The organism is Streptomyces sp. NPDC041129, assembly GCF_055592265.1.
Window position 1 is genome coordinate 505994 of sequence record NZ_JBVIYV010000002.1, and the last position, 57671, is coordinate 563664.

General features: G+C 71.4%; 43 protein-coding genes and 3 pseudogenes (2 of these 46 running past the window's edge). 20 read left to right on the forward strand and 26 right to left on the reverse strand.

The features are described from left to right. The 7 genes from ACZ6B1_RS10515 to ACZ6B1_RS10545 form a co-directional block, all read right to left on the reverse strand. Nucleotides 1-1051, reverse strand: the 5' portion of a protein-coding gene (locus tag ACZ6B1_RS10515) for a non-ribosomal peptide synthetase (protein WP_468776763.1). The gene continues 2897 nt to the left of window position 1, outside the view; 1051 of the gene's 3948 nt are visible here — the first part of the coding sequence; it begins with the start codon at nucleotides 1049-1051; the stop codon falls past the left edge of the window. Between the two features lie 19 nt (nucleotides 1052-1070). Then, nucleotides 1071-7448, reverse strand: coding sequence for an amino acid adenylation domain-containing protein (locus ACZ6B1_RS10520; RefSeq protein ID WP_468776765.1), 6378 nt, complete (start codon nucleotides 7446-7448; stop codon nucleotides 1071-1073). 104 nt (nucleotides 7449-7552) lie between these two features. Further along, nucleotides 7553-8230: an LOG family protein gene (locus ACZ6B1_RS10525; protein WP_468776766.1), complete on the reverse strand. Its 678-nt coding sequence runs from the start codon at nucleotides 8228-8230 to the stop codon at nucleotides 7553-7555. A 41-nt stretch (nucleotides 8231-8271) separates the two neighbouring features. Next, entirely contained in the window at nucleotides 8272-9012 is a 741-nt protein-coding gene (locus tag ACZ6B1_RS10530) for an alpha/beta hydrolase (RefSeq protein ID WP_468776768.1), read from the reverse strand. Nucleotides 9013-9072: 60 nt separating this feature from the next. After that, nucleotides 9073-10362 carry an MFS transporter gene (locus ACZ6B1_RS10535; RefSeq protein ID WP_468776770.1) on the reverse strand — a complete coding sequence of 430 codons (1290 nt, stop codon included), beginning with the start codon at nucleotides 10360-10362 and terminating at the stop codon, nucleotides 9073-9075. Between the two features lie 81 nt (nucleotides 10363-10443). After that, on the reverse strand, nucleotides 10444-12006 hold the full coding sequence (locus ACZ6B1_RS10540) for a tryptophan halogenase family protein (RefSeq protein WP_468776771.1): 1563 nt from the start codon (nucleotides 12004-12006) through the stop codon (nucleotides 10444-10446). Nucleotides 12007-12142: 136 nt separating this feature from the next. Continuing rightward, nucleotides 12143-12943, reverse strand: coding sequence for a tryptophan 2,3-dioxygenase (locus ACZ6B1_RS10545; RefSeq protein WP_468776773.1), 801 nt, complete (start codon nucleotides 12941-12943; stop codon nucleotides 12143-12145). Between the two features lie 713 nt (nucleotides 12944-13656). On the opposite strand from ACZ6B1_RS10545, the gene ACZ6B1_RS10550 reads away from it, so the two are divergent. The 8 genes from ACZ6B1_RS10550 (at nucleotide 13657) to ACZ6B1_RS10585 (ending at nucleotide 21472) form a co-directional block, all read left to right on the forward strand. Continuing rightward, nucleotides 13657-15120, forward strand: a complete 1464-nt coding sequence (locus ACZ6B1_RS10550) for a 4-hydroxyphenylacetate 3-hydroxylase family protein (RefSeq protein WP_468776774.1) — start codon at nucleotides 13657-13659, stop codon at nucleotides 15118-15120. Further along, nucleotides 15117-15674 carry a flavin reductase family protein gene (locus ACZ6B1_RS10555; protein ID WP_468776776.1) on the forward strand — a complete coding sequence of 186 codons (558 nt, stop codon included), beginning with the start codon at nucleotides 15117-15119 and terminating at the stop codon, nucleotides 15672-15674. The genes ACZ6B1_RS10550 and ACZ6B1_RS10555 overlap by 4 nt, the downstream gene beginning before the upstream one ends. Continuing rightward, nucleotides 15671-16237, forward strand: coding sequence for a 3-hydroxyanthranilate 3,4-dioxygenase (locus ACZ6B1_RS10560; RefSeq protein ID WP_468776778.1), 567 nt, complete (start codon nucleotides 15671-15673; stop codon nucleotides 16235-16237). Before ACZ6B1_RS10555 ends, ACZ6B1_RS10560 begins: the two co-directional genes overlap by 4 nt. Continuing rightward, complete coding sequence (locus tag ACZ6B1_RS10565; RefSeq protein ID WP_468776779.1) at nucleotides 16234-17250, forward strand: amidohydrolase family protein; 1017 nt, start codon at nucleotides 16234-16236, stop codon at nucleotides 17248-17250. The genes ACZ6B1_RS10560 and ACZ6B1_RS10565 overlap by 4 nt, the downstream gene beginning before the upstream one ends. Before the next feature lie 59 nt (nucleotides 17251-17309). After that, a complete protein-coding gene (locus ACZ6B1_RS10570) occupies nucleotides 17310-17771 on the forward strand; it encodes a RidA family protein (protein WP_468776781.1) in 462 nt (153 codons plus the stop codon). Between the two features lie 31 nt (nucleotides 17772-17802). Further along, the gene (locus ACZ6B1_RS10575) at nucleotides 17803-19242 is read left to right on the forward strand and encodes an aldehyde dehydrogenase (RefSeq protein WP_468776783.1); all 1440 of its coding nucleotides are present in this window, start codon (nucleotides 17803-17805) and stop codon (nucleotides 19240-19242) included. 159 nt (nucleotides 19243-19401) lie between these two features. After that, entirely contained in the window at nucleotides 19402-20175 is a 774-nt protein-coding gene (locus ACZ6B1_RS10580; protein ID WP_468776784.1) for an SDR family oxidoreductase, read from the forward strand. A 25-nt stretch (nucleotides 20176-20200) separates the two neighbouring features. Further along, entirely contained in the window at nucleotides 20201-21472 is a 1272-nt protein-coding gene (locus ACZ6B1_RS10585) for a cation:proton antiporter domain-containing protein (RefSeq protein WP_468776786.1), read from the forward strand. Between the two features lie 118 nt (nucleotides 21473-21590). On the opposite strand, the gene ACZ6B1_RS10590 is transcribed toward ACZ6B1_RS10585, so the two are convergent. From ACZ6B1_RS10590 to ACZ6B1_RS10605, 4 genes are all read right to left on the reverse strand, one after another. Next, nucleotides 21591-24218, reverse strand: a complete 2628-nt coding sequence (locus ACZ6B1_RS10590) for a non-ribosomal peptide synthetase (protein WP_468776788.1) — start codon at nucleotides 24216-24218, stop codon at nucleotides 21591-21593. Nucleotides 24219-24354: 136 nt separating this feature from the next. Beyond that, entirely contained in the window at nucleotides 24355-24576 is a 222-nt protein-coding gene (locus tag ACZ6B1_RS10595; RefSeq protein WP_468776789.1) for an MbtH family protein, read from the reverse strand. Nucleotide 24577: 1 nt separating this feature from the next. Further along, the gene (locus ACZ6B1_RS10600; protein ID WP_468776791.1) at nucleotides 24578-28366 is read right to left on the reverse strand and encodes a non-ribosomal peptide synthetase; all 3789 of its coding nucleotides are present in this window, start codon (nucleotides 28364-28366) and stop codon (nucleotides 24578-24580) included. Nucleotides 28367-28375: 9 nt separating this feature from the next. Next, nucleotides 28376-30346, reverse strand: a complete 1971-nt coding sequence (locus tag ACZ6B1_RS10605; protein WP_468776792.1) for a carbamoyltransferase C-terminal domain-containing protein — start codon at nucleotides 30344-30346, stop codon at nucleotides 28376-28378. A 594-nt stretch (nucleotides 30347-30940) separates the two neighbouring features. Between ACZ6B1_RS10605 and ACZ6B1_RS10610 the strand changes: the two are divergent. Beyond that, a pseudogene (locus ACZ6B1_RS10610) lies at nucleotides 30941-32987 on the forward strand (thioredoxin domain-containing protein). Between the two features lie 13 nt (nucleotides 32988-33000). On the opposite strand, the gene ACZ6B1_RS10615 reads toward ACZ6B1_RS10610, so the two are convergent. The 4 genes and pseudogenes from ACZ6B1_RS10615 to trhA form a co-directional block, all read right to left on the reverse strand. After that, nucleotides 33001-33732 carry a Mut7-C RNAse domain-containing protein gene (locus ACZ6B1_RS10615; protein WP_468776794.1) on the reverse strand — a complete coding sequence of 244 codons (732 nt, stop codon included), beginning with the start codon at nucleotides 33730-33732 and terminating at the stop codon, nucleotides 33001-33003. 34 nt (nucleotides 33733-33766) lie between these two features. Then, entirely contained in the window at nucleotides 33767-34399 is a 633-nt protein-coding gene (locus ACZ6B1_RS10620; RefSeq protein ID WP_468776796.1) for a TetR/AcrR family transcriptional regulator, read from the reverse strand. Between the two features lie 5 nt (nucleotides 34400-34404). Beyond that, nucleotides 34405-34776: pseudogene (locus tag ACZ6B1_RS10625) on the reverse strand (MFS transporter); the annotation flags it as partial. Between the two features lie 123 nt (nucleotides 34777-34899). Next, nucleotides 34900-35613, reverse strand: a complete 714-nt coding sequence (gene trhA / locus ACZ6B1_RS10630) for a PAQR family membrane homeostasis protein TrhA (protein ID WP_468776797.1) — start codon at nucleotides 35611-35613, stop codon at nucleotides 34900-34902. A 279-nt stretch (nucleotides 35614-35892) separates the two neighbouring features. On the opposite strand from trhA, the gene ACZ6B1_RS10635 reads away from it, so the two are divergent. The 3 genes from ACZ6B1_RS10635 (at nucleotide 35893) to ACZ6B1_RS10645 (ending at nucleotide 39192) form a co-directional block, all read left to right on the forward strand. Beyond that, on the forward strand, nucleotides 35893-37725 hold the full coding sequence (locus ACZ6B1_RS10635) for a phosphoenolpyruvate carboxykinase (GTP) (protein ID WP_468776799.1): 1833 nt from the start codon (nucleotides 35893-35895) through the stop codon (nucleotides 37723-37725). 214 nt (nucleotides 37726-37939) lie between these two features. Beyond that, nucleotides 37940-38182 carry a hypothetical protein gene (locus ACZ6B1_RS10640; protein WP_468776801.1) on the forward strand — a complete coding sequence of 81 codons (243 nt, stop codon included), beginning with the start codon at nucleotides 37940-37942 and terminating at the stop codon, nucleotides 38180-38182. Nucleotides 38183-38187: 5 nt separating this feature from the next. Continuing rightward, nucleotides 38188-39192: a hypothetical protein gene (locus tag ACZ6B1_RS10645; RefSeq protein ID WP_468776802.1), complete on the forward strand. Its 1005-nt coding sequence runs from the start codon at nucleotides 38188-38190 to the stop codon at nucleotides 39190-39192. An 84-nt stretch (nucleotides 39193-39276) separates the two neighbouring features. On the opposite strand, the gene ACZ6B1_RS10650 is transcribed toward ACZ6B1_RS10645, so the two are convergent. Continuing rightward, nucleotides 39277-39696, reverse strand: a complete 420-nt coding sequence (locus ACZ6B1_RS10650; RefSeq protein ID WP_468776804.1) for an SCO4983 family protein — start codon at nucleotides 39694-39696, stop codon at nucleotides 39277-39279. A gap of 130 nt (nucleotides 39697-39826) precedes the next feature. Next, entirely contained in the window at nucleotides 39827-41038 is a 1212-nt protein-coding gene (locus tag ACZ6B1_RS10655) for a pyridoxal phosphate-dependent aminotransferase (protein WP_468776806.1), read from the reverse strand. A gap of 254 nt (nucleotides 41039-41292) precedes the next feature. Here ACZ6B1_RS10655 and ACZ6B1_RS10660 point away from each other — a divergent pair, with 254 nt between their 5' ends. Then, the gene (locus ACZ6B1_RS10660) at nucleotides 41293-41934 is read left to right on the forward strand and encodes a hypothetical protein (RefSeq protein WP_468776807.1); all 642 of its coding nucleotides are present in this window, start codon (nucleotides 41293-41295) and stop codon (nucleotides 41932-41934) included. A gap of 211 nt (nucleotides 41935-42145) precedes the next feature. Beyond that, nucleotides 42146-42979 (forward strand): S1 family peptidase, encoded by an 834-nt coding sequence (locus ACZ6B1_RS10665; protein WP_468776809.1) that lies wholly within the window; start codon nucleotides 42146-42148, stop codon nucleotides 42977-42979. 48 nt (nucleotides 42980-43027) lie between these two features. Here ACZ6B1_RS10665 and ACZ6B1_RS10670 read toward each other — a convergent pair whose 3' ends face one another. Both ACZ6B1_RS10670 and ACZ6B1_RS10675 read right to left on the reverse strand, forming a co-directional pair. After that, entirely contained in the window at nucleotides 43028-44638 is a 1611-nt protein-coding gene (locus tag ACZ6B1_RS10670) for an N-acyl-D-amino-acid deacylase family protein (protein WP_468776810.1), read from the reverse strand. 8 nt (nucleotides 44639-44646) lie between these two features. After that, complete coding sequence (locus tag ACZ6B1_RS10675; RefSeq protein WP_468776812.1) at nucleotides 44647-45924, reverse strand: amino acid deaminase; 1278 nt, start codon at nucleotides 45922-45924, stop codon at nucleotides 44647-44649. A 112-nt stretch (nucleotides 45925-46036) separates the two neighbouring features. Between ACZ6B1_RS10675 and ACZ6B1_RS10680 the strand changes: the two genes are divergently transcribed. The 5 genes from ACZ6B1_RS10680 (at nucleotide 46037) to ACZ6B1_RS10700 (ending at nucleotide 50663) form a co-directional block, all read left to right on the forward strand. After that, on the forward strand, nucleotides 46037-47185 hold the full coding sequence (locus ACZ6B1_RS10680) for a sugar kinase (RefSeq protein WP_468776813.1): 1149 nt from the start codon (nucleotides 46037-46039) through the stop codon (nucleotides 47183-47185). Beyond that, entirely contained in the window at nucleotides 47182-47946 is a 765-nt protein-coding gene (locus ACZ6B1_RS10685; RefSeq protein ID WP_468776815.1) for an IclR family transcriptional regulator, read from the forward strand. The genes ACZ6B1_RS10680 and ACZ6B1_RS10685 overlap by 4 nt, the downstream gene beginning before the upstream one ends. After that, nucleotides 47943-48353: a RidA family protein gene (locus ACZ6B1_RS10690; protein ID WP_468776816.1), complete on the forward strand. Its 411-nt coding sequence runs from the start codon at nucleotides 47943-47945 to the stop codon at nucleotides 48351-48353. The genes ACZ6B1_RS10685 and ACZ6B1_RS10690 overlap by 4 nt, the downstream gene beginning before the upstream one ends. Before the next feature lie 199 nt (nucleotides 48354-48552). Continuing rightward, nucleotides 48553-50034 (forward strand): GntP family permease, encoded by a 1482-nt coding sequence (locus ACZ6B1_RS10695; RefSeq protein ID WP_468776818.1) that lies wholly within the window; start codon nucleotides 48553-48555, stop codon nucleotides 50032-50034. Nucleotides 50035-50108: 74 nt separating this feature from the next. Beyond that, nucleotides 50109-50663, forward strand: a complete 555-nt coding sequence (locus ACZ6B1_RS10700; protein WP_468776820.1) for a hypothetical protein — start codon at nucleotides 50109-50111, stop codon at nucleotides 50661-50663. A gap of 57 nt (nucleotides 50664-50720) precedes the next feature. Here ACZ6B1_RS10700 and ACZ6B1_RS10705 read toward each other — a convergent pair whose 3' ends face one another. From ACZ6B1_RS10705 to ACZ6B1_RS10720, 4 genes are all read right to left on the reverse strand, one after another. Further along, nucleotides 50721-52079, reverse strand: a complete 1359-nt coding sequence (locus ACZ6B1_RS10705) for a M14 family metallopeptidase (protein ID WP_468776821.1) — start codon at nucleotides 52077-52079, stop codon at nucleotides 50721-50723. 230 nt (nucleotides 52080-52309) lie between these two features. After that, nucleotides 52310-53482 (reverse strand): DUF1266 domain-containing protein, encoded by a 1173-nt coding sequence (locus tag ACZ6B1_RS10710; protein ID WP_468776822.1) that lies wholly within the window; start codon nucleotides 53480-53482, stop codon nucleotides 52310-52312. 120 nt (nucleotides 53483-53602) lie between these two features. After that, the gene (locus tag ACZ6B1_RS10715; protein ID WP_468776824.1) at nucleotides 53603-53812 is read right to left on the reverse strand and encodes a DUF397 domain-containing protein; all 210 of its coding nucleotides are present in this window, start codon (nucleotides 53810-53812) and stop codon (nucleotides 53603-53605) included. 2 nt (nucleotides 53813-53814) lie between these two features. Continuing rightward, complete coding sequence (locus ACZ6B1_RS10720; RefSeq protein ID WP_468776825.1) at nucleotides 53815-54666, reverse strand: helix-turn-helix domain-containing protein; 852 nt, start codon at nucleotides 54664-54666, stop codon at nucleotides 53815-53817. Nucleotides 54667-54879: 213 nt separating this feature from the next. Here ACZ6B1_RS10720 and ACZ6B1_RS10725 point away from each other — a divergent pair, with 213 nt between their 5' ends. Beyond that, a complete protein-coding gene (locus ACZ6B1_RS10725) occupies nucleotides 54880-55287 on the forward strand; it encodes an ATP-binding protein (RefSeq protein WP_468776827.1) in 408 nt (135 codons plus the stop codon). 83 nt (nucleotides 55288-55370) lie between these two features. Here the strand turns inward: ACZ6B1_RS10725 and ACZ6B1_RS10730 are convergent, their stop codons facing one another. The 3 genes and pseudogenes from ACZ6B1_RS10730 to ACZ6B1_RS10740 all read right to left on the reverse strand — a co-directional run. Then, nucleotides 55371-55916 carry a hypothetical protein gene (locus ACZ6B1_RS10730; protein WP_468777534.1) on the reverse strand — a complete coding sequence of 182 codons (546 nt, stop codon included), beginning with the start codon at nucleotides 55914-55916 and terminating at the stop codon, nucleotides 55371-55373. Between the two features lie 225 nt (nucleotides 55917-56141). Beyond that, nucleotides 56142-56597, reverse strand: a pseudogene (locus ACZ6B1_RS10735) (RHS repeat-associated core domain-containing protein); the annotation flags it as partial. A gap of 97 nt (nucleotides 56598-56694) precedes the next feature. Continuing rightward, nucleotides 56695-57671 carry the 3' portion of a chitinase gene (locus ACZ6B1_RS10740; protein WP_468776828.1) on the reverse strand. It continues 739 nt past the right edge of the window, so 977 of the gene's 1716 nt are visible here — the last part of the coding sequence; its start codon lies beyond the right edge, outside the window — the gene reads right to left on this strand; its stop codon occupies nucleotides 56695-56697.

Sequence of the window (57671 nt, forward strand, 5' to 3'; positions counted from 1 at the left end):
AGTCGACCAGTGTCTCGAAGAGCGTGTCCCGGTTCAGGTCGCGCTGCATCTGGACCAGCGGATAGCGTCGGTGGACGAGCGCCTCGCCCTCCGCTCGGTGCACCTGCCGGGCCAGGTCGCGCCAGTTCGTCCCGCCCGTGTCCACGACCAGCGGGGTGCTGTTGAGGAACAGGCCGATCACCCGCTCTCCGTCGGCCGTCTCCGGGCGGCAGTTGGCCACGCGGCCGGTGAGCACCCGGCGCTGTCCCGACAGCCGGGCGACGACCGCGGCGTGCGCGGCGTACAGCGCGGCCTTCGTCGCCACTCGCGAGTCCGCCGCGAAGGCCTTGATCCGCTCGGTCAGTTCGGCCCCGAAGGCCACCCGGTGCACCCGCGCGGACCGCTCCGCCGCGGCGCCCGTACGGCCGCCGCCCCAGCGCGGCAGTTCGAGCACCTCGGTGTCCTCCAGGAGCCGGGCCCAGTAGTCGCGGGCCGCGCCGTCCGCCAGCGCCTTGCGCTCCAGCAGCACGTAGTCGCGGAACCGGGTGCCGAGTTCGGGCACCCGGGGCGCGTGACCGGACAGCGCCCGGTCGTACTCCGACAGCAGCGAGGAGGTCAGCAGCGACAGGCTCCAGCCGTCGAGGATCGCGTGGTGGAAGCTCAGGTGGAGCCAGAACGCGGTGCCGCCGACCACCTGGGCGTGCACCCGCAGCAGCGGGGCGGTGCCCAGGTCGAACGGCCGGGCCTTCTCGCCCGCCCGCCACACGGCGAGCCGCTCCTCCTGCTCCGCCGCGCCCAGTCCGGACAGGTCCTCGACGGTCAGCGGGGGCTCGACGGTGTCGTGCACGAGCTGCATGGGCTCGCTGAACCGGGTCAGCTCCACACTGCTGCGCAGGATGTCGTGGCCGGCCACCAGCGCGGCCAGCGCGCCGCGCAGCAGGCTCTCGTCGAACGGTCCGGAGATCCGCAGGCTGGACAGATCGTGGTAGGTGGAACCCGCCGGGTCCAGATGGCTGTGGTACAGCATCCCGGACTGCAGCCGCGTGAGCGGGTAAGCATCTTGAATCGCCATGGTGTTCAGCTCCCGCCGGTCACGCTTCACGCAGTCGGGCCAGGTCCTCCTGGGACAACAGGGAGAACTCGCCGACGCTTTCGGTCACAGGACTGTCTTCGGTCTCCTCGCGGGCACCCCCGCGGTGGTGCGCGGCGAGGGCGGCGACGGTGGGGGTCTGGAACATGTCCTCGACGGTGAAGCCGAAGCCACGCTGCCGGGCCCGGCCCACCACCGCGATCACATGCATGGAGTCGCCGCCGAGCTGGAAGAAGTCGTCGTCCGCGCCGACGCCGTCGACTCCCAGCGCCTCCTCCCACAGGGCCGCGAGCATCCGCTCCGGCTCCGTGGCCGGCACCCGAGAGGCCGCCTCGCGCTCGACCACGGGCTCGGGCAGCGCCTTCGTGTCGATCTTCCCGCTGGAGGACAGCGGGAAGGCGTCGAGCGCCACCACGGCCGCCGGCACCATGTACCGGGGCAGCAACGAGGCCGCCAGCGCCAGCAGTTCGGCGGCCGGCGGCGGTACCTGGCCGGCCGGCGCGGTGACGTAGGCGATCAGCCGCCGGTCGCCCGGCCGGTCCTCGCGGACCAGGACCCGCGCCTGCTCGACCAGGTCGTGCCGCGCGAGCACCTGCTCGATCTCGCCCAGCTCGATCCGGAACCCGCGCACCTTCACCTGGTCGTCCCGCCGGCCCAGGAACTCCAGCCGGCCGCCGGGCAGCCACCGCGCGCGGTCGCCGGTGCGGTACATCCGGGTGCCGGCCGGGCCGTACGGGTCGGCGACGAACCGCTCGGCGGTCAGCGCGGCACGCCCCTGGTAGCCGCGGGCCAGACCCTCGCCCGCGAGGTACAGCTCGCCCGCCACCCCGATCGGGGCCGGGGCGAGACGGTCGTCCAGGACGTGCGTCCGGGTGTTGGCGATCGGCGCGCCGATGGGCACCGGCGCCGAGTCGTCGTCGCTCGCGCAGGTCCAGGCCGTGACGTCCACGGACGCCTCGGTCGGGCCGTAGAGGTTCTCCAGCCGCGCGTCGAGGGTGCGCAGGGCCAGCCGTGCGACGTCGGCCGGCAGCGCCTCGCCGCTGCACACCACCAGCCGCAGGGCGGTCAGCCGCGCCGCGTCCGGGGTGTCCAGGAACGCCCGGAGCATGACGGGCACGAAGTGGCAGACGGTCACGCCGGTCTCGGCCATCAGCCGGGCCAGGTACTCCGGCTCGCGGTGTCGCCGCGGGGCGGCCAGGACCAGGCAGGCGCCGTTCATCAGCGGCCAGAACAGCTCCCACACCGAGACGTCGAAGCTGATCGGCGTCTTGTGCAGTACGCGGTCCCGGGCCGTCAGGCCGTACGACTCCTGCATCCACAGCAGCCGGTTGACGATGCCGCGGTGCGGGATCTGGACGCCCTTGGGCGTGCCCGTGGAGCCGGAGGTGTAGATCACGTAGGCGAGATTGCCCGCCCGGGCCGTCGGCTCCGGCCCCGTCTCGGCGCTCTCGCGGCCCACGGCCAGCTCCACGCAGCCGCCGGAGGCGAAGGTCCCCGCGGGTCCGGCCGTCAGGACGACCGGCGCCGCGCTCGTGCGGACCATCGTCCGCAGCCGCTCCACCGGGTGGTCCGGCTCCAGCGGCAGATAGGCGCCGCCGGCCTTGTGCACGGCGAGCAGCGCCACCATGAGCTCCACGGAGCGGTGCAGGTGCACGCCGACGACCACGTCCGGTCCCACACCGTTCTCGCGCAGCCGCAGCGCCAGCCGGTTGGCCCGGCCGTCGAGCTCGGCGTAGCTCAGCACCTCGTCCTCGAACCGGACGGCCGGCGCGTCGGGGGTGCGGCGCACCTGCTCGGCGATGATCTCGGGGAGCGTGCGGTCGAGGTCGTACGGCGTGGCCGTCCCGTTCCAGCGCGTCAGCCGCTCCCGCTCGGCCTCGCCCGCGAGCCGCAGCCGGTCCAGCGGGACCGCCGGGTCGGCCGCGACCTGGGCGAGGACGTTCAGCAGATGGCCGGTCAGCCGGTCGACGGTGGCCTCGTCGAAGAGGTCGAGGTCGTAGTCGAGCATGCCGACCAGGCCGTCGTCGCCCTGGGTGAAGCGCAGGCTGATGTCGCACTGCGCGCGGGCCTCGGTGCTGACGAGCGCCTCGACCTCGTGGCCGGGCAGCCGCAGCGGCACCTCGGGGACGTTCTGCAGGGCGAACAGCACCTGGTAGAGCGGGTTGCGGCTGAGGTCGTGGTCGGGCGCGAGCTCGGCGACCAGGCGCTCGAACGGCGCCTGCTGGTGGTCGAAGGCCGCCAGCGCCATGTCCTTGACCCGGGTGAGCAGTTCCGCGAACGACGGCCGGCCGCCGGTGTCCACCCGCATCAGCACCGTGTTGAGGAAGCAGCCGACGGACCGTTCGAAGTCGGAGCGGGGCCGGAACGCCACCGGCGTGCCGACCAGCACCTCCCGCTCACCGGCGTGCCGCGCGAGCACCACGCCGAACGCGGACAGCAGCGTCATGAACAGGGTCGCGCCGGACTCCCGGCCGGCCTTCTCCAGCCCCGCCACCACCTCGTCGGGCACCGTGAGACGCCGGCGGGCACCCCGGTGCGCCTGCACCGCGGGCCGGGGCCGGTCGGTGGGCAGCTCCAGCACGGTCGGGACGCCGGCCAGCCGCTCCTTCCACCAGTCCACCAGGCGGTCCTGCTCACCGCTGTCCAGGAAGACGCGCTCCCACTCGACCAGGTCGGCGAACTGGGCGGCCGGGGCCCCGCAGGCCTCCGGCCCGCCCGCGAAGATCCGCGACAGGTCCTCGAAGAAGACGCCGGCGGACCAGCCGTCGAAGACGATGTGGTGCACGGTGAAGACGAGCAGCCGCTCCTCGTCGCCGAGGCGCACGACCAGGCAGCGCATCAGCGGGGCCACGGAGAGGTCGAAGGGCCGGCGCGTCTCACCGGCCGCGTAGGCGAGGCCCACCTCCTCGGCGTCGGCGCGGTCGGCGAGGTCGACGACGTCGACCAGCACGCGGGCGCCGGGCAGGACCTCCTGCACGGGCTCCCCGTCCACCATGGTGAACCGGGTGCGCAGCGCCCCGTGCCGGGCGACGACGCCGTCGAGCGCGGTCTGCAGCGCCGCGGTGTCGAGGTCGCCGCGCACCCGCAGCACCGCCGACATGTTGTACGCGACGTCGCCGGGCTGCACCTGGTCCACGAACCACAGGCGGCGCTGGACCAGCGAAAGGCCGTGGGAGCCGTCGCCGCTCACCGGGACCGGCAGCGGCTCCGCCTCGGCGGGCTCGGGCACACCGTTCTCGACGAGGGCGAGGAACCCGGTGATGGTCGGGTTCTCGAACACCTCGCGCAGGCTCAGCCTGACCCCGTAGGTCTCCTTGATCCTGGACAGCAGCCGGGTGAGCAGCAGCGAGTGGCCGCCGAGGGCGAAGAAGTCGTCCTCGACCCCGATCCCGACGAGGGCCAGCACGTCCTCCCACAGCCCGGCCATCCGGCGCTCGTCCTCGGTGGCCGGCGGGCGGGAGTGCTCGCTCTGCTCCCACTCGTTGCTGGGGGAGGGCAGGGCCGCGCGGTCGATCTTCGCGTTGGCGTTCAGCGGGAATCCGGGCAGGACGACGAAGGCCGAGGGCACCATCGGCTTGGGCAGCGCGGCGGCGGCCAGGGTGCGCAGTTCGGCCCCGGTCACCGTGCCGGGCTCGGCCGTCACGTAGGCCACCAGCCGCCGGTCGCCCGGGCGGTCCTCGCGCACCATCACCAGTGCCTGGCTCACGCTCTCGTGCCCGACCAGGACGCCCTCGATGTCGCCGGGTTCGATGCGGTGGCCGCGCAGCTTGATCTGGTGGTCGACGCGGCCGACGAACTCGGCGCAGCCGTCGCCGAGATACCGGATGCGGTCACCGGTGTGGTAGACGCGGTCCTCCGGGTCGCCGGTCCAGGGGCTGGTGGTGAAGCCGCCCGCGATCCCGTTCAGATAGCTCGCGAGGTAGGGCGTGCGCACCACCAGTTCGCCGACCTCGCCCTCGGCGCAGAGCTCGCCGGCCGGGTTCACGAACAGGATCTGCACACCGGTGATGCCTGGCCCGATCGGCGCCTTCGACAGGAACGGCCGTACCTGGTCGGGGGATTCGACGTCGCGCAGCGACAGCGAGGAGATCACCTGGGGCGTCTCGGTCGCCCCGTAGATGTTGATCAGGCTGCAGTGCGGTGCCATCGCCGCCCACGCGGTGGCCGTGTGGCGGCGCAGCACGTCGCCGTTGATGCCGACCAGGCGCATCGCCGGCAGTGTGCCGCCGGGCGGCATGGCCGCGGCGAGCTCGTGGGCGTACGGCGGCGTGAGGTGGACGACGGTCGCGCCGATCTCGCCGAGCCACCGGGTGGTGGGGGCGAAGTCGAGGCGGTCGTGGACGGGGAAGCAGGACCGGCCGCCGACCCACATGGGGGTCAGCAGGTCACGCATCAGCACCTCGTAGCCGAGGCCGGCGAGGACCGCGAACCGGTCGTCGGGGCCGAGGTTCTGCGAGCGTTCGTACCAGTCGAGGAAGTGCGTCACCGCGTCGTGCTTGGTGACCACGCACTTCGGCACGCCGGTGGAGCCCGAGGTGAACACCGCGTAGATGGCGTCGTCCGGGGAGATCTGGATGCCCGGCGGGTCACCGGGCAGGGCGGCCCAGGCCCCGGCGTCGTCGAGGCGGATCGTTCCGGCGCCCTCCGGCATCGCCGCCAGCACCTCGTCCGGCAGGGCCTCGCAGCCCCGCGTGAGCATCAGCGCCTTAGGGGCGCTGACCCGCATGCACTGCACGAGCCGGCCGGCCGGCAGCGTCGAGTCGATGATCACGAACGGCGCGGCGCACTTCAGCGCGGCCAGCATCGCGATCTGGGTGGACGGGTCGCGCTTGATGACGATGCCCACCATGTCGCCGCGTCCGACCCCCGACGCGCGCAGCCGGCGGGCGAGTTCGTTGGCCGCCCGGTCCAGCTCCCGGTACGTCCAGGTCTCGTCCTTGTACGTGATGGCGACCCGGTCCGGCGCGCAGTCCACGTGCTTGGTGAAGCGCTCGACGATGGACTCGTGCCAGTCGGGGGTGAGCGGCTCGTACGGGTCCGGCAGCAGCTCGCGGCTCTCCCGCGAGAGCAGCGGGTAGCCGAGGACGGAGCGGTGCGGGTTGCGGCTCACCTGCGCCAGCAGCTCGGCGGTCTGGTCGAGCAGCCAGCCGATCCGGGTCTCGGTGAACAGGTCGGCGTCGTAGACCAGATCGAGGTCGAGGCGGCCCGCGGCGGACTTCACGTAGAGGGTGAGGTCGAACTTGGCCGCCTCCTCCTCGTTCGGCACGTGCTCGGTCTCGCAGCCCGGGAACGAGGGCAGCCGCGGCTCCGGCTCGAAGTTGACGAGGACCTGGACGAGGGGGTTGCGGCTGAGGTCGTGGTCCGGCGAGAGCTCGGCGACCAGGCGCTCGAACGGCGCCTCCTGGTGGTCGAAGGCCTCGAGGGACATGTCCTTGACGCGGCCGAGCAGCTCGGCGAAGGACGGCTGCCCCGCGGTGTCCACGCGCATCACCACGGTGTTGAGGAAGCAGCCCACCGCCCGCTCGAACTCCGAACGCGGCCGGAACGCCACCGGCGTGCCGATCAGCACCTCCTCCTGTCCGGCGTGCCGCGCGAGCACCACACCGAAGGCGGACAGCAGGGTCATGAACATCGTCGCGCCCGCGGTCCGGCTCACCTTCTCCAGGCCCGCGACCACGTCCTGGGGCACGCTCAGCCGCCTGCGCGCGCCCCGGTGCGCCTGCACCGCCGGGCGCGGCCGGTCGGTCACCAGCTCCAGGACCGTGGGCGCCCCGGCGAGCCGCTCCTTCCACCAGGCCACCAGCCGGTCCTGCTCGCCGCTCTCGCGAGCCGTCCGCTCCCACTCGACCAGGTCGAGGTACTGCGCGGCCGGTGCGCCCAGGGCGTCCGGGTCCGCGCCGAAGAGCTGGGACAGCTCCTCGAAGAAGACGCCGGCGGACCAGCCGTCGAAGACGATGTGGTGGATGGTGAAGACGACGAGCTGGTCCTCGTCGCCCAGCCGCACCACCGAACACCGCAGCAGCGGTGCCGTGGTCAGGTCGAACGGCCGGCGCGCCTCGCCCATGGCGTGGGCCCGGCCGACGGCCTCGGCGTCGGGCTGGTCGCGCATGTCCACCACGTCGACCAGCACCCGGGCGCCCGCCAGGACCTCCTGCACGGGCTCGCCGTCCACCACCGTGAACCGGGTGCGCAGCGCCCCGTGCCGGGCGACGACGCCGTCGAGCGCGGTCTGCAGCGCCGCCGTGTCGAGCGAGCCGCGCACCCGCAGCACCACCGGCATGTTGTACGCGATGTCGCCCGGCTGCACCTGGTCGACGAACCACAGACGCCGCTGGATGGAGGAGAGCTCACTGAACGGGCCGGACACTGACTTACCCATACTCAACCTTGTCGATCTCGTGGATGCTCATGGCTTCGGTGGCGGGGGCCGGAACACGTGTCGGGGCGCCGACCGGTGGCCCGGCCGACGCCCCGCGGTGCACGTCAGGCGGTGGCGCCCGCGCGGTCGGCGGGGATGCCCTTGTCCGCCAGCGCGAGGGCGTCCTCGACGCTGTCCGCGATGGCGACCTGGGACATGATGGAAGGGCTGACCAGGCCGGTGCGCACCAGGTGTTCGGTCATGAACCGCAGCCAGGCGTCCCAGAGCTGGACGCCCTCTGGCTGCATCAGGATCACGGGGAACGGGCGGTGCTGGTCGGTGTCCTGGTGGACCAGGACCTCGTACAGCTCGTCGAGCGTTCCGACGCCGCCGGGGAAGACGAACAGCGCGTCGATGTCGTGGGTGAGCAGCAGCTTGCGCAGTGCGAAGGTGCCCACCGTGATGGACCGGCTGGGGTCGAGCACGGTGTCGGGCACCTCCCCGGCGATCTCGATCCGGACCGCCCTGGACAGCAGCTCCCCGCTGCCGTCCCGGACCGCCTGCATGATGCCGGGACCGCCGCCCGTCACGGCCGCCCAGCCACGCTGCGCGACCGCGGCACCGAGGCTCCGGGCCAGCTCGTAGGACGGATCCCCGGGCTGGGTGCGTGCGGAACCGAACACCGTGACGATGCGCTCCTGCCCCAGGGAGCGGGAGGCCCTGCTCCAGGTGCGGGCGGTCTCCACCTCCGCGGCCAGGGACCGCAGTGCCGTTTCGAGGTGTCCTTCGGGCTGTTCCTTCATCCCCTTGTCCCTTCTTCCTGTTGCTCGAGGGCCCGAAGCGGCTACTTGACCAGGGCCTCGCGCACGAGGTTCAGGGCTCGGTGCACGGCCTCGCGCGACTCCTCGGTGTGGTCGACGATGTCGAACCCGTGGTGACCGTTGGGCACGTCGATGATGGTCAGCTCGACCTGGTGCTCCTCGGCCGCGGCGACGAACTTCTCCACGGTCTCGGCGACCAGCGGGGCCTCCAGGCCGACGCGGGTCAGCACGATCTGCGGCACGTCACCGTGCTCGGCCACCGCGAGGGACGGCTCGAAGCGGGGCTCCAGCTCCATGTGCGGACGGGAGCCGAGCGCCGGGTAGGTCGCCGCCAGCACGCGCAGCCACTCCGGCGGCGTGCGGAGGTAGTCGGAGATCAGCGGGCTGCCGCCGCAGAAGAACCAGATCGCGATCCGGTCGGAGTCGACCCGCTCGTCCGCGCGGACCTGCTCGATCGCCTCCTTCAGGGCGTCGGCGGCACCGGGGAACTGGTCCCACTCGTGCAGCGGGAGTTGGAGGGGCGCGGCGATCAGGCCGTTGGCGGCCAGCAGGTTGCCGTAGCCGCGGTAGACCGGCCACTCGCGCGGGTTGATCCACTCCGCCTCGGCGGGCAGCGGGCCACCGCACACGAAGACGACCGCCGGCAGCGGACCCTCGGCCGCCGGGGGCACGTAGAGGTCCACGCGGCCGTGGCGCTCGGGCTGGATGGGCTCCGGCTCCAGGACAAAGGCGCCGTTCACGAAGTACGGGACGTCGTCACTCATGATCCACTCTCAGTTTTTCTACGGGGATGGGACAGGCGGGCCGGCGGACGCGGTGACGCGTCATGCGTCCAGGGCCTCGGGAAGCTCTCGGCCGATCTTCCGCAGCGCCGAGAAGAGGAAGAGGGACGACGCCACGATCATCCCGATGGTGATGACGAACAGGCCTTCGCGCAGGCCCAGTTCCTCACCGAGGACACCGCCGACGAAGGAGCCGAGCGGCACCGAGCCGACACCGAGGAAGCGGTGGGTCGCCATGACCCGGCCGAGCATCCGGTCCGGGGTGATCGACTGCCGGATGCCCGCCAGCGTCACACCGAACGTCATGCTGAGCGCGCTGTACACGAAGTTCAGCAGGATCAACGTGCCCACCGTGAGCCAGCCGTTGCCGTGCAGCAGCGACACCCCGAGCAGGAACACGCAGCTCACGATCGCGCTGGCGTTCAGCACCAGGCCGTAGCCGAACCGCTTCGGCAGCCGCGAGGAGAACAGCGCGCCCACCAGCAGACCGGGGCCCGAGGCCGCGAGCGCGAGGCCGATCTCGTAGCTGGACAGCTTCAGCTCGACGGGCATGTACACGAGGTAGATGGCGAGGTAGCCGGCGTAGCAGAAGTTGAACATGGCCGCGATCAGCACGACGGAGCGCAGGATCGCGCTGCCGAAGACCAGCCTGAAGCCCTCGCCGATCTGCTTCAGCGGCTTCACGGGCTCCGTGCTCGGCGTCGGCTTCGGCTCCGGCCTGCGGATGAGCCAGATACCCGAGGCGGAGATCAGGTAGAACACCACGCAGGCGATCAGCGCGTTGGCCGGTGAGAACCAGGCGACGAAGAGGCCGCCGAGCGCGGGCCCGGCGATCAGCGCGGCCGAACGCGCCGTCTCCAGATGGCTGTTGCCCGCGGGGATCTGGTCCCGCTCCACCACCCGGGGCAGATACGCCTGCGAGCCAACGTCGAACAGCACCATGCACGTGCCGATCAGGAACGCGGTGATGTAGAGCGCCGAGAGCCCGAGCTGGTGCATCGAGTAGGCGAGCGGGATCAGTGCCAGGGCGGCCGCACGGCCGAGGTCCGCCGCGATCAGCATGTTGCGGCGCCGCCAACGGTCGACGACGACACCCACGAAGAGCACGAACAACGGATAGGGCAGCTGCCCGACGGTGCGCATGACACCGACGTCGAACGAGGACGCGCCCACGGTGAGCACGGCCACCAGCGGTATGGCGACGTCACCGATCTGCCCGCCGAAATTGGATGCGGTGTTGCCGACCATGAGCCAGCGGAAGTCCCTGTCGCGCAGGGGGCTGCGCGGCGGCGCCTTGGCCGCCGGCTCCGCGAGCGACTCGTCCGTAGTCAATTGCTGTCCTTTCGCCGCGGCCCGCTGGGCCGCGGCGGTGTGCGATGGGGGGATTGCTCTGGGCCGGGAGGGCCAGGGCGGTCAGCGCGCCTGGCGCATGTGGGCGAAGTACTCGTACTGGCTCGGCAGCTTGGCGACGAGGTCCCGCGCCTCCTGGCGGATGGTCCGCATCTCCTTCGCCGCGGCGGCCGGGTCCATGGCGCCGAGGACCGGCGAGGACTGGAGCGGCACACCGCCGAGGCCCAGCAGCATGGCGTGGTACGAGTAGGGCTCGAAGCCGTGGTAGTGCGGGAAGACCGACTCGCGGTCGGGCAGCTTCGCCTGCCACAGCTCGAGCCGCTCGGCCAGACCGTCCGGCAGCGGACGGGTCTTGGTGTCCTTCCAGTACTGGTTGTCCTGGCGCCGGGCCGCGTAGTAGTGCAGGACCAGGAACTCGCGGACACCGTCCATCATCCGGGCGATGTGGTTGTTGTACGAGACGCGGAGCTGTTCGTTCCAGTTCTGGTCCGGGAAGTGCTTGACCAGCTGCTCGATGCCGTTCTGGATGAAGAAGATGCCGGTGGACTCCAGCGGCTCGACGAAGCCGGCGGTCAGGCCGATGCCGACGCAGTTGCGCACCCAGGTGTTGCGGGTGCGGCCGATCCGCATCCGGATGTGGTTGGCCTCCACACCCTCCGCCTCCGGGCCGACGTAGTCGCGCAGGGCCTGCTCGGCCTCGTCCGGGGTGATGTAGTCACCGGCGTACACGTAGCCGGTGCCGATGCGGTCGAACAGCGGGATCGTCCAGATCCAGCCCGCGTCCTGGGCGGTCGCCGTGGTGCACGGGCGCATGCCGCGCTCGGCGGCGTCCACGGGCACCCGCAGGGCCACGGCCCGGTCGTTGGGCAGGGTGTCCTGGTAGGACAGGAACGGCTCCTCGAGTGCCTGGTTCAGCAGCATCCCGCGCCAGCCGGTGCAGTCGATGAACAGATCGCCGTGCAGCTCGCCGTGCTCGGCGGTGCCGACGTGGCTGATCCAGCCCCGCTCGTCGAGCGCCACGTCGGTGACGTCGTCGAGGATGTGGCGCACCCCGCGGTCGGTGCCGTACTTGGTGAGGAACTTCGCCAGCAGCACCGTGTCGAAGTGGTACGCGTACGGGAACTGCGTCTGCTGCTCGCTCATGGTGCTGCGGCCCACCGGCTCCGAACCGCTGCCGAGCCGGTCCTCGCGCTGCTCGAAGATCTCGCCGCCCAGGTAGCGCGGCGAGGACTTCTGCTCACAGAGCGCCGGGATGACGAAGCAGTCGTCGTCGAAGCGGTCGGACGGGCCCCCGCGCAGCCACCAGTCGGTGATGGGGAAGCCGTCGACGACCCGGGTGCGCTCGAACGGGTGGTAGAAGTGGTGGCCGGGCTCACGCCAGTTCTCGAACCGGATGGCCAGCTTGTAGGTGGCGCTGCACTCCGGCATCCACTCGTGCTCCTGCAGGCCCAGGTACTGGAAGAAGTGGCGGACCGTGCTGAACGTCGCCTCGCCGACACCGATGGTCGGGATGTTCTTCGACTCGACCAGCGTCACGGAGACGTTCGGCCCGAAGGTCGCCTTGAGGTAGCTGGCGGTCATCCAGCCGGCGGTTCCGCCACCGACGATGACAACGTTCTTGATCATTGGGAGACCTGCCTTCGGAGAGTCGTGCACCGGACGTGGTGGTCCGGAGGTGTACGGCGCGGTTGGGGGGCCCCGGCGGATCGCGCCCGGCCCCGTCCGCGGCCCGGGCCGGCCGCCGGGTCGTTCCGGCGGTGGCTCAGAGGTCCGCTCTGACCGCCCAGAGCTCGGGGAAGAAGCGGTGTTCGGCTGCCCGGCGCAGGAAGGTGACCCCGGAGGTGCCGCCGGTGCCCGTCTTCGAGCCGAGGAGGCGTTCCACGGTCAGCAGGTGGGTCGCGCGCCAGCGGCCGAGTTCGAAGGCGACGTCCACCAGGGCCTCCGCCAGCACGTACAGGTCGGCGTGCTTCTCCTGCTCCGTGTACACGGTGTGCCAGACGGCCACGACCTCGTCCTGCTCGGGATGCGGCAGGCTCCAGTCCCGTTCCACGCTGCTGGGCGGGACCGGCAGCCCGCGGCGCCACAGCAGGCGCAGGGCGGCGTCGTAGAGGCTCATCTCGCCCAGCGTCGCGAGGAGTTCGCGGTGGACACGCTCGTGGCCCCGGTGCAGCTCGGCCATCGGCGGGGCCTTGTGGCCGAGGACGAACTCCATGTGCCGGTACATGTAGGACTGGAATCCTGAGCCGTCGCCGAGCGCGTCACGGAATTCGGCGTACTCGGTCGGGCTCATCGAACCGAGCGCCTCCCAGGTGCCGTGCAGCGAGACACAGGTTTTGCGGAGCCGGCCAAGTGTGCGCAGGGCTCCCGGAAGGTCGTCGCGTTCGAGCTGCTCCCGCGCGCGCACGGCTTCGGTGTACGCGAGCTTGAACAGCAGCTCCATCACCTGAGTGATGATCAGGAAGGACGGTTCGGTCTCGGCGCCGGTGCGGGTGCGCTGCAGGGACAGCAGCGTGTCGCTGCCGACGTAACTCGCGAACGGGGTTCCCTCGGCAGCGTGTCCCACGGCGGGCGATTCGGCGGGACTTTCGTCCGTCAATGGCTGGCCATTGAGATATTCCATGGCTGACTCGAAGACCCCGTTCGTACGTGCCGGCATGTTGCGGAATTCCGCACACCGGGGCCATGGATGATTCTTACGACCCCGTTGGACCTAGTTGGCGCTGTACAAGATGCGCTGAGTAGTTGAGAAGCGGCTGCGACCGCGAGATGCCACCTGCCACCCCCCAAGGCGGCTTATGCGATACAACCAGCGGTCCCGAGCAACGTCAAGTGTCTTTCGGGGTGTTGACGGAATGGCCCGCTCCGTATTCCTGCGTTCGCTTCCCGGGGGAGATCGCGCGACGCCGGTTGTCGCTTTTGACTGTGATACCCGTGCCTCGGCCATGGCGTCCAGGGTGTGCGTCGGCGTCCGCAAATGGGTTGCCGTGGGCGGTGTTTGAAGGGCCCGCCGCAGTGGTTTCCGGGTGGTTCGTGCCCGAGTTGAGCCGGGGGCATGAACTTTGTGTGGCGACTGGCTCAAGATGCGGTGGTGAACAACGGGAGTAAAGCGGCCGGATCGGGCGGAATATTTCCCTCCGATCGAGCCGAGGGAGGTTGTTGAGCGCTGAGCTGTCAGTCATTTCCCCAGCTCCTAGGGGGTGTTGAGGGTTCGAGTGTCCTCGCACGAAGATCGTCAAGGTCTAGCCACATGCTGGAACATGTGGTTTGCTCCATCGGGTGTTGAAGACTGGCAAGGAACACCTCGAGAGCCTGCGTGACGGCCGTCGTGTCTACATCGGCCGGACGCTTGTTGAAGATGTGACCACACACCCGGCTTTCGCGCGTGCGGCTCAGACGATCTCCGATCTCTACGACCTGAAGGCGGACCCCGCCAACAGTGAAGTAATGACGTATGTGGAGGACGGCGAAAGGCACAGCTCGTATTTCATGCGGGCGAGGAGCCGTGACGATCTGGCAAAGCGATCGGCTGCTCACAAGCGGATTGCCGACCTGAGTTACGGCCTGCTCGGCCGCTCTCCGGATTACGTCGCGAGCTTCGTCACCGGCATGGCCGTATCGCCTGAAGTCTTCAATGACACGGCCGACCGGGTCGTCGCCTACTGGCGCCATATGCGCGACAACGACGTCTACGCGGCGCATGCGATCGTCGCTCCTCAGGCGGCCCGCGATCCCAAATTCTACGAACGTGAGAACCTCCCGATTCCGACCCTCCGGGTCGTCGGCGAGGACGACGCGGGCGTGATCGTGCACGGCATGAAGATGCTGGCGACCGGGGCGGTCCTCGCCAACGAGATCTGGATCGGCAACATCCTCCCCCTGGCCCCGGAGAACGAGGCCGAGTCGATCACCATGGCGGTGCCCTGCAACGCGCCCGGCGTGTCGCTGTGGTCGCGCAAACCGCTCGGCACCTCCACGGCCGAGGAGTTCGACGCCCCGCTCAGCCGGCGGTTCGACGAGACCGACGCCATGGTCCTCTTCGACAACGTGCACATCCCGTGGGAACGCGTCTTCGTGCACAACAACGTGCCGCTCTCCCGGGAGCTGTACTTCCGCACCCCGGCGCACGCCTACGGCAACCACCAGTCCAACGTCCGCTTCCACGCGAAGCTCGAACTGCTGCTGGGCGTCGCGAGCCGCATCGCGCAGTCGACGGGTGCCGAGCAGGTGCCGGCCGTCCGGGAGAAGCTCGGCCGGCTCGCCTCGCAGGAGGCGCTGCTCGCGGGGCTCATCGACGGCCAGCTCTGGGGCGCGGAGCCCTGGGGGGACGGATACGTCACCTACAACCGGCGTTCCATGTACGCCGCCATGAACTGGTGCGTCGAGCACTACTCCGAGCTGATCGACGTCCTGCGCGAGCTGTGCGGCGGTGGGGCGCTGCAGTTCCCGGCCGACTGCTCCGTCCTGGAGGACGACGAACTGCGGCGGACTTTCGAGGAGTTCTGGCACACACCGCAGCTCGCCGCCGTCGAGCGGATGAAGCTGCACAAGCTGGCCTGGGACTTCGTGGGCAGCGAGTTCGCCGGCCGCCACCAGCAGTACGAGAAGTTCTACGCCGGTGCCGGGTTCATCGTGCGGGGCCACAACTACCGCGAGGCCCCCTGGGACCACTTCCACGGCATCGTGGACGGACTGCTGGACTCGTACACGCACCCGTCCGACGTGCCCGGCTCCCCGTCGTGAGCGCCACGACGACTCCGGGTGTGACCATCTCCGACTTCCGGCTCGGCATGAGCCGGCTGGCCGGCGGGGTGAGCGTGATCGCCACCGGAACCGCCGCCGACCCGGCCGGCTGGCGGGGCATGACCGCGACCGCGGTGTGCTCCCTCTGCGCCGAGCCGCCGAGCCTGGTCGTCTGCCTCAACCACGCGGCCGGCACCCGGGAACGGCTCGTGCACAACGGGGTGTTCTCCGTCAACGTCCTGGCCGGCGACGACCTCGAGGTCGCGCGGATGTTCGCCGGCCTGCACGGCACCTTCGGAGCGGAACGATTCAGCAGCGGTGACTGGTCACCGGGAACGCTGGGCGTGCCCGTGCTCGGCACCGCCCTGGCCTCCTTCGAGTGCCGGGTCGCGGAGTCCGTGGAGCACGGCACGCACGCCCTCCTCATCGGGCACATCGAGTCGATCCGCTGGGCGGACGAGGCCGGCAGCGAGGCCGAGCCGCTCCTCTACTACAGCCAGAGATTCCACGGTCTCGGTACAGAGGTCGGGGTGACAGGGGGTCCCACAACATGACCGAGCAGACCGAGCAGACCGACGCCCGCCCGGGCATCGTCTCCGTCGAGCAGCTCCGCAAGGCCGGCAGCGCCGCCTTCCCCGGCGCGCTGGCCGCCAAGTCGCTCTATCCGGACTCCGACTTCGAGGTCGTGCTGGTTCGCGGCCCCAACAGCCGCAACGACTTCCACGTCAACCCGTACGACGAGCTCTTCCTCCAGGTGGAGGGCACCATCCGGGTCGACACCCGGGAGCAGGGCGGCGAGCCGCGGCGCAACCTCGTGCACGAGGGCGAGCTGTTCGTCGTGCCCGCGGGCACCGCCCACTCGCCGCTGCGCCCCGAGGGCACCTGGGGCATCGTCGTCGAGGTCCGCCGCAAGCCCGGGGACACCGAGGCCGTGGAGTGGTACTGCGACCGGTGCGACGCGCTGATCGAGCGGGTGACCATGGAGTCCTCGCAGATGATCGAGTCCCTGATGCCGCTGCTCAACGAGTTCCAGGCCTCCGAGGACCGCCGCACCTGCCGCTCCTGCGGACACGTCCTCGCCAAGCCGGGCCCGTTCGTCATGGAGGGGCCGGCATGACGGATGGCGCCCGGCCCCGGCTGGTCGACTGCCATACCCACACGCTGCCCCGGCACTGGCCGGACCTCGCCGAGCGCTACGGCGACGCCCGCTGGCCCGTCCGGCGCGCGGTCGACGACTGCACCGCCGACCTGTTCGTGAGCGGCAAGCACTTCCGCACGGTCCCGCACACCTGCTGGGACCCGGCGGCGAGGATCGAGCAGATGGACGCGTCGGGCGTGGCCGGCCAGTGGCTGTCCGTCACCCCGGTGATGTTCAGCTACTGGGCGCCGCCCCGGCAGGCGGCGGAGATGGCCCGGCACGTCAACGACGGCATCGCCGAGATGGTGCGGCACGCGCCGGACCGCTTCACCGGCCTGGCCACCCTCCCGATGGGCGACCCGGACCTCGCCGTCGCGGAACTGGAGCGCGCGGTGCGCGAACTGGGCCTGCGCGGAGTGGAGATCGGCACCAACATCGCCGGCCGCGAACTCGACGACCCGCTGCTGAGGCCGGTCTTCGAGGCCATCGCCGAGCTGGACGTGCCGGTGCTGGTCCACCCCTGGGACGTACGCTCCGCCGACCGGCTGACCCGCTACAACGCCATGTACACCGTCGGCATGCCCACCGAGACCGCGTACGCGGCGCTCGCCCTGCTGCACGGCGGCGTGCTGAGCGCGAACCCCGCCCTGCGCGTACTGCTCGCGCACGGAGCCGGCGCCCTCGCCTGGCTGCTGCCGCGCATCGACCGGGGCTGGGCGACCTGGCCCGACAAGCGGGGCGGCGCGGACGAGACCCCGGGGGCGATCGCCCGGCGGCTGTGGGCCGACTCGCTCGCCGGCGACGAGGCCAACCTGCGGCTCGTCGCGGGCCGGATCGGCTGGGACCACATCGTGCTCGGCACCGACTACCCCTTCCCGTTCGGCGAGGAGCGCCCGGGGGACGCCGTCGAACGGTCCTCGCTCGACGAGGACGTCAAGACGGCGATCCTGTCCGGCAACGCCTCCGCGCTGCTGACCGCGGCAGCCCGGTGACCAGCGTCATGACCCGGCCCCATCGGCCGGGAACGCCCACACACGACCGAGGTTCGACATTGAGTACTGACACCGCATCGACGGAGGCGCGCTTCGAGGAGCTCGGGCTGTCGTTCCCGCCCGCTCCGGGGCGGACCGGAAACTTCCTGAGCACCGTGCGCGTCGGCGACCTGCTGTTCGTGTCCGGACAGGGCAGCCACGACATCCGGGGCAAGATCGGCGTCGACATCGACGAGGACACCGCCCGGCTGGCCGCCCGCGAGGCCGCGCTGCGCCTGCTCGCCCTCGTCCGGGAGGAACTCGGCTCCCTCGACCGCGTGAAGCGGATCGTGAAGCTGCTCGGGTTCGTCAACTGTCAACCCGGCTTCGACCGCGGCCCGCAGGTCATCAACGGGGCCTCCGACCTGCTCGTCGAGCTGTTCGGCGAGGCGGGTAGGCACGCGCGCTCGGCCATCGGCGCGATCGCGCTGCCCCATGACTTCGCCGTGGAGATCGAGATGATCGTCCAGGTCGAGTCGTGACCGCGGCGCCCACCCACCGGAACGGCGCGTCATGACCGCGCTCGAACGGTTCGGTCATGTCATCGGCGGCGAGACCACCGGCTCCGCCGACGGCGCCACCATGGTCTCCGTCGACCCCACCACCCGTACGGCCTGGGCCGAGGTGGCCCTCGGCTCGGCGGTGGACGTCGACCGGGCCGTCCGGTCCGCCCGCGAGGCGTTCGACGAGGGGCCCTGGCCCCGGATGACGCAGCCGGAGCGGTCCCGTGTCCTGCACGCCTTCGCCGACGTGCTGGAGGCCCACGCGGCGGAGCTGGGCCTGCTCGACACCCGCGACATGGGGCGCCCGCTCACGGCCACGCGCGACAACGACGTGGTGCGCGCCGCGGCCAACTTCCGCTTCTTCGCCGACGACGCGCGCCTCGCCGCCGACGCCTCGTTCCCCGGTCACCCCGGCCACCACGTCTACACCCGCCACGAACCGGCGGGTGTGGTGGCCGCTGTGTCCCCCTGGAACTTCCCGCTGATGCAGGCCACGTGGAAGATCGCGCCGGCCCTCGCCTACGGCAACACCGTCGTCCTCAAGCCCGCCGAGCAGAGCCCCGCCTCCGCCACCCGGCTCGCCGAACTCGCCGTCGAGGCCGGTCTGCCGCCCGGCGTGCTCAACGTCGTGCACGGCCTCGGACCCGCCGGCGCGGGCGAGGCCCTGGTCTCCCACCAGGGCGTCGACCTGATCACCTTCACCGGGGAGACCCGCACCGGAGAGGCGATCATGCGGTCCGCCGCCGACGGGGTCCGGGCCGTCAGCTTCGAACTCGGCGGCAAGGGCGCCTCGATCGTCTTCGACGACGCCGACATCGACCGGGCCGTGGCCGTCGCGGCCGACGCGGCCTTCTCCAACGCCGGCCAGATCTGCCTCGCGGGGTCCCGCGTCCTGGTCCACCGCGACGTCCACGACCGGGTCGTCGCGGCGCTGGTCGAGCGGGCGGAGGGACTGCGCCTGGGCGACCCGCGCGAGCCGGGGACCGACATCGGGCCGCTCTCCTCCGAGGAGCACCACGCCAAGGTCACCGGGCATCTGCGCCGGGCCGCCGAGGAGGGCGCCGCGCTGCTCACCGGAGGCCCCCGGGACGGCTGGTGGGTGGCCCCGGCCGTGGTCGTGGACGCCGCTCCCGACGCCGCCGTCTGCCGGGAGGAGGTCTTCGGACCCGTCGTCACGGTGCACCCCTTCGACACCGAGGAGGAGGCCGTACGCATCGCCAACGCGACCCCCTACGGCCTCTCCGCCATGGTGTTCACCAGCCGGCTGGCGCGCGCGCACCGGGTCGCCGGACGGCTGCGGGCGGGCAACGTCTGGGTCAACTGCTTCTGGGTGCGCGACCTGCGTTCGCCCTTCGGCGGCTTCGGCCGTTCAGGCATCGGCCGCGAGGGCGGCGGCCACTCCCGTGAGTTCTTCACCGAGGCGAAGACCGTCGTGATGGACGTCGGCTGACGCGGGCCTCCACCGGCCGTCCGCTCCCTCGCCCGGAGCACCTTCCTTCCGCACCGACCGGAAACGACATTCCCTACCCCGAGCCGACTCCCGTACCCGAATCGACCCTCCCGTACGGAAACTCGGCTCCTCACCTATGCCTAGGAGGTAATCAACCCCATGGACCTTGGTATCCGAGGGCGCGTCGCGATCGTCTGCGCATCGACCGCCGGACTCGGTGAGGCCACCGCACGGGCCCTCGCCGCCGAAGGGGCCCGCGTGGTGGTCTGCGGGCGGCGCGGGGACGTCGCCAAGGAGATCGCGGCGCAGCTCCCCGAGGCGATCGGCGTCGAGATCGACCTGGTGGCACCGGACGGGCCGGCCCGGCTGGTCGCCGCCACCGAGGAGGCCTTCGGGCCGGCCGACATCGTGGTCCTGAACAGCCCAGGACCGCCGCCCGGCGGCTCGCAGGACATCGGTGACGCCGACATCGTCGCGGCGATGGAATCCCTGGTCCTGCCCCACCAGCGGCTGGTGTCCCTGGTCCTGCCGGGCATGCGGGAACGCGGCTGGGGGCGCGTCCTCGCCCTCGCGTCGATCGGTGTCGTCACCCCGATCCCCAGCCTGGCGCTGTCCAACATCGGCCGGGCCGCCCTGGGCGGATACCTCAAGACCCTCGCGACGGAGGTCGCGGGCGACGGCGTCACCGTCAACATGCTGCTCCCCGGGCGCATCGAGACCGCGCGCACCGTGCAGATGAACACCTACCGGGCCGCCCGTGAGGGCATCGGCGTGGAGGAGTTCGCGGCGCGGGCCCAGGCGGCCATCCCGGCCCGCCGGTACGGGCAGCCGGACGAGTTCGGCGCCGTCGCGGCCTTCCTCTGCAGTGCGGCCGCCTCCTACGTCACCGGCACCGCGCTGCGGTGCGACGGTGGCGCCGTGCCCTCGCTCTGACCGACTCCCACCCAAGAGAGGGCAGATGACCCAGAACCAAGTGGCGCTGCTGTTCTTCGACCTCGCTCTCATCCTCCTGGTGGCCCAGCTCGCGGGGCGCGCCGCCCGTGCGCTCGGACAGCCCGCGGTGCTCGGCGAGATAGTCGCCGGCATCCTCCTGGGGCCCACGCTCCTGCACGGCTCCCTGTCCGACACGCTGTTCCCGACGGACCTCCGCCCGTATCTGAGCGCCCTGGCCAACGTCGGCCTGGTCCTGTTCATGTTCGTGGTGGGCCTGGAGTTCGACTACGGGCGGCTGCGCGGCTTCGGCCGGGTGACCGGTGTCACCGCGCTCAGCGCGGCCCTGGTGCCGTTCGGGCTCGGATCCCTGCTGGCGCTGCACCTCGCCGGCACCCACCACAGCAAGCACCACCTCGGCTTCGTGCTGTTCTTCGGGGTGGCGATGTCGATCACGGCCTTCCCGGTCCTCGCCAGGATCCTCGTGGACCGGCGGATGAACCGGACGCTGGTCGGCTCGATCGCACTGTCCGCCGCCGCGTCGTGCGACCTGGCCGCCTGGACGATGCTGGCGATCGTCCAGGCGATCGTGGGCGGCAACGGCTCCGCCCACTGGACGACCGTGCTGGTGGTGCCGTTCGCCGCGCTGCTCGCCTTCGTCGTCAGGCCGCTGCTGAAGCGGCTGCTCACCCACGAAGGCGAGGCCGTCCCGCTGACCGTGACGCGCTTCGTGACGGTGGTGGCCGGTCTGTTCGCCTCGGCGGCGGTGACCGAACTGATCGGCCTGCACTTCGTGTTCGGGGCGTTCATGTTCGGTCTGGTCGTCCCCCGGAAGGCCACTGAGAAGGCCCGTGAGGAGCTGATGCAGCACTCCCGGACGGGAACCGCCTTCCTGCTGCCGGTCTACTTCGTCGTCTCCGGCTTCAAGGTCGACCTCAGCACGATGGGCTTCAGCGGACTGCTGGAACTCCTGCTGATCGTGCTCACCGCGGTCTTCGGCAAGGTCGCCGGTACCTACGTCGCCGCGCGGACCCAGGGGATGACCTCGCGGCACTCGGCGGTCCTGGCCACCCTGATGAACACCCGCGGCCTGACCGAACTCATCGTGCTCGGTGTCGGCCTGCAGATCGGGATGCTCGACAACAGCCTGTACTCGCAGATGGTCGTCATGGCGGTCGTCACGACCGGCATGGCCGGCGTCCTGCTGCGCTGGCTGGCCGGGCCGGAGGACCACAACCTGCTGGAGGAGCCCGCGGCCTCGGCGCCGCTGGCCGAAGCTGGAAAACGCGCCGGTCACTGAGCGGCCGGGGAACGACGAGCGCCGCCGCCCGCGTGAGGTGATCCTCAGGCGGGCGGCGGCGTGTCGTGTGCCGGAGGAGACGACGGCCCGGCCGGCGTTGCGGCCCGCGGGCCCGGTCTCATCCGGACCGGCGCCGGACGATCGGCGGCGGCGCCGGACGGGCCGTGCCCAGCCGCTCGGCCACACCCGCGACCGTCGGCATGTCGTAGATCACGCGCGGCCGCAGCTCCACCGACAGCTCCCGGCGGATGCGGGACACGATCTGGGTGACGTGCAGCGAATGCCCGCCCAGCTCGAAGAAGTTGTCGTCGAGACCGACCCGCTCCACGTCCAGCACGGCCGCGAAGATCTCGCACAGGGCCTTCTCCCGCGCCGAGCCCGGCGCCCGGTAGGCCGTCACAGGGGCGAACCGCGGCACGGGCAGGGCCCGCCGGTCCAGCTTGCCGTTGACCGTCAGCGGAAGCTCCGCCAGGGGCACGACGGCGCCGGGCACCATGTACTCCGGCAGCCGCCGCGCGACGAAGGCCCGTACCTCCGCGGCCTCGACGCCCGCCGCCCCCGGCCGCGGCACCACATAGCCCACCAGCCGCCTGTCGCCGGAGTCCGACTCGTGCACCACCACGGCGGCACGCCCCACCCCGGGGTGACCGGCGAGGGCCGCCTCGACCTCGCCCAGCTCGATCCGGAAGCCCCGGAGCTTGACCTGGCCGTCCACACGGCCCAGGAACTCCAGCACGCCTCCGGTGGTCCACCGCACCACGTCCCCGGTGCGGTACATCCGCTCGCCGGGCTCGCCGAACGGGTTCGCGACGAAGCGTTCCGCCGTCGTCCCCGGGCGGCGCAGATACCCCCGGGCCAGACCGGCCCCCGCGACGTACAGCTCACCCGCCACGCCCGGCGCCGTCGGCCGCAGCGCGGCGTCCAGCACGTACACCCGGGTGTCGGAGACGGGCCTGCCGATGGGCACCGTGCCCGAGCCGCTGAGGTCCGTCCCGCGCACGTCGTGCGTGGTGGTGAACGTGGTGTTCTCGGTCGGCCCGTACCCGTTGGAGAGCCGGACGCCGGGCAGCCCGTCGACGACGGCCGCGCACATCGCGGGCGACAGCACGTCACCGCCGGCCAGCAGGTGGCGCAGCCCCCGCAGGGCGGTCACATCGGTGTCGACCACCTGGTGGAACAGTCCCGCCGTCAGCCACAGGACGGTCACCCCGTGCCCGGCGGTGAACTCCTTCAGCTCCGCCACCGACAGCACGCCCGGCGGCGCGACCGCCAGCACCGCCCCGTTGAGCAGGGCGCCCCACACCTCGAGCGTCGTGGCGTCGAACGACGGCGAGGCGAGCTGGCCGACCACGTCACCCGCGCCGATGTCCAGGTAGCCGGTCCGGCGAACCAGCCGGTCCACGGACGCGTGCGTCACCAGCACGCCCTTGGGGCGGCCGGTGGAGCCGGAGGTGTAGATGCCGTAGGCGGGGTGCGCCGGCCGCAACTCGGCCGTGCGCTCCGCCCGGCCGAGGTCGGTGCCGGGACGGCCGAGCAGGGCCGCCTCGGTCAGCGGGTCGTCCAGCACGACGGTCGTGGTGCCGGGGGCGCCGGCGGTACGCGGGCGGAGGGCACCGGTGGTGATCAGGCAGGCGGGAGCGGAGTCGTCGAGCAGATAGGCGATGTGCTCGGCGGGGTACGCGGGGTCCACGGGCACGTACGCCCCGCCCGCCTTGACGACGGCGAGCAGGGCCACCACCAGCTCGGCGGAGCGGTCGAGCGCGACCGCGACCAGTGACTCGGGACCGACGCCGTGCCCGACGAGCACCCGCGCCAGCCGGTTGGCCCGCGCGTTGAGCTCCCCGTACGACAGCCGGACCCGGCCGTCGACGACGGCGAGGGCGTCCGGGGTGCGCTCCGCCTGGGCCTCGAACAGCTCCGGCAGCGTCGCCGCGGGCACGTCCCTGGCGGTGTCGTTCCAGTCCACCAGCAGGCGGTGCAGTTCGGCCGCGTCGAGCGGTTCGATCCGGCTCAGCGGCAGGCCGGGACGCGCCACGGCCTGGCCGAGGACCCGTACGAGACGCCGGGCGAGTGCCTCGGCGGTCGCCTCGTCGAACAGGCCCGCCGCGAAGGTGAGCACGCCGCGCATCCCGGCCGGGCCGCCGTCGGCCCCGAGGTGCGGCCGCAGGCGGAAGGACAGGTCGCACGGCGGGAACGCCGCGCCGCCCGTGGGCTGTTCGGCGGTCGTCCCGGCCGGGTCCCCCGCGAGCCCGGATGCGGCCGGTTCCTCGACGACCAGCTCGACCTGGTAGAGCGGATGGACGGCCGGCGAGTGGTGCGACGGGGGCTCCGCCGCGACGCGCTCGTCGTACCGGGTGGCGGTCCCGGCGCCTTCGTGCAGCCTGCCCAGCGACTCGGTGAAGGAGGGGTCGCCCGAGAGATCGGCCCGCACCACGATGCGGTCACCCGCGGCGGTGCTGCCGCCGAGCGGGATGTCGGTGCCCGCGCCGAGGCGGGACAGCAGCGCGGCGAGCGCGGCCCGCAGCACCGTCACCGGGGACACGCCCTCGGCGGCGGCCAGTCCCCCGACCCGGGCGTGCAGCTCCGGCCCGATGTCCAGGGGAACGCGTGCGGTGCGCGGGTCAGGGGTGCGCGGCCGGGGCCGGTCGAACGGCAGGGCCAGCTCCCGCGGCGCGTCCGCCGGAGCCCGCCTCCCGTGGGCCGGCCCGCCGTTCCCGTCCGCGACCTCGGTCGTGATCGCCGTCATCCTGTTTCTCCCCCGGCCACCGCTGCGGCCCCCGTCGGTGTCTGCGTCGGCCGACGGGCCGGCCGCGCGACGCGATGGCGTGTGCCACGCGTCGTGCGGCCGGCCCGGGCCTGTTCCGTGAGACGCACCCGCCGGCTCAGCCGGCCCGGTCCGCGTCCGTCGCCAGAGCGAGGCTGCGCGGACGCATGTCCGTCCAGTCCTGCTCGATCAGCGCCAGGCACGCCTGGCGGCCGTCCGGGCCGTGCACGGCGGTCCAGCCGGCCGGCACCTCGATGGACTGGGGCCACAGCGAGTACTGGCCCTCCTCGTTCCTCAGCACGAAGAACACGCCGTCCTCGTCGTCGAACGGATTGGTCATGTCATGCCTCCTGGCGTGAGTGGATGAGAAGTCCGGCGAGCGCGGCGGGAGTCGGCCGCTGGAACAGGGCGCCGAGGGTGATCTGCGCACCGAGCCGCTCGCCGATGAGGTTGAGCAGGCGCAGCGCCAGCAGCGAGTGCCCGCCCAGGTCGAAGAAGGCGTCGTCGGGACCGACCGCCTCCTGCCCCAGCACCTCGGCGAAGAGGGCGCACAGGGCCTCCTCGGCGGGCCCCGACGGGGCCCGGCCCGACGACGGCCCGGCCTCCGGTACGGGCAGCGCCCGTACGTCGGCCTTGCCGTTCGGCGACAGCGGCAGGCTGTCCAGCACGAGGACCCCGGAGGGCACCATGTACTCCGGCAGCCGGGCCCGGACGAACTCGCGCAGTTCCCGGGCCAGCAGCCCGGCGCGCCTGGCACCCAGCGGATCGCTCGCCAGGTCCGGGCCGAGGTCCGGCTGGCCGGCCCCGTCCGCCGCCGACGCCGGTTCGGGGCCGGCCGTGACGACCACGTCGAAGACGCCGTCCCGCTGGACCAGCTCCACCGAGGCGGCCCTGGGCCACCGGCCGGCGAGCTCCGTGAAGTAACGCGTACCGATGGCGAGTTCGCCGTCTGCCGCTTTCTCCGGTATGTCCGTGACGACGAGGACACCGCCGTCGCGGAGCGCGCCCAGCGCCTGCCCGACGACGCCGTCCGCGTAGGCCAGCGACGGGCAGTGCCGGAGCACGGAGTCGATCACGACCGCCCCGAAGGACCGGTCGCGGAAGCCGCGGAAGTCTGTGGCCTCCCGGTGCAGCAGCGTCGGACGGGTCCCGCCGGCGAGGTCCGGCGCGGACCTCAGCAGGTCGATCGCCGACGAGGAGAAGTCCGTCGCCACGTACTGGCCGCACGAGGGCGACAGCTCCCGCAGCAGCGCCCCGCCGCCGCAGCCGATCTCCAGCAGCCGGTCCGGGCGCAGCGGCGCGATCCGGTCCAGGGCGGTGCGGTTCGCCGGCTGTCCGGCTCCGCCGTCCCGGTGGGCCTCGTCGAAGAACCGCTGCCGTTCGGCGACGTGCTCCGCGGCCGTCAGCGGGTCCGCCGCCCATTCGGCGCGCGCCTGTCCGGCGGGGACCACGTAGGCGTACATGCGGTGGTCGCCGTGGCCGTCCTCGCGGACCGTGACGGCGGCCTGCCCGACCGCCGGGTGTTCGGAGAGCGTCGCCTCCACCTCTCCGAGCTCGACCCGGAAGCCGCGCAGTTTCACCTGGTCGTCGAGGCGGCCGAGGAACTCGATGTTCCCGTCCGGCAGGAAGCGGGCCAGGTCGCCGGTCCGGTAGAGCCGCGAGCCGTCGGCGGCGAACGGGTCGGCGACGAACCGCGACGCGGTGAGCCCCGGACGGCCGAGATAGCCGCGGGCCACGTTGGTACCGCCGATGTAGATCTCACCGGCCACCCCGACCGGCACCGGACGCAGCAGGGCGTCCAGCACGTACAGCCGCGTGTTGTCGACGGGCCGGCCGATCGGCAGCGCGGTGGTGACGTCACCGGCGCAGCGGAAGAAGGAGGCGTTGACCGTGGTCTCGGTGGGACCGAAGACGTTGAACAGCTCCCGCCCCTTCGACCACCGGTTCACGACGGCGGGGGTGGCGGCCTCGCCGCCGATGAGGATGGTCTCCAGGCGCGGCAGCACGGTCTCCGACAGCGTCGCCAGCACCGACGGCACGAGCGCCACCTGGGTGATCTCCCGCTCGGCGAGCAGGGCGGACAGCTCCCCGCCGAGCAGGTGCCGGGGCGCGACCACCAGTTCGCCGCCGCTGATCCAGGTGATCCAGATCTCCGACACCGAGGCGTCGAAGCAGATCGACGCCACCTGCAGCACGCGGGAGTGCGGTCCGAGGCCGAACTCCCTGCTCTGGAAGCGGATCATGCTGGTCACGCCCCGGTGCGGGACCTCGACGCCCTTGGGACGGCCGGTCGAACCCGAGGTGTAGATGACGTAGGCGAGGCTGTCCGGGTGCGTCCCGAGACCGAGATCGTGCGCCGGCCAGGACCGGTCCGCCTCCTCGTCGAGGTGGACGACCTCGGCGTCACCGGTGCCGACGTCGAGTCCGCGCTGCACGACCACGAACGGGCAGCGGGCGTCCTGGAGCATGTAGGCGATCCGCTCGGCCGGGTACTCCGGGTCGAGCGGCAGATAGGCGCCGCCGGCCTTCAGGACGGCGAGCATGCCCACCATCAGGTCCAGCCCGCGTTCCGCGCACAGTCCCACGACCACCTCGGGGCCGACACCGGCCGAGCGCAGCCGCCGGGCGAACCGGTTGGCCCGCGCGTTCAGCTCCGCGTACGTCAGCGCGCTGTCCCGGTACGACACCGCGACCGCCCGCGGGGTCCGCGCGGCCTGCTCCTCGAAGAGCCGCACCACGGTCCGGTCCGGGAACTCCCGCTCCGTTGCGTTCCACTCGACGAGCTGACGGCGGGTCTCCTCGCCGGTGAGCAGCGGCAGCTCCGACAGCCGGACGTCGGCGCCCACCCGGTCCAGGAGATGGGCGAAGTGCCGTGCGAGCCGCTCCATGGTCGAATGGTCGAACAGGTCGGCCGCGTAGATCAGTTCTCCCGAGAGCCCGTCGGGCGTCTCCCAGCAGCACATCTCCACATCGAGGTGGATCGTGGCCCCGTGGTCGCCGAACGGCGCGGACCGAAGGCCCGGCAGATCGAGCGAGCGCCCCGTGTGCTTCTCCTGGAGAAGCTGGAATCCGACCTGGGTCAGCGGGTTGCGGCTGGTGTCCCGCGCCGGATGGAGCTCCTCCACCAGCCGCTCGAACGGCAGGTCCTGGTGGTCGAAGGCGTCGAGCGACACCGCGCGCACCCGTTCCACCAGCTCACCGAACGTCGGATCGCCCGAGCAGTCCACCCGCGTCACGAGGTTGTTGACGAAGAAGCCGACGAGATCCTCGAGTTCGGCCTGGTCCCGGCCCGCGACCGGCACGCCGACCACGATGTCGGTGCCGCCGGTGTACCCGGCCAGCACCGCGTCGAACGCCGCCAGCAGCACCATGAACAGCGTGGCATGGCGCTCCGTGCCGATCGCCCGCAGCCGGTGCGCCACCTCGGCGGGCACCTCGAACGGCACCACCCCCGCGGTGTGGCCGGGCATCGGGGGCCGCGGGCGGTCCGCCGGGAGCTCCAGCACGGCGGGCATGCCGAGCAGGCGCTCCCGCCAGTGCTCCAGCCGCTCGGCCAGCACCTCACCGGACAGGTAGGACCGCTGCCAGTCGGCGTAGTCCGCGTACTGGATCTCCAGCGGCGGCAGCGGGGACGGCCGGCCCGAGCCGAACGCAGCGTAGAGCGCGCTCAGCTCGGACTGCAGGACGCCCAGCGACCAGCCGTCGCCGGCGATGTGGTGCAGGGTCACCAGCAGCACGTGGTCGGCGTCGGCGAGACGCACCAGACGTACCCGCAGCACCCTGCCCTTGGCCAGGTCGAACGGCTCGCGCGCCTCCTCGGCGGCCAGCCGGTGGGCCTCCGCGACCGGGTCCTCCGCCCGCCCGGCGTCCTCCACGGCCAGGGTCACCGCGTACGGCGGGTCGATCACCTGGCGCGGTGCTCCGCCGTCGTCCGTGAACCTGGTCCGCAGGGCCTCGTGGCGGGCCACGATCTCGGTGAACGCGCGCTCCAGCGCGCGCACGTCGGGCGACCCGGTCAGCCGGTGCGCGAACGCGAGGTTGTAGAAGGGGTTGCCGGGCATGAGCCGGTCGAAGAACCACAGCCGCTGCTGAGCGAAGGACAGCGGCCCGGCCACGGAGAGATCACCCATCGGTTCGGCTCACCCCCCGGAGGTGTCCGGTGAGTACTGCGGCAGCGGGAACACCGGGCGGCTCGCCTGCGGGAGTCCGGCCCAGCGCAGCAGCCCGTGTCGCCGCATGTCGAGGGCGAAGTCGACCAGTTCCTCGACGTCCGCGCCCAGTTCGTCCGCGATCGCCCGCATGGAACGGGTGCCGTCCGCGAGGCCGAGGACGCCCTCCCACTCGGACCTGACCGCCACCGCCGCGCGCTGCTCACCGGTGGCCGGCAGCCCGACGGAGCCACGGGAGCCCGCCGCCTGGAGCCGCTCGGGACGCAGCTCGGCGAGGTCCGGCGCGGTGACCTCGAGACCGCCGATGAACAGCCGGTCGAGCCGTGAGCCGTACAGGCAGTCCATCGCCTCGTCGGGGTGCTCCACGATCGGCATGCCCCGCAGGTTGAACGAGGTGTTGAGGACCATCGGCAGACCGGTGCGGTCCTCGAACGCCTCGATCAGCGCGCGGAACGCTCCCGGGTTGTCCTCGGCGACGGTCTGCACGCGGCAGGTGCCGTCGATGTGCACGACCTCGCTCACGAGCTCCCGCTGCGCCTCGAGGACCGGACACACCATGAGCATGAACGGGCTCTCGGCGGCGGGCATGTCGAACCATTTGCCGGCGCGCTCGGCGAGCACGGAGCCGGCGAAGGGGCGGAAGCCCTCGCGGAACTTGACCCGGGCGTTCAGCCGGTCCTTCATGCCGGGCATGCCCGGGTGGCACAGGATCGACCGGGCGCCGAGCGAACGCGGGCCGAACTCGGCCCGGTCCTGGAACCAGCCGATGATGTCGCCGCGGGCGATCGCGTCGGCGGCGGCGGAGGCGATCGCCTCGGTGCCCTCGTGCGTACGGGTCTCCAGGCCCCAGCGGTCCGCCACGGCCTGGATGTCGGTGCCGGTCACCCGCGGCGGACCGAGGTAGACGTGCCGCATCGGCGGGGTGGCCCGGGCGGGCAGCCCCATCAGGTTGTGGTACGCGTAGAGCGCCGCGCCGGCCGCGTTGCCGTCGTCGGTCGCCGCCGGGAAGACGAACATCCGCTCGACTTCGGTCTCGCGCATGATGCGCGTGTTCAGGCTCGAGTTCAGGAAGGAGCCGCCGCACGTCACCAGCGAGCGGGTGCCGCCGATCGCCAGCACATGCCGGGTCACGTGCAGCACGGCCTCCTCGAACTCCGCCTGGAGCTGCGCGGCCAGGTCGAAGTGGAACTGCTCGTAGGGCGCCCGGGGCGGACGCGGGACCAGCCGGAGCTCTTCGCCCTCACGGACGGCGACGCCGAGTTCGACGAGGGACTCGGCGGCCCGGTCGAAGCGCAGTCCGCCGTCGGGCGCGAGCTCGTAGAACATGTTGTCGTCGCTGAGCCGCTTGCCGTACGAGGCGAGGCCCATGGTCTTGCCCGCGTCGTCGTACGTGGTGCCGGCCTCGCGGAAGCCCAGCGCGAGCGTGACCACGCGGTAGATCTCACCGACGCCGGACAGCGCCGCGGGGGTCCAGACCTCGCCGTCGCGGCGGTAGCCGGCGATGCGGTCGGCGTCCCGCACGACGCGCATCAGGATCTCGGGCGCCTGCCCGGTGCGGAAGGTGAACGCCGTCTCCCGCTCGCGGCCGCCGCCGGCGATCCGGGAGCCGTAGGAGTCCATGACCAGGGCCGCGGCCTCGTCGAAGCCGGACGAGTAGAAGGCGGCGCTGGCGTGGGCCAGGTGGTGACCGGGGTGCGGCAGGGCGAGGCAACGTTCCTGCGGGGCGACCAGCCCCAGCACGCTGAGCAGCTTGGCCTCGTCCCGCTGGTCGCGGGACTCGGTCGAGGTCGCGATCCAGCCGTCGATCTCGCCCGCGGTGAGACCCGCCACGGAAAGGATCTCGTTGGTCAGATCGGACATGGCCGCCGCATAGGCGTGGAGCGGGACGGTGCCGCGCTTGACGCGGGTGGTGCGCTCGAGGGCCAGCGCGAAGCGAATCACACCGTCTTCCACCAAGCACACACTGCTGTCATGGCTCAGATTGAAGCCAATAACGCGCGTAGAAATAGCTACCCCCAAGGAAACGGTGCAATAGCATCAGAGCGTCGGAGCATCAAGGGCATTCACGTCCAGGCGGAACGCCGTCGGAAGAATCTCTAATGCGGTCTCGGACATTGAGACGACCACGAACTCGCCTGAGCGTAGTCCAAAGTGACCCCCTGTCAACCATGAATGTTGCCGCATTTGGCGGTCGTATGTCTGGTTCGTCGTGGTGTGGCTCGGCCGGACTCCGCGATCGCATCCGGCTTGATTTGGTTGACAGTTGCCGTCTCACCATGCAAGATCAAGTCACTGGATCTGTAAGCAGGCGACACGGGGGTGGCCGGCGCGACCATACGGGGAAATGCGGACAAGTGAGGTCCGCATTACATCGGTCTTCACGTACGAATTCGCCGGCCCGGACGCCCGGGTCCAATTCGAGTTTCCCTTTTCCGGTAATTCTCTGTTTCGCTCGCCCGGTGCGGCGAAAAATCCCTCCGGGATCCCGGCCCCGCGTGCTGGGCCGGACGGCCCCGGTCGTGCGACGATGCTGGTATGAATCGACTGGCTCACTCCCAGTCGCCGTATCTCCTCCAGCACGCCGGCAATCCAGTGGATTGGTGGCCATGGGGAGAGGAGGCGATGCAAGAGGCCAAGAGGCGCGACGTTCCCATCCTTCTTTCGGTGGGCTACTCGTCGTGCCACTTAGCCGGCTGATCACTGGTGCCATGTCATGGCCGGTGAATCGTTCGAGGACCAGGCCACGGCCGACTACCTCAACGAGCACTACGTCAGCATCAAGGTCGACCGCGAGGAACGCCCCGATGTCGACGCCGTGTATATGGAGGCCGTCCAGGCGGCCACCGGTCAGGGCGGCTGGCCCATGACCGTGTTCCTCACCCCGGACGCCGAGCCCTTCTACTTCGGCACCTACTTCCCGCCCGAGCCCCGGCACGGCATGCCCTCCTTCCGGCAGGTGCTGGCGGGCGTGCAGCAGGCCTGGGCCGACCGGCGGGCCGAGGTCGGCGAGGTCGCGCGGAAGATCGTGCGGGACCTGTCCCAGCGGGAACTGGGCCACCAGGCCACCGAGCCGCCCGGAGAGCAGGAACTCGCCCAGGCGCTGCTCGCGCTCACCCGGGAGTACGATCCGCAGCGCGGCGGATTCGGCGGGGCGCCGAAGTTCCCGCCGTCGATGGTGCTGGAGTTCCTGCTGCGGCACCACGCGCGCACCGGCGCCGAGGGCGCCCTGCAGATGGTGTCCGACACCTGTGAGCGGATGGCCCGGGGAGGGATCTACGACCAGCTCGGCGGTGGCTTCGCCCGCTACTCCGTCGACCGCGACTGGGTCGTGCCCCACTTCGAGAAGATGCTGTACGACAACGCCCTGCTGTGCCGGGTGTACGCGCACCTGTGGCGGGCGACCGGCTCCGAGCTCGCCCGGCGGGTCGCACTGGAGACCGCCGACTTCATGGTCCGCGAACTGCGCACGGACGAGGGCGGGTTCGCCTCGGCCCTCGACGCGGACAGCGACGACGGTGCCGGCCGCCATGTGGAGGGCGCCTACTACGTCTGGACTCCGCAGGAGCTGCGCGAGGTCCTCGGTGGGGAGGCCGAGCTCGCCGCCCAGTACTTCGGGGTGACGGAGGAGGGCACCTTCGAGCACGGCCGGTCGGTGTTTCAACTGCCGCAGACCGAGGGCGTCTTCGATGCGGAGCAGGTGGCGTCCGTCAAGGAGCGCCTGCTGGCACGGCGGGCGCAGCGGCCCGCCCCCGGCCGGGACGACAAGGTCGTCGCCGCCTGGAACGGGCTGGCGATCGCCGCGCTCGCCGAGACCGGCGCCTACTTCCAGCGGCCCGACCTCGTCCGGGCCGCCGTCGCGGCCGCCGATCTCCTGGTCCGGGTGCACCTGGACGAGCACGCCCACCTGGCCCGGACCAGCCGGGACGGCCGGGTGGGTCCCAACTCCGGGGTGCTGGAGGACTACGCCGACGTCGCCGAGGGCTTCCTCGCGCTCGCCTCCGTGACCGGGGAGGGCGTGTGGCTGGACTTCGCCGGGCTGCTCCTCGACCAGGTGCCGGTACGCTTCGGCGACCCCACCGGCGGCGCCCTGTACGACACCGCCGCCGACGCCGAGCAGCTCATCCGCCGGCCGCAGGACCCCACCGACAACGCCACCCCCTCGGGGTGGAGCGCCGCGGCGGGCGCCCTGCTGAGCTACGCCGCCCACACGGGCTCCGCGGCCCACCGAACCGCCGCCGAGCGGGCGCTGGGTGTCGTGACGGCGCTGGGCCCGCGGGTGCCCCGGTTCATCGGCTGGGGTCTCGCCGTCGCCGAGGCGCTGCTCGACGGGCCGCGGGAAGTGGCGGTGGTCGGGCCCTCCCTCACCGACGAGGCGACAACGGCCCTGCACCGCACGGCACTTCTCGGCACCGCGCCGGGTGCGGTGGTCGCGGCCGGGACCCCCGGCGGCGAGGAGTTCCCGCTGCTCGCCGACCGCCCGCTCGTGGACGGCCGGCCGGCGGCCTACGTCTGCCGGAACTTCACCTGCGACGCGCCGACGACGGATCCGGAGGCGCTGGGCCGGGCGCTGGACACCACCTGAGCGTCCGGAGGCGTCAGCCCCGCCCGCTGAACTCCGCCAGGGCGCGCTCCACGATGGCCTCGAGCTGGTCGTGGTGCGCGCCCTTCCAGTAGGCGCGGCCGCAGTCCCCGCACCGGGCGAAGGCGTCGTAGGTGTGCCGGGTGCCGTGCTCGAGCTGGTCGGCGACCTCCTCCTTGGTGGCCTCCGTCAGCAGGCCGTTGCAGGCGGTGCAGCGGGTCCAGGGGCGCAGCTCGGGGGCGAAGCGCTCGAGGACGTCGCGGAGCTGGTCCTCGGGGCGGGTGCTGTAGACGTACGCGCCGGCCCACAGCTCGCGGCGGCGCAGCAGCCCGCGGTCGCGGCTGAGCATGACCCGCTTCTCGGCGGCCGAGCGGGCGGCCAGCGCCGGGTCGCCGATGTCGGTCGACTCGTACGCCGTGTCCACGCCGAGCAGGCGCAGCCGGCGGGCGAGGGTGCCGAGGTGGACGTCGAGGAGGAAGCGGAGCGGGGCGCCGGGTACCCGCTGGGGCCGGACGACGGAGCGGACCTCCACCGAGTCGCCCGCGACGGGGACGTACGAGACCGGCACCTCACGGCCGTCGACCCACAGGGCTCCGACCTCGGTCAGCGGGACGCCCGCCGACTCGACGACGTGGCCGAGGGTCGAGACACCGTCGGTGACGAGGGCGGTGGACCCCCGGCGCCGTCCGCTCGGGACGAACAGGGCCAGGCCGGGGGCGAACTCGACGTGGATCTCGGGACCGTTCACCCGGCCAGGATGACACGCCTCGGGGCGCCGGGGCTCAGGGATTCGCGGTGGGCAGACCGTGCTCCAGGACGTCCAGGGCCCGCTGCACGAGGTCGCGCAGATCGCCCTCGAAGTCGTTCTCCGCCCAGGCCATGTAGACCTCCATCATACCGCCGACCAGGGACATCGCGTAGACGCGCACCTCCAGGCCGTCCGGGTCGAGACCGGCCCGCTCGGCGAGGGCGCCGCGCAGCAGCCGGCCGGTCTCCGACATGCTCTCCACCATCCGGGAGCGCACGGCGGGGACCTGGACGCCGAGGTGCGCCCGCATCCGCAGCACCTCGGGGTCCTCCCGCGTCATCGCGTCGATGGCCTTGTCCATCACGACCCGCAGCGAGTCCATCCACGACTCGCCGGCCGGCCGGGACCGCAACTCCTGCACCATCAGCGGGTCGTACTCGTCCGTCAGGACGATGTCCTCCTTCGTCGGGAAGTACCGGAAGACGGTCGACGGCGACACCTCGGCCCGCTCGGCGATCTGCTCGATCGTCGTGGCGTCGTACCCCTGCTCCTCGACCAGCGCGTACGTCGCGGAGCGGATCGCCTCGCGGGTCTTGATCTTCTTGCGTTCACGCAGACCCGGCCGGGGGCGGTCGGCGGGGGAGAGGGGGGAGGGTGCTGCCGTCATGCGGGTCATTGTCCGGCATCAGGCCCGGAGGTGACCATCTCCGGAGCGGCACGCGAGGCGCCGCGCGCGGTGGGGCCGGTGCCGGGCGGGAACGCCGCCGCCGGCAGCGCCGAGGCCAGGGCGGCGAGCGCGCGGACCAGCAGGACCACGCCGCCCATGCCGTGCACGTACGCGCTGTCCGCTGAGGCCGCGAGCCGGGCCGAGCCGGTCCGCGCGGCGATCAGGTGCGCGGCGACCACGGAGTCGCCGGCGGTGCCGGCGGCCCCCGCGGGCAGGCCGTTGACGTCCAGCCGGTCGCGGAAGACGCCCGACAGCAGGCTGCCGAGCAGGGCGATGCCGATCGCGGAGCCGACCTGGCGCATCGTCAGCAGCAGTCCATGACAGTAGCCATGAAATGACAGTAGCTATCAAAATAGTCTCACTGTCAATCGGTAGGTACTTCCGGGCGCACGAAAATGGCCACGGCTGACGAGCCGTGGCCATGGGGTGCGCGTGAGCGCTTAGGCGTGCTGGTACGCCACCAGGGAGATGCCGACGTAGTGGGCCACGAAGGCGGCGAGGGTGAGGGAGTGGAAGACCTCGTGGAAGCCGAACCAGCGCGGTGAGGGGTTCGGCCGCTTGATGCCGTAGACCACGCCTCCGGCGCTGTACAGCAGGCCGCCGACGACGACCAGCACCAGGACGGCGATGCCGCCGCTGCGCATGAAGTCCGGCAGGAAGAAGACCGCCGCCCAGCCCATCGCGATGTAGCAGGGCGTGTAGAGCCAGCGCGGGGCGCCGACCCAGAAGACGCGGAAGACGATGCCGGCGGCGGCCGCGGCCCAGATCCCCCACAGCAGCCACCGCCCCTTGCCGTCCGGCAGGAGCAGCATGGTCAGCGGCGTGTAGGTGCCCGCGATGATCAGGAAGATGTTGGCGTGGTCCAGGCGGCGCAGGACGCCGTCCATCCGAGGGCTCCAGTTGCCCCGGTGGTAGAGCGCGCTGACGCCGAAGAGCAGGCATGCCGTCAGGGCGTAGATGCCGCAGGCGATCCGGCCTCTGCTGGAGTCGGCGAGGGCGGTGAGCACGAGGCCCGCGACAAGCACGGCCGGGAACATTCCGAGGTGCAGCCAGCCGCGCAGCCGGGGCTTGACCGGGTGCGGCAGTGAGAGCGCCACGGGACCGCGGCCGGCGGCCGGCGTGTCATGGGGCGCGTCGGGGACGGGCGCAGTCATGGGGGCCATCGTACCTACGGACCCGTAAGTCGCGTGTCAGGGCACCCCCATGAGAGCCCCAACGCAAAAAGTCCTTCTGTCGAAATCCATGTGTACGCAAAGAACCGCGGTAACCGTGGCGTTCCTCACGTTGCTCACCTGTGATGCCCTCTGGACAGATGGGCACTAGAATCGGATGATCAAATGAGTGCGGTCGGCACCGGATGAGCGGCTACGAAGCGTCCGGGTCGAGGCCCCCACGGGGCGACAAGACAAAAAATTCCTCATTTAGGAGCAATCGTGGCGCGCGACATCGCGGCTCCCACCGGCGTCCCCACCCACCACCAGGAACTGATCTCGTGGGTCAACGAGATCGTCGAACTGACCCAGCCGGACAACGTGGTCTGGTGTGACGGATCCGAGGCCGAGTACGAGCGGCTGTGCGAGGAGCTCGTCCAGAAGGGCACCTTCCGCAAGCTCGACCCGATCAAGCGCCCCAACTCCTACTACGCCGCCTCCGACCCCACCGACGTCGCGCGCGTCGAGGACCGGACCTTCATCTGCTCCGCCAAGGAGGAGGACGCCGGCCCGACCAACCACTGGAAGGCCCCGGCCGAGATGCGGGAGATCTTCCAGGGCTCGGGCGGCGAGGGCGGCGTCTTCCGCGGCTCGATGAAGGGCCGGACGATGTACGTCGTCCCGTTCTGCATGGGCCCGCTGGGCTCCCCGCTCTCCGCGATCGGCGTCGAGATCACCGACTCCGCCTACGTCGCGGTCTCCATGCGCACCATGACCCGCATGGGACAGCCGGTCCTCGACGAACTCGGTGACAGCGGCTTCTTCGTCAAGGCCGTGCACACCGTCGGCGCCCCGCTGGAGGAGGGCCAGGAGGACGTCCCCTGGCCGTGCAACTCCACCAAGTACATCTCCCACTTCCCCGAGGACCGCGAGATTTGGTCCTACGGCTCCGGCTACGGCGGCAACGCCCTGCTCGGCAAGAAGTGCTACGCACTGCGCATCGCCTCCGTCATGGCCCGCGACGAGGGCTGGCTGGCCGAGCACATGCTGATCCTCAAGCTCACCCCGCCGCAGGGTGAGTCCAAGTACGTCGCCGCCGCCTTCCCGAGCGCCTGCGGCAAGACCAACCTCGCCATGCTGGAGCCGACGATCTCCGGCTGGACCGTGGAGACCATCGGCGACGACATCGCCTGGATGCGCTTCGGCGAGGACGGCCGGCTGTACGCGATCAACCCCGAGGCCGGCTTCTTCGGCGTCGCGCCCGGCACCGGTGAGCACACCAACGCCAACGCGATGAAGACGCTGTGGGGCAACTCGGTCTTCACCAACGTGGCGCTGACGGACGACAACGACGTCTGGTGGGAGGGCATGACGGAGGAGACCCCGGCCCATCTCACCGACTGGAAGGGCAACTCCTGGACCCCCGGGTCCGGTACGCCCGCCGCCCATCCCAACGCCCGTTTCACCACCCCGGCCTCGCAGTGCCCGATCATCGCGCCGGAGTGGGAGGACCCCAAGGGCGTGCCGATCTCGGCGATCCTCTTCGGCGGCCGCCGGGCCAGCGCGGTGCCGCTGGTGACAGAGTCCTTCGACTGGAACCACGGTGTCTTCCTGGGCGCCAACGTGGCCTCCGAGAAGACCGCCGCCGCCGAGGGCAAGGTCGGCGAGCTGCGCCGCGACCCGTTCGCCATGCTGCCGTTCTGCGGCTACAACATGGGCGACTACATGGGCCACTGGGTCGACGTGGCCAAGGACAAGGACCAGTCCAAGCTGCCGAAGATCTACTACGTCAACTGGTTCCGCAAGAACGACGAGGGCAAGTTCGTCTGGCCGGGCTTCGGCGAGAACAGCCGCGTCCTGAAGTGGATCGTGGACCGGCTGGACGGCCGGGCCGAGGGCGTCGAGACCCCGATCGGCATCCTGCCGACCAAGGAGGCGCTGGACACCAAGGGCCTCGACCTGTCCGACGCCGACCTGGACTTCCTGCTCACGGTCGACAAGGAGGTCTGGCGTGAGGAGGCCGCCCTGGTCCCCGAGCACCTCAACACCTTCGGCGACCACACCCCGAAGGAACTGTGGGACCAGTACCGCGCGCTGGTGCAGCGCCTGGGCTGAGACCCGCACCCCATGACTCCACGGCCGGTCCGGATGCCCTGACCAGTGATCGTCACGGCCGGCCGTGGTGACAACCCCGACAGGGCCCCGCACAAAGGCGTGCGGGGCCCTGTCGCGCGCCCCCTTGCTACCGGATCTTCACACCGGTCTCATGGCGTTCACAGGCGCCCCACCGGCACCGGTGGAGCGCCCAACCAAGCCTGCGGGGGCCCAGTTGAATACTGCACACCGATCCAGACGGCTCGCGGCCACGCTGCTGACCGCCGCTCTCGCCGGGACCGGACTGACCGTCGCCGGCGCGCCCGCCGCCTACGCGGCGGCCTCGGACGCCGCGGTCAAGCTGCCGATCTCCTCGTACTCGGCGATCGCCGTCGACTCCGTCCACCGTGCGACTCCCTGGTCCGCGACGCCGCGCGCCGCTTCGCCGACGACGCCGGCAACGGCGCGCTCGACCTGAAGGACATGGCGTTCTCCGCCGACGGAACCAAGGTCGCCCTCGCCGACGCGGCCTACGGCACCCGGCTGCTCAACACCGACGACCTCTCCGACGCGGCCGGTTCGTACCCGGCCCTCCCGGTCGGCGCCACCGCCGGCTCGGTCGCCTTCAGCGGTGACGGCAAGTACCTGGCGCGCGGGGCTGCGGCCACCGGATCCACGCCCGACCTGCTCCTCCAGCCCGCCGACCCCGCCGACGCGACGGGCCCGCTGGAGTTCGTCTTCGAGGGCAGCCTCGACGGCGACCGGGTGGCCCCGCGCGGCATGGAGTGGGCGGCCGACGGCTCCCGGCTGTTCGCGGTGACCACCGACGCGGCCGGCAGCCAGTTCTGGCTGCACGTCATCCAGCCCCCGGCCGTCCAGTACGACACCGGCTTCAGCGGAGGCCCCACCCACAGCCCCTCCGGGGCGGTGGCGGGCGAACCGCTGGCGGTGCGAGGCCGGCTCCAGTGGGACGGGCCCGCGCCCGCCGGGCCGCTGAAGGTGACCGCCGTGCGCCAGGACGCCGACGGCACGCACCAGCTCGGCACCGCGACCGTCAAGGACGACGGCACCTTCACCGTCCTCGACGAGCCCGACCTGGTCGGTGAGGCCACGTACACCGTGTCCTTCCTCGGCGACCTGACCCACCGTCCGGCCACCGACGTCACGACCACCGTCACGGTCGGCAGGGCACCCAGCTCGATCGCGCTCACCGCGCCCGCGGAGGCCACGATGAGCGGGGGCGTGCACATCACCGGCACGTTCGCCGCCCAGGGCAAGGCGCTGCCCGAGCGGGCCACGCTCACCGTGAGGCGCGCGGACCGGCTCGGCACCGGCACCCTGTCGTCGGTGACCGTCGCCGCCGACGGCACCTTCACCATCGACGACCTGCCGCGCACCCGCCGCGACACGACCTACACGGTCGCCTGGGCGGGCGACGCCCTGCACGAGGGCGCGACGGCGTCGGCGACGGTGAACGTCCGGCGCTGAGGGGCGACCGGATGTGTGGCGCCCGGTCCGCGCGTCGCTGCAGGATGCACGCGGACCGGGGCCGTTCGGGGGCCCCGGGCGGGGTCAGCGGGCCGAGCTGAGTTCCCTCGGCCCGGCCAGCGCGGCGGCGTGCGCGTCCATCCGCTCGGCCGACAGGATCGCCGCGGCGGTGTCGGCGCGGGAGGCGGCGACCACCAGCGCGCGGCCCGCGAGGGCGTGCGCCCGCCGGTGCAGGCCCGTCGGCTCGCCGGCGGCGGACGGCTGGGCGCGCAGCGGCGCCCGCCCTCCGCGCAGCCGGGCCACCTGGGCCGCGAGCCGCTCGGCGGCCGCCTCCAGATCGGCGGAGGGGGTCAGGGCGCGCAGTTCGTCGGTGACGGCGAGCAGGGCGGCGAGATGCCCGGCGAGCTGGATGTCCAGCTCCTCCTCGCGCGAGCGGTGGGGGAAGTCGGAAGGTTCGCCGGCCATCGTGCTGTGGACCGACTTGGTGCGGATCGGTTCGTACATGGGGGATGGCCTCCTGTGCTCTGACAGGAAGCCATCCTAGCTTGGATTTCGTCTAAAGTTGAGTCGGGTCACGGATCGCGGCCCTCCGGCTACCGTGGGCAGAACCCGCGGCGGGCCGCGGTGGCCGGCCCTAGGGCTGGCCGTAGCCGTCCAGGAAGGTCCCGATCCGGGTCACCGCGTCCCGGAGATCCCCGGCGCTGGGCAGGGTCACCACCCGGAAGTGGTCCGGCTCGGGCCAGTTGAACCCGGTGCCCTGGACGACCATGATCTTCTCCTGGCGCAGCAGGTCCAGCACCATCCGCCGGTCGTCCTTGATCTTGAAGACCTGCGGGTCCAGGCGCGGGAAGAGATACAGCGCGCCCCTGGGCCTGACGCAACTCACGCCCGGGATCTGGGTCAGCAGCTCGTAGGCGACATCCATCTGCTCCTTCAGCCTGCCGCCCGGCAGTACCAGGTCGTTGATCGTCTGCCGGCCGCTGAGCGCGGCCACGACCCCGTGCTGCCCCGGCATGTTCGCGCACAGGCGCATGTTCGCCAGGATCGTCAGGCCCTCGATGTAGGAGTCGGCGTGGGCGCGCGGGCCGGAGATCGACATCCAGCCGACGCGGTAGCCGGCCACCCGGTAGGCCTTGGACATGCCGTTGAAGGTGAGGGTCAGCAGGTCGGGGGCGACCTTCGCGGTCGGGGTGTGCGTGGCGCCGTCGTAGAGGATCTTGTCGTAGATCTCGTCCGAGCAGACCAGCAGGTTGTGCCGCCGGGCGATGTCGGTCAGGCCCCTGAGCACCGCCTCGTCGTACACCGCGCCCGTGGGGTTGTTCGGGTTGATGATGACGATCGCCTTGGTGCGGTCGGTGACCTTGCGCTCGACGTCGGCGAGGTCGGGCATCCAGTCGGACTGCTCGTCGCAGCGGTAGTGCACGGCCGTGCCGCCGGAGAGGGAGACGGCCGCCGTCCACAGCGGGTAGTCCGGCGCCGGTACGAGCACCTCGTCGCCGTCGTCCAGCAGGCCCTGCATCGCCATCACGATGAGCTCGGAGACGCCGTTGCCGATGTAGACGTGCTCGACGTCCGTCTCGATGCCGATGGTCTGGTTGTGCATGACGACCGCGCGCCGGGCGGCCAGCAGGCCCTTGGCGTCGCCGTAGCCGTGTGCGCCGGAGACGTTGCGCAGGATGTCCTCGAGGATCTCCGGCGGGCACTCGAAGCCGAACGCGGCCGGATTGCCCGTGTTGAGCTTCAGGATGCGGTGCCCGGCCGCCTCCAGGCGCATCGCCTCCTCGAGAACCGGGCCCCGGATCTCGTAACAGACGTTCGCGAGCTTGGTCGACTGGATCACCTGCATGTCCGTGAGCTTACGACCCGGTAACGGCTCATGGGTGGTGTCTTCCGCCACTTGAGACGGTGCGGTTTGCCTCGTTATCGGCGGTAGCTGTCTCAGAAGTCACTCGCGTCCCTAGAATGCGCCGCGGTGCCGGTGCGCCGAGGCCGCTGACGGGCCTGGTGCGACAGGGGGCGGTGCGAGGACGGCCGGGCAAGGGGAGGGTGGGGTTGTACGAGGCGCACGGTCGCGGCGGCGAGCCGGAGGTTCAGCCGAACGTGTACCACCCGCAGACGGCCGCGGCCCCCTCGTACGAGGAGTACGCCGATCCCGCCGCCGCCCACGGCTGGCAGAACGCCTACGACGAGACCCGCGAGCTGCCCTCGCTCTCCGGGCCGTCCGGGCCCGCCGAGCCGCAGGCCCCCGTCGCGGGCGGGGCGGACGGCGGCCGCCGCGACCGGCGCCGGAAACGGCGGTCGGGCGCCCGCCGCCGGACGGCTCTCCTTGCCGGAGGACTCGGCGCGGCCGGCGCGGTCGCGGTGATCGCGGTACTCGCCTGGCCGGACGGCACCCCGTCCGGAACGCGCCCCGCGAGCGACGGGCCCGCCGGCGCCCCCGGTACCGCGACCACCCGCGGGGACTCCTCCGCCCCCGCGACGGGCGCGCCCGGCACCGAGTCCGGCCTTCCCTTGACGCCGTCGTCCACCGTGGCCGCCCCGGACGGTCCGGCGGCCACCGCCACCCGGGGGTCCACGGCCCCCCGCACCTCCGTCGCGAGCGGCTCCCCGGCCGCCACGGCCTCCGCCGTTCCCGCCACCCCCTCGCCGAGCCCCACGTCCGCCACACCGACGCAGTCCGACTCGGGCACCCCGGGCGGCGGCCGGGGCCACGGCCACGGCGCGACGAAGCGTCCCCGGTAGCGGGAGGCGGTCGTAGCGCGCCGCCAAGTGGGTAGTGATCCCGGGTGAGTTGCGGTCCGTCACCCGACAAACGTGCGCGTATGCCCCGGGATGCCGCGCCGTCGCAAACAACTGCTTGCCCCCGCACGCCCCTCTCATGAGAATGTTCATGACAAGACGTGAGGCGACCGGAAAATCTCCGGTCGCCCAAGTCGTAAGAGGGGACCCCCACATGAACAAGCCTCTCCTGGCCGCGCTCTCCTCCCTGGCCATCGCCGGGCTGGGCGCGACCCCGGCGGTCGCCGCACCGCAGGCCAAGGCGGCCAACGCGGTGACCGTCAACTTCGCCGGTACCGTCTCGCTCAGCAACTGCTCCGGCTCGGTCATCCGCTTCCCCAACTCCGCGGACACCGACCCGGCGCTCGTGCTGACCAACGGCCACTGCCTGGAGACCGGCTTCCCGGCGCCCGGACAGGTCATCACCGGCCAGTCCTCCAGCCGCACCTTCGGCCTGCTGAACTCCTCCGGCAGCAAGGTGGCCACGCTCCGCGCCAACCAGGTCGTCTACTCGACCATGACGGACACCGACGTCACGATCTACCGCACCACCACCACCTACGCGGCGATCAAGAGCTCGTACGGCATCAGCCCGCTCACCATGCAGGACACCCACCCGGTCGCCGGCACCGCCATCAAGGTCGTCTCCGGCTACTGGAAGCGCATCTACAGCTGCAACATCGACGGCTTCGTGTACCGGCTGAAGGAGGGCGACTGGACCTGGAAGGACTCGGTCCGCTACACCTCCGCCTGCAACACCATCGGCGGCACCTCGGGCTCGCCGGTCATCGACACCGCCACCGGCAAGGTCGTCGCCGTCAACAACACGGGCAACGAGGACGGCGAGCGCTGCACCGAGAACAACCCCTGCGAGGTCGACGCGAGCGGCAACGTCACCGTCCGCCAGGGCATCAACTACGCCGAGGAGACCTACAACATCCCGGCCTGCTTCACCACCGGCAACAAGCTGAACCTGAGCGCTTCCGGCTGCACCCTGCCCAAGCCGTAAGCCCTGCTGCCACGGCTCCTGTCCGAGCCGTGGCCCGGGGCCGGGCGGTCACACCGGTGTCCGGCGGACCGCCCGGCCCGCCAGCACGTCCGTGCGGCGGCCGTCCTCGATCGCGAGACGGCCGTCGACCAGCACGTAAGGAATCCCGGCCGGGAGCACGCGGGGCTCGGCGAAGGTGGCACCGGAGGCGACGGTGTCCGGGTCGAACAGCACCAGGTCGGCCCGGTACCCCTCGCGCACCAGCCCCCGGTCCGGCAGCCGCAGCCGGGCCGCGGGCCGCGCGGTGAGACGGGCGACGCACTCCTCAAGGGTCAGCACACCCGCCTCCCGCACGTAGTGCCCGAGATAGCGGGGGAACGTGCCGTAGGCGCGCGGATGCGGCTTCGCGCCCCGCAGGATGCCGTCGGACCCGCCGGTGTGGGCGCGGTGCCGCATGATCGCGCGGACGTTCTCCTCGTGGCCGACGTGCTGGAGGATCGTCGTACCGAGCCGGTCCTCGACCAGCAGCCGGCGGGCGGTCGTCCAGGGCGCCTCGCCGCGCGCCTCCGCCGACTCCCGCACGGTCCGCCCGACATGGTCCGCCAGGGCCGGGCCGGTCACGCCGGAGATCTCGATCGTGTCCCACTCCACCGGCACGCCGTGGCAGCCGTCCGAGCCGGTGACCTCCAGGTCGTGCCGGATGCGCTCGGCGGTCGCCGGGTCGGCGAGCCGGGCCAGGATCTCCTCCGGCCCGCCCTCGCCCGCCCAGCTCGGCAGCAGCGCGGCGAGGGTGGTGCAGCCGGGGGTGTAGGGGTAGCTGTCCAGGGTGATGTCCGCGCCGGAGTCCAGCGCCCGGTCGAGCAGGGCCAGGAGCTCGGGCGCACGGCCTTCGTTCACGCGGAAGTTCATCGTGGCGTGGGCCAGGTGCAGCGGGCAGCCCGCCTTGCGGGTCAGCTCCACCATCTCGGCGTACGCCTCCAGGGCGCCGGCGCCGTAGGACCGGTGGTGCGGGCAGTAGTAACCGCCGTACGCGGCCACCACCCGGCACAGCTCGGTCAGTTCGGCGTCGCCCGCGTACATGCCGGGTGTGTAGGTGAGCCCGGAGGACAGGCCGACCGCGCCCTGCTCCAGGCCCTCCGCCACCAACTGCCGCATGCGGTCCAGCTCCTGGCCGGTCGCCGGGCGGTCCTCCCAGCCGACGGCCATCGCGCGGACCGTGCCCTGCGGGATCAGATAGGCCGCGTTCACGGCGATCCCGCGGTCGAGGCGGTCCAGGTACTCGCCGACCGTGCGCCAGTCGAGGTCGATGTCGTCGCCGTACCCGTTCCAGCCGGTGATCGCCCGGCGGACCTCCTCCAGCGTGCGGTCGTCCACCGGCGCGTACGACAGCCCGTCCTGCCCGACGACCTCGAGCGTGACCCCCTGGGCGAGCTTCGCGCTGTGGTCCGGGTCGCGCAGCAGGGCCAGGTCGGAGTGGGCGTGCATGTCGATGAAGCCGGGGGACAGGACCAGCCCCTCCGCGTCCAGCTCCCGCCGTGCCCTCGGCCGCTGGCAGCCCGCCGCCGCGGCCTCCTTGACGATGGAGACGATCCGGCCGCCGTCGACCACCACGTCGGCGCGGTAGGAGTCCCCGCCGCTGCCGTCGACGACGTCCGCGTCCCGGATGACCAGCTCCTCCACGGTGCCCCCTAGAAGAACGTGCGGATGTAGTCGACGACCGTCCCGTCCGCCTCGGCCAGCGGGATGAGCTGCCACTTGTCGAAGGACGTGCAGGGGTGGGACAGGCCGAAGCCGACCCAGTCACCGACCTCCAGGTCCGCTTCCCCGGTGGTGCGCAGCCAGGCGTGCTGGTCGGACAGACCTGTCACGGTGACTCCGTCGGCCGGGCGCTCGGGGCCGTCCCTGCGCACCACCTGGGCCTCGGGCAGGTCCAGGTCGTGGGCCGCGTCCCGCTTGCCCGCGTTGGCGAAGGCCTGCTCGGGCGACGGCCGGGAGACGACCTGCGCCCACAGCCGGAACGCGGGCTCCAGCGCGCCCTCCTGGGGGACTCGGGTGAAAGGGGTGAGCCTGCGGTAGTGCCCGTCGTCGTGCGAGACGTAGGCACCCGAACGCAGCAACTTGAGCACGGGCACGGACAGTTCGGGGATCTCCGCGAACACCTCGGCCACCGCGTCGAACCACGCGCTGCCGCCGGCGCTCACCACGATCTCGTCCACCCCGGTGAACCGGCCGCTCTTGTCGAAGTCGGCTGCCAGCGCCGTGAGCCGCCGCAGATAGGCCGTCACCCGTCCGGTGTCGGCCCGCGGCACCTCGCCCTCGTACCCCGCGACCCCGACCAGCCGGAGCGTCGGTACGGCGGCCACGGCGTCGGCGACGGCCGCGCACTCCGCCTCCGTACGCACCCCGGTACGGGCCCCGTCGCCCGCGGCCAGCTCCACCACGACGTCCACCGGGCGGGCGGCGCCGCGCAGGGCCGCGTCCATCAGCTCGACCCCGCGCACGGAGTCGACGTAGCAGACCAGACGGAAGGCCGGGTCGGCCGCCAGCTCGGCGGCGACGCGGCGCAGCGCGGCCGGATCCACCAGTTCGTTGGCCAGGAAGATCCGCTCGACGCCGAACGCCCGGGCCACCCAGACCTGGTGCGGCACCGCGAGCGTGATGCCCCAGGCGCCGTGCTCGATCTGCCGCTGGAAGAGCTGCGGGGCCATCGAGGTCTTGCCGTGCGGCGCGAAGGCGAGGCCGTGCCGCTCCGCGTACGCCTCCATGAGCGCCAGGTTGTGCTCCAGCCGCTCGGCGGAGAGCGCGAGGACGGGCGTGCTGAACCCGCCCGTGAAGAGGTTGCGGCGCTGGGCGGCCAGCTCGGCGACGGTCAGGCCCTCGGCGTCCGGCGGGAGGCCCTTGAAGCGGTGGTCCACCCGTTCCTCGGCGAGGCGGGAGAGCGCTTCGGTGCCGGTTTCGCGGGGCATGTGACCCTCCTGATCCGTGCGTTGCGCTATGTGCAACGCCCATTGCGTATGTCGCTCACTGCTGTCTAGCATCTCGGCCGACACAGGGTCAACGAAAGCCGCCCACCCCAGGATGACGAGGAGCCCCACCATCGTGAACGTCGTGGATGTCGTCACGCTCGGCGAGTCCATGGTCACCTTCCTGCCCACCCGGCCGGGCCGCCTCGCCGACGTCCCCTCCTTCGAACGGGGCATCGGCGGCGCGGAGTCCAACGTGGCCTGCGTACTGGCCGCCCTCGGCCACTCCACGAGGTGGGTGAGCAGGGTGGGTGCGGACGGCTTCGGCGGCCACCTGGTGGAGCGGATCGCGGGATACGGCGTCGACGTCGGCGCCGTCCGCACCGACCCGGCCCGCCCCACCGGCGTCTACTTCCGCACGGCCGCCGACCGGGCCACCGCCGACCACGAGGTGGCGTACTACCGGGCCGGCTCGGCGGCCTCCGCGATGTCCGTGACCAACACGGACCTGACGGCGGCCCGCGCGGGCCGCGTACTGCACCTGTCGGGCATCACGGCGGCGCTGTCGGCGGAGTGCCTGGGCCTCGTACGGCACCTGGCGCGGCCCGCCGCCGGGCGCCCGCTGCTCTCCTTCGACGTGAACCACCGCCCGGGCCTGTGGACCGGCACGGACGGCGCCGAGGTACTGCTGGAGCTGGCCCGGGGCGCCGACATCGTGTTCGTGGGAGAGGACGAGGCGGAACACGCCTGGGGCGTCACGGGCGGACCGGCCGCGATCCGCGCCCTGCTCCCCGAGCCGGCCCTGCTGGTCGTCAAACAGGCGGCCAAGGGCGCGACGGCGTTCGCGCACGACGGCGCCGGGGAGCCCTTCCGGTCAGCCGTGGGCACTCCTGCCGCCGGGGCGGGCGCGGGTGACGGCCCGTCGGCACCGGGCCACGCGACGGCCCCCGGGCCCACCACCGCCCCCTCCGCTTTCGAACCGGCCCCCTACGTGGACGTCGTCGCCCCCGTCGGCGCCGGCGACGCCTTCGCCGCCGGGTTCCTCTCCGCCACCCTCCGCGGACTGCCGGTGGAGCGACGCCTGCGACACGGACACCTGGCGGCCGCGGCCGCCCTCACCACCTCTGCCGACCTCGGCGCCCCGCCCGCCCGCGGGCACGCCGACCGCCTGGCCGCCCTGGACGACGAGGCATGGGGGAGACTTCGACTCGGCCCCGGCTGGACACAGGCCGACCGGGCCCCGGAGGAGGCGAACACCCCATGAGTCAGACCGTCGACCGCGCTCTCAGCATCCTGCCGCTGCTCGCCGAGGGCCCCGCCGACCTCGGCCAGGTCGCCGACCGTCTCGACGTGCACAAGTCGACCGCGCTCCGCCTCCTGCGCACCCTGCACGAGCACGGCATGGTCTACCGCCAGTCCGACCAGCGCTACCGGCTCGGCGCGCGCCTCTTCGCCCTCGCCCAGGAGGCGATGGAGAACCTCGACATCCGCGAGATCGCCCACCCCCACCTCGTCCGCCTCAACGAGGCCTGCGGCCACACCGTGCACCTCGCCGTCCACGAGGAGAACGAGGTGCTCTACATCGACAAGGTGGAGAGCCGCTACCCGGTCCGGATGTACTCCCGCATCGGCAAGCCCGTGGCGATCACCGTGGCGGCCGTGGCGAAACTCCTCCTCGCCGACCTCCCCGAACCCGAGCGCCGCGCCCTCGCGGACCAGCTCGACTACCCCCTCTACACGCCCCGCTCCACTCCCAACGCCGCGGCGTTCCTCAGGGAGTTGGAGCAGGTGCGCGAACAGGGCTGGGCCACCGACCTCGGTGGCCACGAGGAGTCCATCAACTGCGTCGCGGCCCCCGTCCGCGGCGCCGACGGCCGGGTCGTCGCCGCCATGTCGGTGTCCGCGCCGAACGTCGTCGTCACCGCCGAGGAACTCCTCACCCTGCTCCCGCAGGTGCGCCGTACCGCGGACGCGATCAGCGGCGAGTACTCCGGAAGAACGCCAGTGAAGGGCACCCCCGTATGACCGACAAGATCGCGCTCACCCCGAAGACGCACACCACCCCGCCGGCGAGGTTCTCCCACGGGGTACGGAAGGGCAACATCCTCCAGGTCGCCGGCCAGGTCGGCTTCCTGCCCGCCGAGGAGGGCAAGCCCCCCACGCCCGCCGGTCCGACCCTGCGCGAGCAGACCCTCCAGACGCTCGCCAACGTCAAGGCGATCCTCGAGGAGGGCGGCGCGAGCTGGGACGACGTGATGATGATCCGCGTCTACCTCACCGACGTGGACCACTTCGCCGAGATGAACGACATCTACAACACCTACTTCGGCGAGCAGGGCCTCACCCAGCCGCCCGCCGCCCGGACCACGGTCTACGTCGGCCTGCCGCCCGGCCTCCTCATCGAGATCGACGCGCTCGCCGTCCTGGGCTGACGCCGGCTCGGGCGCCACCCTCCTTCGCGCCACCCCCCCCCCCAACTCGCGCCATCCCCAGTCCGCGTCACCCTCCTTCGCGCCACCCCCTTCGCACGACCGGCACACGCACGGCACACGGCACGGCACCGCACTCGCGGCGCCGTGCCGCGATCCCCCCTGCCCGAAAGCAGTATGCATTTACGAAGAGGTCCCCCGAATGTCCCATTCGCTCGCCGCAACCGCTCCAGCGCCCGCCACCCCACCCCACACCGGAGGCCTGCTCCTCCTCGTCGACGGCACCGCCGGGCTCCTCACCGTCGCCGCCATCGGCATAGCCCTGCTGCTCTTCCTGATCATCAAGGTCCGGCTGCAGCCGTTCGTCGCCCTGCTCGCCGTCTCCATAACCGTCGGCCTGCTCGCCGGCCTCTCGGTCACCGAACTCTTCGGCACCGTCCAGCGCTCCGACGCCGTCTCCACCATCGAGTCCGGCATGGGCGGCATCCTCGGCCATGTCGCGATCATCATCGGGCTCGGCACGATGCTCGGCGCGATCCTCGAGGTCAGCGGCGGCGCCGAGGTACTGGCCTCCCGCCTGCTGCACCTGTTCGGCGAACGTCGCGCACCCCTCGCCATGGGCCTGACCGGCCTGATCTTCGGCATCCCGGTCTTCTTCGACGTGGGCATCTTCGTGCTCGCCCCGATCGTCTACGCGGCCGCCAAGCGCAGCGGCAGGTCGATCCTCCTGTACTGCCTGCCGCTGCTCGCCGGCCTGTCCATGACGCACGCGTTCCTGCCCCCGCACCCCGGCCCGGTGGCCGCCGCCGGACTGCTGCACGTCCAGCTCGGCTGGGTCGTGCTCATGGGCGTCGTCTGCGGCATCCCCGCAGTCCTCGCCGCCTGGGCGTACTCCGCCTGGATCGGCAGGCGCATCTTCGTCGCCGTGCCGCAGGACATGGTCGAGGCCGCCGAGGAGGCCCGGCAGGCCGTCCTCGCCGAGCAGCGCGCACAGGGTGTACGGCCGCAGGAGCAGCCGGTGCCGCTCGGCACGGTCCTCGCCATCATCGGCACGCCGCTCGTGCTGATCCTCGCCGCCACCTTCTCCTCCATCGCCCTCGACCCCTCCGCGGGCCGCTCGGTGCTGGAGTTCGTCGGCAGCCCCTTCGTCGCCCTCACCCTCGCCCTGCTGCTCGCCTACTACCTGCTCGGCATCCGGCGCGGCTGGTCCCGCAAGTCCCTGGAGACGGTGTCCACTTCATCGCTCAAGCCGGTCGGCAACATCCTGCTGGTGGTCGGCGCGGGCGGGGTCTTCGGCGCGGTCCTCAAGGCGAGCGGGGTGGCGCAGGCGCTGTCGGACACCTTCAACGGCGTGGGCCTGCCGGTGATCGTGCTGTCGTACCTGATCTCGGTGGTGCTGCGGGTGGCCCAGGGCTCGGCCACGGTCGCCATCGTCACCACGGCCGGCATCGTGGCCCCGCTGCTGACCGAGGGCCACCACTCCCAGGCCTTCGTCGCCCTCGTCATCATGGCCGTGTCGGCCGGCTCCATCTTCGCCTCACACGTCAACGACGGCGGCTTCTGGATGGTCGCCAAGTACTTCGGCATCACCGAGCGGGACACGCTGCGCACCTGGACGGTGCTGGAATCGGTGCTGTCGGTCGCCGGGTTCGCGGTGGCCGGGGTGGTGAGCCTGTTTGTGTAAGTGTGACCTGTGTGAACCGACGTGAGGAGTGAGCTGACTGGTTCCGGCACAGGAATGTCGTCCATACTGCCGCCGTGGACCAGCGCATAGGATCGAGCAGCCAGCCCCTGAAGGGCGAGCCCGTCAAGGGCGCCGGTTTCGACCCGGCCTTCATCCCGGGGATCACCGCACCGGCGACGCAACCGGAACCGGAACCGGCGGACGCCAGGCCGACGGCCGAGGCCGACGCCGAGGACGCCAAGCCGGCGACCCCGGAGCCCGCCGAGGCGTCCGCCGAGCCGGCATCCGCCGATTCGGCGGACGGTGGACCGGAGAAGGAACCGGCGGAGGAGAGTGAACCCGAGGACGGCGCCCCCGTCTTCGAAGCCTCCGACCGCCGGGCCAGATTCGCGGCCGACCACCGCGGCGTCCGCCTCCGCCTGGACGAGGAGGGCTGCGAGTTCCGCTGGGACGAGATCGCCGCGGTCGAGACCGAGTCCGCCCGCTTCGGCAAGCGTTTCACCATCACGGTGCACACCCCGGACCGCCGCTGGTACCCGATCGAGATCGAGGCGGCGTCCAGGTCCCACTTCAAGGAGTGGGAGTCCCAACTGGACGCGGTACTCGACGCGTACTTCGAAGAGGCGTAGGGCCGCGTGGCGGCGGGGGCGCCGGGAGAACCGGCGCCCCCGCCCACGCGAACACCCCTAGCCGCAGTACTGGGCGGCCTTCCCGATCGACCGGTACATGCAGTCCGCGTTCTCCAGCAGCTGCAGCACCGCGTCCCGGTTACGGGAGGTCTCCCGCTCGATCACCTCGTCGGGCGGGTAGAACCCGCCGTCCCAGCTCGAGGTCGGATACATCTCGAAGGTGTAGTCGAAGATCTTCTGCGTACCCCACAGATAGTCGTCGATCGACCCGTCGGTGATGTACAGATCGCTCGACTGCTCCGGTGTGTACCCGTTGCTCGCGGCCATCTTCTGCCCCACGGCCTTGAACGCGGCGGCGTCGTCGGCGGTCATCCCGGGGGCGGTGTCCGAGTACGTGTAGCCGAACGGCCACAGCACCAGCTCGCTGTAGGTGTGGAAGTCGATACCGGCCCTGATCTGCTGCCTGCCCCCGACGACCCGGCTGCGCACGAAGTCGGAGACGACCTTCACCTCGGGCGCCGATTCGGCGGCCGCGCCGCGGTAGGTCTCGGACGACTTCGACCCCGACGAGCCGCCGCAGCAGCCCCACTTGTAGTCCCAGTTCCGGTTGAGGTCGGTCCCGACGTACGAGGAACCGGAGTTGGGCTGCCGGTTCTTCCGCCACGACCGGTACGACCCGGTGGCGATGTCGTACTCGCCGCCGTCCGGGTTGAGGTCGGGTACGAGCCAGATCTCCCGGCCGTTGACGAGGTTGGTGATCCGGGAGTCGCTCCCGTACCCGGCGGCGAACTCGCGCAGCAGGTAGAGGGCCATCTCCACGGTCAGGTGCTCACGGGCGTGCTGGTGGAAGGTGAACAGCACCTCGGGCTCGTCCTCGTCGGAGCCCACGTTGTCGCTGACCTTGACGGCGACGATGTCCCGGCCCTGGTACGACTTCCCGATCACCCGCTTGCTCATGATGTCCGGGTGGGCGGCGATCCGCTGGTCGATCTCGGCGTTCGCCTCGGCGTAGTTGTGGTACTTGGAGTCGGCGCTGGGGAAGTCGTACAGCCGCTGCTCGCCGCGGGCGCCGGCCCGGTCGGGCGGCGCGCCCAGGGGCGTGACGTCGTACCCGAGCCGGCGCAACCGACGGATCTGGTCGGCCCGGCCGGAGACGACCACGGTCTCCTCGTCGGCCTCGTCCACGGTGACACCGGTGGCCTGGATGGCCGTACGCGTCACGGGATTGGTACTCCGATGGATCTCGTACTGCCGGATGTCCTCACCGGAGGACGGGGCGGCCTTCCGGGCGCTCTCGGCGGTGGCGTGCGTGGCGGTGGCCGAGACGGGTGCGGCGAGAGCGAGGGCCAGCAGCGCGCCGAGTGCGGCGGTACGCCTGCCGCCGCGCATGCCGGAGCCGCGGATGCGAAGTCGCATGAACTCTCCTTGGGTCTCCAGGGATTCCGGGGTCGCCGGAAGTGGGGGAGTGGAGCTGGGAGCTGAGCTGCTTCAGTGCGACGTGCGGGTGCGGACGAGGGAAGCCTGTAGCTGTGAGTCCGCTGTGCGGGGCTGGCGCTCATGGTCCGGCGTTGGCATGATCAGGTCAAGAGACGGCCGAGGGTGGAGCGGGCTCCGTCCGAAACTCGCCGGAGCCGTCCGCCACGGCCTCACCTGAAGGAGACGGTGAGCCAGGGGCTCTGGGGGTCGGACATCAGGACCCGGTGGACGTCCACCATGTCCGTGTACCAGTTCCCGAACTCCTCGTCGTCGAAGTGCAGACAGCGCCCGAGGATGTACCCGGCGGCGAAGTCCTGCCACGACTTGTACGACCGCGCGGCGGCCCGGCCCGCCTCCACGACGGCGGTCTCGGCCTCCGGCAGTGAGCAGTACCGCGCCCCCAGCCCCCAACGGGCCATGCCGGACGCCCGCCCGAAGTTCCAGGCGTCCACGGAGCTGACGTACCGGTTCCCGTCCAGAATCCCGTCGGCCCGGAAACGCGCCTCGTACCGGGTGATGCGGCCGATGAGGTTCTGCACCCCCTTGATGCGCGCCTCGGTCTCCGCCTCGGGGACGGTGGGCGTGGTGGTCACGCCGTCCGGGGTGATGACGGTCTCCCCACCGGCCCGCGCGCGCAGCACCCGTGCCACGGCGTCCCGCCAGTACCCGGTGTCGACATGCCCCCCGAAGTCGCGCGCGATGGTCCGCCGCAGCTCGAGGGCGAACTCCCAGACGGGATTGGCACCGTCGGGATCGAGCAGCGCCCGCTGCTGGCCCTGCCACTCCTCCCGGCTCCCCACGCCCCACCATTCGCGCAGCAGCCGCCGCTCCGACGTGTATCCGTTTCCGTGATACGCCATGGCGTTCCAGGCCAGCCCGTCCCGCACGATCAACAGCGCCCCGCACGCCAGTCCCCGCGCGACGGGCCCGTCCTGCGGACCGCCCACCCTCAGCGTGAGCACCCGCGCCCGGTCCAGAGGGGCCCGCTCCCGCGCGCTGTGCTGGGCCCACGTGGCGGAGTGCGGCGGCGCGGAGGGCAGGAACGCCTCGCACGGGGTCCCGGGGTTGACCACGATCATCGCCGGATCGGTCGGCGCCCACACCTTGGCGAACCACCCGAGCTTCTGCCAGTCGAGCACCCGGTGCGGATCCGGCGCGGGCAGCATCCCCTCCGTGTACACGGCCCACACCCGCCCGCCGGCCACCCGGGGATCGTGCCCGAAGACGGGAATCGTCCTGCTCGGCTCCGCGTCCGCCCCGTCACGCCGTATCTCGAAGTACAGCCGGCTGTCCGCGAGTGTGTCGAAGTACGCCGTCCAGTCCTCCCGCGCCTTGGCCTCCATCAAGGCCTGCTCGATCTCCGTCGGCGGCGTCCAGACAGGCGGCGCAGCAGGCCCGAAACCCGCGGGCGGCGGACCGAACGACATGGTTGTGCCTCTCTCGAGTTGTGGGTCTCAGCAGAGCTAGTCGACCGTGACGGCAGTGGAGCCCGGGGTCTTCAGGGCGTCGATGAATGGGGCGAACGCCTCGGCGGCGAAGGTGAGGGCGGCTCGGGCGGGGGCTTTGGAGTCGCGGACGGATATGTGGGTGGTGCCGTCGGCGATCTCGACGCAGGCGTCTCCCTGGCCTCCGCCCGAGAAGGACGACTTCCGCCATGTCTCGGGGGTCAGCATGCTCACAGCTCCTTCGCCAGCCGGTGGATGAAGTCACGCGACCGGTGGGGGTCGAGTGACACCGCCTCCACCCTACGGAAGAGCGTTCGGTACCTGGTGAGTTGGGCTTCGGCATCGACGAAGACCGGACCGTTGGGGCCGTCGCGAACGACGGTGTCCAGCCTGGGCACGGGACCACCCGCGTACACCATGGCGCTGCCTGCGCCGCCGAAGCCGTCGACATCGAAGGGGACGATGCGCACTGTCACATGGTCGGCCTCGGAGAGTTCAAGAACGCGAGTGAGTTGCTCGCGCGCTGCGACTCGCTCCCCGACCCTGATGCGCAGCGCCGCCTCGTGGACCACCGCTTTGTAGGGAACCGGATCCGCGCGCTCGATGATGACCCTGCGCTTCATTCGATGCTCCACCCAGCGCTCGATGTCACCGTCCGGGAACTCCGGATTGACGTAGGCGAAGAGGGATCGGGCGTACGCAGCGGTCTGTAGAAGACCTGGGACATGCAGGAACTCGACGTCCCAGCGGTAGTTGGCGTGGTGCTCCAGCTCGGGCAAGTCCATGAAGGGCGTCGGCAGGTGTCCCCGGTAGTCCTCCCACCAGCCACGGGTCCGGTCGGTCGCCATCCCGACCAGGGCCTCGATCAGTCCCTCGTCCGTGCAGGCGTACTGAGCGGCGAGCCGTCGTACCCGCTCCTCGCTAACACCGGCGGTGCCGGCCTCGATCTGACTCATCTGCGCCGAGTCGGTCCCGAGCAGGGCGGCCGCCTCGCGCCCCTTCAGCCCTGCGGCTTCCCGCAGTTTCCGCAGCTCAGCACCCAGGCGTTCTTGTCGTGCGGTGGGCTGCTGCCTGCGCGGCATGGCTTCCTCCCTCGCTTCAACTGCTGTGCGGCCGTGCCTCGTTCGAGGGGTAGATTACGGCAACGACTTGCGTAGTCCCAAAATGTGGCCCTACCGTCAGTGACGCCAAGAACGCTCAGCGGAAGCGCACCGCATCGTCCCGCCATGACGCCTGCGGCAATGCCACCGCGCGCACTCGCACCGAACCCCTCACCTCACCTGAGCCGATGAGTCATGCCCGAAACCTGGGACTACACCCTCTACATCCCCAACGACCTCAGAGCGGTGACGATCTCCCGCCGCACGCTGCGCCTGATCCTGACGATGCACGGTCTGATCGGCCTGGTCGATACGGCCGAACTCCTTGCGACGGAGCTGGTGTCGAACGCCGTACGGCACACGAAGGGGCCGGCCGCGCTGAGGGTGCGCCGCTCGGCGGAGGGGGTGGTGTGGATCGGCGCGTGGGACACGGACCCCGGCCCACCGGAGCCGTTCCGCCCGCTGGAGGAGGTCGCCGAGCTGGGAGAGGAGGGCCGGGGCCTGGCCCTGGTCAGGGAGTGCGCGGACTTCTGGGGCTGGCAGCCGTCGGCCAGGTTCGGGAACCGGGGGAAGTACGTGTGGTGCGAACTCGCTGCTGGGTAAGGCCGTTCGCCTCGTCTGGGCGACGACGGCTTCGGCCTCCGCCAGCGTGCCGAATCGCACGCTAAGCCCCACCGATCCATCTCTCAGGCGCGCCTCAGGTCGCTGAGTGGGAGATCAGGTCTCAAGCGGGGACTATGTGGGGCATCCGAGCATTCAAGGCATGCCGCGAGTCGTTGGCGCATCGGATCCTCCGGCATGGTGTCCATCAGTACCTGTAGTGGTGTCAACAGATTTTTCACGTACCTCAGTCTGAGCATTCTGTTCGGAGGTAGCGAATTCCAGTCTGCCGCCTCAGCAGCCACTTCTTCGCGAGTTTTCCCGGTCTCGCGGAACACTGCCGCGCACAGATCAGAAATGTCGCGCATTGGATCACTCTCTGCTGGGCCGAATGCTCGAATGGTGTAAACGCGAATATTCGCCTCGTTGGCGAGGATTTTGGCAGAATCCACTCTGCCGCTCTCTCGCTTGCGTTCGCATGCGGTCAGGGCTAGGCGGGCCCAGCGAAGTCGCGTCTCAGTATCCTGCTGATCGTCGCGCATGCGGCCGTCAGACAGTTCACGCAAAGTTTCCCACTCTTGCCAGTGGGTAGAGGGATCGGCCCTGGCTGCAATATCCCTCAACTCGTCCACGGATTTGTCGGATAGATTTCCTCCTGTTAGTGCGCTGAGGCTCGTGTTCGACGACGCATCCCATGAGTATGATTCCCGCACGTTCGAATGCATCCCTTCCTGTCTGGAGGCTCTCAGGCGAGGGCCTGTAGTGCCCGCTGTTATTGTTGACTTCAACGGTTTGGCACCGAGGCGCTCTGCATCGGCCAACTCTCTCTCGAGCTCTTCAGGGAGTTGATTGCTAAAGCACGGAGCAAGACCGAGAGGGTCTATGAGGCGGGCTGGATTTATCACGCATGAGCCCGGGTTTGGGGGCGGGGGCGAGCCCGAATGGGTCGGCTGTGACGTACCGCGCGGTCTCTGGGTCGTAGGGGCGGGAGTAGTTGTAGTGGAGGCAGGTTTCCGGGTCGTTGTACTGGCCGGGGAAGCGTAGGGGTGTGTAGGCGGTGTTGTTGGCTGTCCACGCCGTGGTGCCCCACATGGTGCGTCGGGTTCGCCAGGCGATGTCGCCCTGTTCGTCGATGAGTTCGCTGGGGGTGCCGACCAGGTCGGTGAGAAGAAGCGGGAGTCGATCTCGTCCTGGGTGGCGTCGGCCGCTGTGATGCGTTCCGTCTGGGCCAGGGGGCGCAGGCCCTGGTGGTCCCAGGTGAGGGTGACCGGGTGGACGACGTCTGCGGAGGTGGTGGTTTGTTCGCAGAGGGTTGCGGCGATGCGGACGGGCGGTGCTGCGGACATACGAACGCCCGGATCCCCCCGGACCCGGGCGTCCACAGCCGCCGAAGTTCAGCCGGCGCTCACCTCACGGCATCGCGTGCACATGCGCCCCCACCGCGTTCGACCACGCGTTGCCGGACGAGGCGTCCCAGTTCGTGGACCAGGTCATCGCGCCGCGCAGGTCGGGGTAGGTCTTCGAGGGCTTGAAGGTGCCGCAGCCCGTGCCCTTGCTCAGGCAGTCCAGGGCGTTGTTCACGACCGTCGGGGACACGTAGCCGCTGCCCGCGCCGCTCGTCGAGGCCGGCAGGCCGAGGCCGACCTGGGACGGGGAGAGGCCGCCTTCGAGCTGGATGCAGGCGAGGGCCGTCAGGAAGTCCACCGAGCCCTGGCTGTAGACCTTGCCGTCGCAGCCCAGCATGGAACCGCTGTTGTAGTACTGCATGTTGACGACCGTGAGGATGTCCTTGATGTTCAGGGCCGTCTGGAAGTAGGAGTTCGACGTCGACTGCATGTCGATCGTCTGGGGCGCCATCGTGATGATCAGGGACGAGCCCGCCTTCGAGGAGAGGGAGCGCAGCGCCTGCGTCATGTACGTGGCGTTGAGGCCGTTCTCCAGGTCGATGTCGACCCCGTCGAACCCGTACGTCTGCATCAGGGAGTAGACGGAGTTCGCGAAGTTCGCCGCCGAGGCCGAGTCGCTGATCGACACCGTGCCGTTCTGGCCGCCGATGGAGATGATGACCTTCTTGCCCGCCGCCTGCTTGGCCTTGATGTCGGCCTTGAACTGGTCGACGGTGTAGCCGCCGAGGCCCGCCGAGTCCAGGCTGAAGGAGACCGCGCCCGGTGTGGTGGTGGCGTCGGCGAAGGCGACCGCGATGATGTCGTAGGCCGACGGGACGTCGGAGATCTTCTGGACCCTGGCACCGTTGTTGAAGTTCTGCCAGTAGCCGGTCACGGCGTGCTTGGGCAGCGAGCCGCCGCCCCCACCGCCACCGCCGGTGGCCGCCGTCGTCGCGGTCACCGTGCCCGACTTCGCGGACTCGCCCGCCGAGTTGGTAGCCG

Bases quoted from the DNA above. Each gene is read 5' to 3' on its own strand.
- ACZ6B1_RS10685 (WP_468776815.1), top strand. From the start codon at position 47,182: ATGAGTCAGACCGTCGACCGCGCTCTCAGCATCCTGCCGCTGCTCGCC.
- ACZ6B1_RS10720 (WP_468776825.1), bottom strand. From the start codon at position 54,666: ATGCCGCGCAGGCAGCAGCCCACCGCACGACAAGAACGCCTGGGTGCT.
- ACZ6B1_RS10655 (WP_468776806.1), bottom strand. From the start codon at position 41,038: ATGCAGGTGATCCAGTCGACCAAGCTCGCGAACGTCTGTTACGAGATC.
- ACZ6B1_RS10560 (WP_468776778.1), top strand. From the start codon at position 15,671: ATGACCGAGCAGACCGAGCAGACCGACGCCCGCCCGGGCATCGTCTCC.
- ACZ6B1_RS10680 (WP_468776813.1), top strand. From the start codon at position 46,037: ATGACGAGGAGCCCCACCATCGTGAACGTCGTGGATGTCGTCACGCTC.
- ACZ6B1_RS10650 (WP_468776804.1), bottom strand. From the start codon at position 39,696: ATGTACGAACCGATCCGCACCAAGTCGGTCCACAGCACGATGGCCGGC.
- ACZ6B1_RS10690 (WP_468776816.1), top strand. From the start codon at position 47,943: ATGACCGACAAGATCGCGCTCACCCCGAAGACGCACACCACCCCGCCG.
- ACZ6B1_RS10705 (WP_468776821.1), bottom strand. From the start codon at position 52,079: ATGCGACTTCGCATCCGCGGCTCCGGCATGCGCGGCGGCAGGCGTACC.
- ACZ6B1_RS10710 (WP_468776822.1), bottom strand. From the start codon at position 53,482: ATGGAGGCCAAGGCGCGGGAGGACTGGACGGCGTACTTCGACACACTC.
- ACZ6B1_RS10525 (WP_468776766.1), bottom strand. From the start codon at position 8,230: ATGAAGGAACAGCCCGAAGGACACCTCGAAACGGCACTGCGGTCCCTG.
- ACZ6B1_RS10530 (WP_468776768.1), bottom strand. From the start codon at position 9,012: ATGAGTGACGACGTCCCGTACTTCGTGAACGGCGCCTTTGTCCTGGAG.
- ACZ6B1_RS10520 (WP_468776765.1), bottom strand. From the start codon at position 7,448: ATGGGTAAGTCAGTGTCCGGCCCGTTCAGTGAGCTCTCCTCCATCCAG.
- ACZ6B1_RS10725 (WP_468776827.1), top strand. From the start codon at position 54,880: ATGCCCGAAACCTGGGACTACACCCTCTACATCCCCAACGACCTCAGA.
- ACZ6B1_RS10665 (WP_468776809.1), top strand. From the start codon at position 42,146: ATGAACAAGCCTCTCCTGGCCGCGCTCTCCTCCCTGGCCATCGCCGGG.
- ACZ6B1_RS10590 (WP_468776788.1), bottom strand. From the start codon at position 24,218: ATGACGGCGATCACGACCGAGGTCGCGGACGGGAACGGCGGGCCGGCC.
- ACZ6B1_RS10620 (WP_468776796.1), bottom strand. From the start codon at position 34,399: ATGACGGCAGCACCCTCCCCCCTCTCCCCCGCCGACCGCCCCCGGCCG.
- ACZ6B1_RS10715 (WP_468776824.1), bottom strand. From the start codon at position 53,812: ATGCTGACCCCCGAGACATGGCGGAAGTCGTCCTTCTCGGGCGGAGGC.
- trhA (WP_468776797.1), bottom strand. From the start codon at position 35,613: ATGACTGCGCCCGTCCCCGACGCGCCCCATGACACGCCGGCCGCCGGC.
- ACZ6B1_RS10565 (WP_468776779.1), top strand. From the start codon at position 16,234: ATGACGGATGGCGCCCGGCCCCGGCTGGTCGACTGCCATACCCACACG.
- ACZ6B1_RS10585 (WP_468776786.1), top strand. From the start codon at position 20,201: ATGACCCAGAACCAAGTGGCGCTGCTGTTCTTCGACCTCGCTCTCATC.
- ACZ6B1_RS10600 (WP_468776791.1), bottom strand. From the start codon at position 28,366: ATGGGTGATCTCTCCGTGGCCGGGCCGCTGTCCTTCGCTCAGCAGCGG.
- ACZ6B1_RS10595 (WP_468776789.1), bottom strand. From the start codon at position 24,576: ATGACCAATCCGTTCGACGACGAGGACGGCGTGTTCTTCGTGCTGAGG.
- ACZ6B1_RS10645 (WP_468776802.1), top strand. From the start codon at position 38,188: ATGGCGTTCTCCGCCGACGGAACCAAGGTCGCCCTCGCCGACGCGGCC.
- ACZ6B1_RS10695 (WP_468776818.1), top strand. From the start codon at position 48,553: ATGTCCCATTCGCTCGCCGCAACCGCTCCAGCGCCCGCCACCCCACCC.
- ACZ6B1_RS10575 (WP_468776783.1), top strand. From the start codon at position 17,803: ATGACCGCGCTCGAACGGTTCGGTCATGTCATCGGCGGCGAGACCACC.
- ACZ6B1_RS10580 (WP_468776784.1), top strand. From the start codon at position 19,402: ATGGACCTTGGTATCCGAGGGCGCGTCGCGATCGTCTGCGCATCGACC.
- ACZ6B1_RS10540 (WP_468776771.1), bottom strand. From the start codon at position 12,006: ATGATCAAGAACGTTGTCATCGTCGGTGGCGGAACCGCCGGCTGGATG.
- ACZ6B1_RS10675 (WP_468776812.1), bottom strand. From the start codon at position 45,924: ATGCCCCGCGAAACCGGCACCGAAGCGCTCTCCCGCCTCGCCGAGGAA.